Raw genomic sequence first — 57,671 nt, forward strand, 5'->3', positions numbered from 1 at the left:
AAGCCCTGGTTTAATGGGTTTGAAGACCATATTAAAGATGGGAGTGTGCCTTTTGAAGGTGTTTATGATCAGGAAATGTTTGATTATATGAATGATCATCAATCTGTTAGCACGCTGTTTTCGGACGCTATGGATACCGTTGATAATCTTACCGGGCTACAGTATTTACAAGATTTTGATTGGAGCAGGTTTGATAGGGTTATTGACTTGGGTGGGGCAAAAGGTAGCAAAAGTGCGAGTGTCCTCTCTTCATATAAAAACATCACGGCGATGGTGGTCGACAGGAATAATGTTGAGGGAGCGGCAAGAGAGTACTGGAAAAACTCACTGAGTGATTCAATTGAAGAGCGATTGGACTTCTTCGCAGCAGATATTATTAACGATAGACTGCCGGTAGCTAATAGTGATAAGGATATCTACTTGTGTGCGGCCGTTTTTCACTTGCTGAATGACAGCAAGGCAAAGCGACTTCTCAATAATATTTACTCTGCCATGCAAGGGCAAAATGCTACGCTTGCCATTGTTGACGCAGTATTACCTGAGAAGGGCGCAGACCTTAATTTGGCTGCCATGGACATGCAGATGTTGATGGGAACTCGTGGGCGGGAGCGAACTTTGAGCGAATGGAACCAACTGTTTGGTGATAGTCCTTTCTACTTGGTGGAGACAGTCTCCGTACGTACCTTTGCAAAACTGATGGTGTTGAAAAAGAGAAAGGGTTAGGTGCTAAGCAGTAAGTGGGTGTCAACAAGCGCAATGTTATCAATTGTGAAAATGAAAAAACATTGCGCTTATTGTATTGGTGGCACGAATAGTCCGCTTATCAATTATAGATACGCCAGCAAACCAATATCCGTAGTAGCTTAAAGTGCAGTATCACCTGTATTGGTTTTATATACGCCTATATTTACCTATAGCCTCTTTCTGCTAGTCGACTAAGGTTTCGGCCTTTGGTGTCTCAGTGGATATTACAGAATTACTTAGGGGGCTCTGAGCCAATATATTTGAAATTACTGGATCTTAGCTATGTATCTAGTGTCCCGCCTAATAGGCAGCTTGCTAGTTTTATCGGTTATTTATGTGGGGTATGTTTGGGCTGATCTTGAGGATCGAGAGCTAGTTGCTGGGGTTACTTATGATATTCCAGGGTTGGCGTATAGAGAACCCTCTTCTGGCGCTATAGAAGGCTTTGAGCCTGACCTGGTTAGGGCAATTGGGGAGAAGTTATTTGGCGGCCCTGGCTATATAAGGCTAACCCGTGTGCTGGATGAGGATCGTATAAAAGCACTTGAAGACGGAAGAGTGGATATGGTGGTATCCCAGTTTACCATCACTCCAGAGCGCGAAGAAAAAGTGGACTTTTCGATTCCTTATTACGTTACGGGGGAAGGTTTACTAGTCCATAAAGATAGCGATATTGAGAGCTTTATCGATCTGGAAGGTAAGATAATTGCTGTCACTAAGGGCTCACTTTCCCTGAAAAGAATGCGTGCTGTCCTGCCGTCATTGGAGGGGGCCAGATTGGTTGTAGCGCCTACAAGCTCAGCGACCTTAGAGGCTGTTCAAAGCGGAAATGCTGATGCTGCCTCCAATGACATTATTAACCTGGTACTTTTGCGTAAGGCATCAGCCTATCCGACTTTATATCGTCTGGTGAATATTAGTGGAGACTTCCCGCCAAAGCCCTTTGGTATCGGTGTTAAGAAAGGGAATAAGGAACTGCTCGAACGACTAAATGCTGCTCTAGAAAGCCTAAAGGAGAGTGGGGAGATCAATAGAATGCTGGATAAGGCCGTTTCCAGTGTGGGGTCAGAGAATGACCCTGATGATACCTTCAGCGGCTCATAGTAGAGTAGTCGCAGAACTATCCGTACAGATAAAGTCTAATTAGGGGCGATATGACTACTAAATCCCCCGGTGTCTTCTCTTCTTTGCTTTTCAGCTCAGTCCTTTTCTTGGCTATTACTTACAACAATTATCTACTGGGGAATTCCCCGATGCAGGCCACCCATTCGATCTTGGTGGAAACGGATGCACATGAGGGGCTTGTTTATGTACCCTCCCAGAAACGTCTCTACTTCACCAGTGTTCCAGATTTAGAGATTGAGAATCCACAGATAGCGATCCGTTACTACGACTTTATTACTGGCGAAGTTGTAACCTGGAAACACCGAAGCAATATGGCAAACAGCATGTGGCTTAGCAATGACGGTGAACATTTACTGGTTGCAGAGCAGGGGAAAGGAGCAACCCCGGGCGCTATCAGCCGCATAAGCCTTTCAGGCGGTCAACGAGACGTGCTTGTAGATGCCTATAAAGGTAAGCCATTTAATTCACCCAATAAAGTTGTACAGTCACCCTCTGGCTGGATCTACTTCACCGATCCAGATTACGGCTACAACCAAGGCTTCAAGCCTGAGCCAATGTTAACGCCGGCTGTCTACGCTTTTGATCCTTCAACAAAAAAGTTAATTCGCTTGTCGGCGGAGTACATGATGCCTCATGGGTTGGCTATCTCTCCAATAGGCAACCAAATTTATATTGGTGATACTGCAGCTATCGATGGAAAGAATCCTTACAATCCCAAAAAAACAAAAGACATTTATGTAAGCGCTTTGCCATCCCCGGAAAAATTGGAAGAGAAGCAATGGGTGTTATCGGTACCAGTAGGGATTCCTGATGGTTTTATTGTTACTGGCCCAAAAGATGATCTGTGGGTGGCGGCAGGTGACGGACTGCGACACTATCGAGAGAACGGCTCCCTGGTTAATCTCTACCCTGTTCCCGGCGGTGTGTATAGCGTAGCAACTGACGGTAAAGCAATTTACTCATCAAGTAATACCGCTATATGGAAGACAATTCCCCGAGGGGAAGAGGGGGGATAGTTCCTCTTACTTTTGGAGTGTTATTACCTGTTCGATCTGTCTAGCTACGGCAAGTAGTGCCAAATCCGCTCCAGGTAACCCATCTATCTCCAAGCCCACCGGTAATCCATTGGCGCCAGGCCCGATGGGGATGCTGATGCTTGGGGCACCGGTAACTGGTGCGGAGACATTGTTGTATATCAGTGTGTCCAGGGTGGGGAGTGTCTGTCCATTTAGCTCCAGTTGATATGAGGATGTTTCCAGGGGTTGCGCTTCGATAGGTGCAGTTGGAAATACGATCGCGTCCAGTTGATGCTGCTGGATGATCTTCGAATAGCTGTCGCGCTCAGCTGGCAATTTCTTTAAGGCCGCTTGATAGGCTGAGTCTGGCGGTGCCTTAGGGCCGAGCACTGATTCCTGATAGACCCCTTTCACATCCTCACTTTTGATCATTGCTACCAAGCCCTCTAGTTGAGTTTGTGGTTGATAATTCGCCAGAAAATGCCCCATGGCTGTCCGCATCTGATGAAACCCGACGGGAAATCCGATTTCGAGGGCGGCGCTGACTATTGGCGAAAGGTCTACTTCTACCAGGTCTACTCCAGCATCAATAAGGGTACTGATTAGAGCCCTGAAAGACTGGTTTACTCCAGGTGAGAGGTTGTCAAATAGAGGGTGGGCAAGCCCCAAGCGCAACTGATTGATCGGCTTGCATTGGGGTACGGAGACCCCTGTCATCACTTCAAACAGATAGATGGTATCTTCGACACTAACAGCCATAGGGCCGATTGTGTCAAATGCTGGCACAGAGGGTACGACTCCTTGGCTGCTAAGGCTGCCAGTTGAAGGGCGAAAGCCAACAATACCAGTTAACGCCGCCGGTAATCTGACGGAGCCGGCGGTATCGGTGCCGAGGCCAACGGGCACAATCCCCGCGGCTACAGCAACAGCGGTGCCCCCCGATGAACCGCCGGGGAAGCAAGCGATGTCCCACGGATTCCTTACGGCACCAAATGCAGCGTTATTGGAGGTTACGCCAAAGGCGAGTTCATGTAGATTAGTCTTCCCAACCACTATGGCCCCACATCCCTCTAGTCGCTCAACCACTGGGGCAGAGGACTTCGGCAGAAAGTTCATGCCAAGGGTCCCAGCAGTGGTATGCATACCCTTTACATTGATATTGTCTTTAACAACGATGGGGATACCGGCAAGGGGCCTACGGTGGCTACCGGAGGCCAATTCCCTGTCAATGCATTTGGCTTTTTGAAGGGCGCCATGCCGATCGAGGCAGATAAAAGCATTGAGTTCGGAATGAGCAACTGCATTGTCACAAGCTTCTTCAATCAGTGATACTGCGCTAATCTTTCTTGCGAGCACCATCTCCACAAGCTCATGAAGGGAAGTCGTCATAGTTTGCTTACTAGCTTCTGATTGTACTTGGGATCTTAGATCATAGAGAGGAAGAAAGTGGGACGATAAGAATGATATTGGCTAATTTGATAGCACTAGCCTTGGTCTCTCCGAGGTGTATCTGATGGTGAAGAGTGAGCAGCGCGTTTCTGGCCGTTGAAAATATGAGGGTTATGGATTTTGAAAGTTGATGTATTACTGTTTGATCTCGGCGGCGTACTAATAGAGCTAAAAGGTCGTCCATTACCAACCGGTAAAGCGCCTGTGACTGATGTCATTATCTCCGGTCCGGTAAGGCAGTTTGAGAGAGGAGAAATCACCACGGAAGAATTTGCAAACGCTTTAAAATCTCAATTGGAAATAGAGGAATCGATAGAGGCTATTATCGATCATTTCACAAACTGGCCCGCTGGATTCTATCCTGGAGCAATTGAATTACTCAGTTCTCTAGAGAAAAACTACAAAGTGGCCGCATTGACAAATACCAATGAACTTCACTGGCCACGCATCACTCATGAATTTAACGCACATAACTATTTGGGCAGAATATTCGCTTCCCACCTTATAGGTATGGCAAAGCCCGATGAAGCATTTTTCAAGCACGCGCTTGAGCAGCTGGAAGTCGAAGCCAGTAGTGTTATCTACATGGATGATATCCCTAGAAATGTAGAGGTGGCGAATAGAGTGGGTATGAATGCATTTCATACAAAGGGTTTTGATTCGGTATTGGAAGTGATAGAGCGTATTAATATTCAAAAATAGGGTTTTGGCAGTAAGATAGGTTGGAGGTCTAACAGACTATTGTGTAGAGGTAGTTTCTTGGCCTTTAAAATCTACTTAAGCCATCCAGACATGCCTACCCTCAAGTTGCTCCCTTTTTCTAAATATTAATTTTCAGGAGCTTGCTCACAGTTCACGGCTTAGTTAATTCGAATGTTGGTTGGACTATAATTTACGCCATTTAGTAAGTGCTAGCTTAGTGAAATGTGATCATAATGAGTGTTATTTCTGGGTTCGGTTGAGAAATTGTAAAAAACACTTATAAATTATGGGGTTACGCGAGTAGGGTGAAAATGAGATAGTAGTCATAGTGATCGTTTTTGTAGTTTGTTTGATCGTGCCATTTTAGTGTAACTAACTGATTTTTAATGGAAAACTGTAGTGGTGGCGGCAGATTGATTATGAGATAGTAGTCAATATAATAGTGGTCAGAATGATTACTATATAAATGTTATTGTGGCGGTCGGCTTTATTGATTTTCGTAGTAACTAAAGATTTAGTGCTACCAAATAGCACCCGGTATTGAGAATTTTACTGACTGCTATTCGAGCAGTTGCGCTCCTAGAGTGTTTGCTCAGGTGCTGTAAAAACGGGCAGTCCGCTGCAATTTCGCGGAGTGCCAGTAAGATAGGAATTAGTTGGGGGAAGTGCGGTATTCTTCCCTCGTAAATATTGGGCAGTGGCCAGCCAAACTATGGCTGGCAAAGTACTAGTAGTCAGTCCCGAGCGCGCCAACCATAACCAGGCTAGGCAAGCTCGCCCAACCCCTTCGGGGCTGGGCTGGACAGCCTACGCACTGCTTCGGCTGCCCTTGCTAGCGGCGTTAGGTGTAAGACTTACCCACGTTTAGTAGACACCCTGTATAGTTAGGTTTAGGCCTAACACGGAGGTGTATCATGGGTAAGAAAAGAACTCAGGCGTATACGGAGGAGTTCCGCAGAGAAGCAGTTAAGAGAGCGGAAAAGCCTGGAGCAACAACGGCTTCTGTGGCGCGAGAGCTAGGCGTCAGCGCACAGCAGATCTACAACTGGCGTCGTCAATTTAATCGACTGTCTGATAAGCGGTTCAATAGTTTAGACGGTGTCGACTATTCCAAACAGGAAAGCGCTGAAGTTCGCAAACTCAAGAAGGAGCTGCATGAAGCTCGTCAGGAGGTTGAGTTTCTAAAAAAGGCAGCTGCGTACTTTGCGAACCACCAAGAGTAAAGTACGCATTGATACAAGAGCATGTAGGGTCATTCCCGGTTAGCTTGATGTGTCGGTGTTTAGAAGTCTCAAGATCGGGTTATTATCGATGGCGGGGGCGATTGCCATCTGCTCGCACGATTAGAGAGATACGAACAATCGAGAAAATCCGAGAGACGTTTGCTGAGTTTAAAGGTCGTTATGGCGCGCCTAGAATTGCTTGCGAGCTTCAAGGGTTAGGTGAGCCATGCTCGCGGAACTACGTCGCTAAGCTTATGCAACAGGAACATATTAAAGCGAGAAACGGCAAAGGCTTTCGATATAGTCAGCCCGTGGAGGGGAGCATTAACGTCTCCGCCAACTTACTTAAGCGTTGCTTTGATGTGGATCGACCAAATTGCCGCTGGACCAGTGACATTACGTATATCTGGGTTCTGGATAGGTGGCTATACCTCGCGGTAGTTATGGATCTGTACTCTCGACGTATTGTAGGTTGGGCATTCGACTCGCAGATGACCGATGAATTGACACGTCGAGCATTGAAAATGGCCCTAGAGCGACGACCAATAAAGCCTGGACTGCTAGTTCACTCTGACAGGGGTGTGCAATATCGATCGCAGAAATACCAGGATCTCTTGTCCGAAAGCAAGTGCAAGCCGAGTATGAGTCGCCAGGCTAACTGTTGGGATAATGCGGCAATGGAATCATTCTTTAGCAGGCTAAAAGTCGAGCTGGTCTATGCCGGAACATTCGAAAGCGAAGAGCAAGCAAAATCTGAGGTGTTTGAATACATTGAGATTTTCTACAATAGGGTTCGTAGGCACTCTGCATTGGGCTATGTAAGTCCAGCAGAGTATGAGCGAAAATACGCATAGTTAGAGTGTCTACTTTTTGTGGGCAAGACCAGTGGCAATGAGAGCTCATGGAAACTGAAGTAATGAAAGATAAAATGGAAAAGGTGTTAACACATCTTGAAAGTTTTCTCAGCGAGTCAGAAGAATCAATGTTTGGTAGCAGGACACCTGAAGAACTGCTTGTGACCGTTTCAGCAAATCTTGCCTCTGTTAAATCCACTGGTTATCTTTCTAACCCAGAGCAAATGGTGAATATATTCTTGCCAACTGCATCATTGCAAGAAATTGCAATGGATAACGGTTGGGGCAGTCAATATATTGAGCTGGCAGACCATTTCGAGCAGGCTTTAGAATCGTGCAGTTAAAAGTACATAACAAGCGGCTGTTGTCGTGCCTTTGGCGCTGGGACGGCCACTCCGCCGCTTCGCGGCTCCATGGCTGCCCCAAAGCCGGGCGTTAAAACTCTATGAAATCAAAGATCTCATATTTTTTCGCAGGAGTGGTAACTTGCCTTTTGGCAATGATAACTTGCTGGGAGCTAACGAATCCGTTTAATTCGATGTATAACTTCGAGGATGTTGATAAGAGTATCCGATTAATGAGGTTCTTGAATGATCGAGATATCTCATATTCATACGAAATCGATCACTTGAAGAGACATTGGGTTCGTCCACATATTAGAGATGATGATGTGGAGAAAGAAATTATGGAAGATTTTGAGTTCAATGAAAATCAAGCGCTTCTAATTAGATGGCAGTTTTAACAAGGGTCAGCAACGGACCTCCGGCCGCTGTGGCCGGCGTTATGAGTAAGACTATGGAACCAGAAAAGTCAGTAAAGGATACTCGCAAAGCTCACTCAGATGGGGCAGTAAACACAGCTAATGTTTTTCTTGGAGTATTCGTTTATTCCATAATCGGATTCTTTGTAGGTCTTATAGTCCGTGCATTTTCATTTTCAACAGAGCTAGGATCTATCGAGGAAATTCTATGGCAGTACTTACCTTGGGGGTTCGTATCCGCACTAATATTTGGAGTTCTATCGTATCGGTACAGCAGGATAGCACTGGTTCTACTTTGTTTAGTACCTGGATGCGAAGTGAGCAGCTAGGTCAAACTCATAACAAGCTGCGGCAAAATTGCCCACAAAAAACGTGGGCTGGATTCGCTACACTATGTTCCTCTCTCCTATACGTAGGGCGTTATGTGTAAGATTTACCCATGTTTTGCGGATACCCTAATAGGAGAGTTTGTGAAAAATTTGATCTTTGTCTTTTTTCTTATAATCTCACCCAATGTAATTGCGAGTGATTATAAGTCTATGGATGGTTATTCATCTTTACCCTTGAAGACCCTGTTTTCGATTATGCGCAAGTTGTTGTAGATTCGGTCGTCTTCAATGATTGGTTAAATGCTAATTATTCAAAGCTTGATACACAAGCCATGAAAGGACCAAGAGAGCACCTTTACTATCTATTAAGTTCATATGTGTCCGAGCTTAACAAAAGAGATGGGATCATTCTTCCAAAGGAAGATGATCTTATTTTAGAAACGATGCTTTCATGGAGTGAGAGATTGGGGGTTTATGGGGCTCATCTCTTTTACAACAAAGTAAAGAGACATGAGTCTAAGGCTATGCCGGAGCTAATGAAAGCTCCCGAAGGAATTAATATAACCACAGTCAATGACATGTATGTGGTGAAATCCAAAGATGGCTTTTGGAGTATAAAATTTCCTTACTATTTTATGATAGGAATCGTCAATGAGTTTAATGCCACCAATGGAATGCAAACCCAACTTGTAAGTATTTCTACAGGAGCAGCAAAAGACCAAACTAAAGCTGGTCGCTCACAATCTACTTTAATGTTTATACATTCACCATCGAACAACATAGAAGAGTTTAAAAGTTACTGGCTCACTCAATTTTATATGAGCGGCGCGATAAAACCACAATCTTTGGGGTTAGACAAACTAGAAAGCTTTTATCTTTACAATAAACAAGCTCAGTTGCACAAAGAAGTCGTCTTTATACCATCGCCTCAAGGTTTGTATTTGGTGGCCTACTTAGGTATGGATGGAGTATTTCAAGTAAACAAACAGCATTATCTAGACTTTCTGTCTAAGCTAGATATTGCGCGAACATCAGCGACTAAAAAATCAATGCGGTCGACCGCTAAAGCGTCATCGGATTGAGGTGTTCAGGATGTATAAATAGTCTTAGGAGCTTGTGTTTTTTGATAAAACGGGATTTCAATATTGAGATCCTCCAGATGCCCAACCTTAAGCGCTATGATTACAATCAAAATGCCATGCTTGTAGTTAACTTCGAGGAGCCGTTACAGTCTTAAACTTTTGAGTTTACTATCCATCATCTGATCAATAATCACATAGATTTATTTGCCTTAAATAATAAGTACTAAAATGATGGTGGCGGCCGCTCAGCTTATGACCCAGTAATTCTTCTGAAGATCATTTTATTTGCTTATTCCAAAGGGATCACTTTAAGTGTGAACACAATATCAATTTTAAGGCGACCTTATGTGATAGCACTCCACACTTCACCAATATCTCGAGCTTCGTTAGTAGCTATCCTGATACAGTTGAGTCTGCATTTGAACAGGTCTTGATGGTGTGTAGTGAATAGGGGTTTCTTGGTAATGAATTCTTTGCGATAGATGGCTGTAAAATGTCACCGAATGCTAGAAAAGAGTATTTTGGCACATTTAAAGAACTGAAACAGTAGCGGAGAAAATTCGTTAGAAGTTCAAAACCTGTCCCGGTGAACACAAAAAGCTTGACGGAGAAAAGCTCAATAAAGAGAGTGAAAACAGGCTGTTACTAAGGTTGCTGACACATTACAAAGCACTTTGAAAATATCGATCAGTTCCTAAAGATTCATCCCCAAGGGTGGGGTAAGGAAAAATACCGAAAGAAGTGAAAAACAATGTCACAAATAATTAATCAACGAAGATGCCTGCAGGCAAGGGGACTATCCAAGATAGTAACGGTATTATGGCAGTCGATAAGAAACATCTAATGGTTGTTGAAGTACAAGCTTTTAGTGAGGGGCAAGAGCACCATACCTTGAAGCCTATTTTGAATGGTATTAGTGCACGCTATAAAAATACCGAAACTGATGAAGATATCTTAAACAAAGATATCATTGTCACTGCTAATACTGGATTTTCAAATGAGTGCTAATTATTAATGCTTGAGGGATGATGGAATCAATGCCTACATTCCTAGCTACCAATTCAGGTCAAGAGAGTGCAGGTTCTCTGAGCAAAAAGAGAAGTATGGTAAGCGTAATCAAGGAAAAAAGGTTGGGGTCGCCTAGGTAATACCGGCCAAAGATTTTACATTTAATGAAAAAAACCTGTATCTGTCCAGTGGATAAAGAGATGTCTCTACAAAGAGAGTAATATGTTAGCGAGGGTAAAAGAAAGAAAATTTTTGAGGGGCATTTAATAGACTGCAGAAATTGCGGCCTAAAGCATCAATGCAGGCGAAGCACAGATCCAGCAGATACAAGAAAAGGACATCGTCGGCAGGTGGTACTGACCTGGATAAGTGGACGTACTGCTACCTATTGGATGAAAAATCGAGTTGATAGTATTAAAGGTAAAGCTATTTATGTGAACCGTATGTCGATTGTTTAGTCTGTGTTTGGGAAAATCGGTACACATCAAGGGTTGAATCGGTTCTCCTTGTGAGGGAAGAGCAAGGTTTAAGGCCAATGATGGATGTTTTACATGGTACACAACATTGAAAAGATGATGTGATATGGAAATATCTACTGATTGAGTGTGTAATATAGGCTTAAGAAGCCAAAATTCTATGTAGTGAGATAATTCTAGTTCTTCACAGGAAATCTCCCGAATTTTAGATGGCGATGATTGATTGGATAGGGGAGTTGGTGAATCTATTTTTCTATACCCCCTTTATTGTGGCGGTCAATTTTTAGGTGGTTTGTAGTTTCTACAAGTACAAGTCTCTATCTGAGTGCACTTCTTTAAAAACTTTTCTGTAAACTGGTACCGTGGTGTCGTTCAAGTACTTTCGTTTTAAGTCAGCATATCCTACAAGCCTGTTGCCTCATTGTGGAGTGCGAATCAGATGGTTAATTTTTGGGGAAGGTATGGTATTTTCCCCTGTAAATTTATTGAGCAGTGGCCAGCCACAGTTGAGAGGCAGCGGTCGTTCAGTGCTAGGCCAAGCAAGATCGTTCAGCCGAAGGCTTGGCTGGACAGCCTATACTCCTCTTCGGCTTCTCTTGCTTGCAACGTTAAGCTTAGGAGAAAATGTTTGAAATTGAAGTAGATAAAAATGTAAATCTGCTTCCTTTTGATAAGAACCATTCAGATGAGCTTTATCAGTTGATGGATTAGAATAGAGCTTATTTGAGGGGGTGGTTTGCATAGATGGGCAATAAAAAATGTAGGCTGATGTCAATGTCCACATAGGGTGAACCACTCAAGAATGGACTAGGTTTACAGGTTGGATTTTTTGTAAGTGATATTATAGTTGGTACAATAGTGGTAATTTCAATCAACAGAATAGATTTAGTGGATGAAATTGGCTGTTGGATTGCTGAGGAAACTCAAGGTAGAGGATTAATGACTAGATCTACGGAAAAAGTAATTGAGTTCGGATTTATAGAATTTAAGCTTAATCGAATCGAAATTCGTGTATTCCTTGAGTGCAAGCTAAGTGAAGTCGCTGCAAAGAGGTTGGGGTTTGTCAGAGAAGATTAATATTGGGATTTGAAAAGTTTAAAGATGATATAGAGGATCTAATAAATCGATGGCAGCGATTGTTAAAACTAAGCCCTAAATCATTGACATAATTTTTACTCTGATTCTAAACTTTCAGCTGCCGTATCAGAATAGAAAAAGGAAAAGTAAGACCGTGAAGAGAGCATGTCCCCACCTATTGGTAATATGGCTGCTAATGACAACTGTAATCGCACCCAGTACAGCCGAAATATACCGCTGGGTAGACGAAAATGGTGAAGTTCATTTCACCGACCAGCGCCCAATTAATCAAGGGGACCAGGCCCAGAAAATTAACATTGAAAGTCATAGCTCAACTTCCGATCTATCAATTCCCTCTGTAAGAAAGCCAAGGCCTATTAACAACACCAGCCAGCGTACAGGAAAGTCTATTGCTCTCGAACACTTTTCTATTGACTTGGAGGGTGCTCATGCTGGTAAAAATATAGAGATTGGCCGTGCTTATATTTATACATCGGATGCTAGAAAGTCAGCACAGAAACTATATCGGAGCGAAAGATCACCAAGCCGCACACTAGTTTGTAGATCGGATGGAAGCCTAAAGCTGAATAACGCCAAATATATTGCCAAGAATGCAAATTTCACTCAGGCTGCTTACACTACTCTTGAAAGCTATGGCTACGCTAGCGCCGGATCTGAAACAAAAAAATTTGCTTTGCAGCGCAGTGATGGTGTAGATCTTAGCCTCGCTGCCGAGGTTATAGAGATGCGCTTGGCCCATTGTGATAGCGGGAGGGGAAACAACCTAAGACAATACACCCAAAATTCTACCTATCTCAAAATAAAATGGGAAGTATTCGATAATCTGACTCGCGAAATTGTTTATACAACTGAAACGGAAGGGTTAGATGACCATATTCGACAGCCGCCGAGATTAAGGGGTGCACCTCTCAGTATGGAGCTAGCATTTCAACAGTCAATAGAAAATATGCTGTCACAGCAGGAGTTTATCGATATAATTCTTGGCAAATCCCGATTCAGTGACAAAGCCAAAATTTCTTCCAGTATAGTAGATGCTACACTGGTTTACGGCAATGAAGAAACAAGCTTCTCTAAGAAAATACAGAGTATCAAAGCAGCCACTGCCACTATAAGAACTGTATCTGGTCACGGAAGCGGATTTGTCATTTCAAAACAAGGGCATGTTCTAACTAATCAGCACGTTGTATCAAGCAATCAAGATGTTTTAGTGATTATTGATGGTCAAGAATATCGTGCTCAAGTGCTGCGAGCTGATAAACGTCGGGATGTGGCCTTGCTACAAATCATAGAGAGGTTTGGCCATCTGCCTTTGGAGATTCATCCCAAGTCTGCTGAATTAGGCGATCCGATTTATGTTATCGGTACACCACTGGATGAAGCTCTCGATTTCTCCATTACTCGCGGTATAATTTCTGCTCGTAGAGATATTAATGCACTGCCCTATTACCAAACAGATGCTGCAGTTAATCCAGGTAATTCTGGAGGTCCTGTCTTTAATGATGTTGGTAATGTCATCGGAATTACTGTCTCAGGCCATTTTACACGCGACGGAGGGTCTAGAAACATCAATTACATAATACCCATTAATGATGCACTTAAAGTTATCGGGCTGTAATTACCCTAGTCGGGTAATAGCTGGTATCTAGTCAGCTCTCCCCGCAATACCCGCATATATTTGGAAGTTCCAAAATATGAGCCGCTATCTTTCCAAAATCACTTAATGATAAAGATTGCCCTCTAGAGATTGTAGCTATTAAAAGGGGGGCTCTCTTTATCCAGTCTCTGAAACCTAGCAGGCCGCATGGGATTGACCTATATGAAATTTACTACTTCCCCTGAAGGATAGAGAGTGCTCCAGGCATAGAAAATAAACGAATTCTCGAGTGTATAGAGGCTATCTAGATACAGCATAATGGTGGTTATGGAAGTCCAAGAATTAGCACAGAATTGAAAGCTAATGGTGAGCGAGTAAATTATTGGTGCGTTAAACGCCTTATGCGATAGGAAGGAATCGTGGGGAAAACAGGAGGGATCTATCGTCGACGCTCATTATCTAGAAATCCTTGTGTTAGGGGTGAAAATTTATAACGAGAACATGATATTCGAGAAAAACCAGACTCTCATTAGGTAGGTGGTGTGACCTATCTGAAGATCAACGGAAATGGCAATGTTTGGCTGTAATTATTGATCTTTACTCTCGAAAAGTGGTGGGTTGGAAACTATCGGATACTCGAGCTGTTGATTAACGCTGTCAGATCTAAGTAAAGTGTTCGTCGCAGAAGGATAGAATCAAATCTAATATTTCATTGCGACCGAATGTCGGAGTACAGTGCTTATGCATACCAAAACCGGCTAAAAGAACTAGGTATTGAGTCGAGTATGACTTGACCAGGGCTTATGAATGACAATGTGTATGTAGAATAAATTTTTCAGACACTGAAAGCTGAGAGTATCAAAAGATTTTACTTTGAGTCGGTTAAGAATCTTGTGGATAGCTTATCTTGGTACCCTGATAGATACTATAACCTGAAGAGAAGACATAGTTCACTTGGGTTAAAAAGCGCAGATGAATATGAAAGAATGGCCACATAAGATGGATGTAAGGTGGCGTCTACTTTAAGGGGGAGGCTTCGGGCAACCCATACTTCGCGCAGCCTGCCACATACCCAGGGTTTTATGCAATACGGAATTAGAATATGTACTTTCAGTATTTAGAGTATTTGTACATCTTGGTTTACCTAGTTTGTGCTTACCTGGCTTACAAAATAGTAAAAGTAGAGTATCTCCTTTTCCATTTAAAATTTTCGCGCTGTGAAAACAAAGCAGAATTTCTAGGCTACAGGTTTGCTCGTATTCTTCTTGTCATTGGCGCCATAGGCGGTGCTGTTTATACTAGTAAGTGGTTTAGTAGCTACACTGCTGAATTGCAGGCTCGCGCAAAAGCAGAGCTTACTTCCACTAGCTCACCAAACAAAATGTATTGCATCAAAAAGGTGGCAGGGTACTTCGAAGAAAATATTCTGGTGCAAAAGTACTTTGTTCCTTCTTACTATCAAACTTGCTTAGAGATTACTCCTCATTTTTCGGTAAAAAATTTTTGCGGCGCGGTAAGAGATGAATACAGCTATCGCGGCAAATGCCATGAGTCAGGTTTAAGCAGAGGGCAGTGTGATGTGCTCTATAAAATTGCATGGAGGCACTGCGCGGTTAACGCATAATAATGTAGTGTAGCTGATGTCTTACTTTATACATTTTTGCACGGTCGTTACGCTCCTATTTTCGTGCAAAAAATGCACAATGCAGGCTGCCGCTGACCGTGATGTTATAAGTAAAATCATGAATCAACTTCAGATAAGAAACGAGTCAGGTTATTTCGTAGAGCTTGATAATCCACAGCTCAATGATGAGGGATGGGTAAAATACTATGACTTGTATCTAAAATCGAATGCAATGAAAGCATCAGTTAAGGTAGAGAATCAGTCATATGCGATCGAAATTTGAGAGTTCTTTAAAGAACTATATGAGCAATGGCTAGGTTGCGAAGGTGAGATATCTTGGCGAGCACTGGAGGATGAATTTAGAGTGGATGCCACAATGTCGAAAATAGGTCATGTTAATTTATGCTTTCAACTCAATCTATATAGTTATGAATGGTGTGCTATAGAAAATATATGTGTTGAGCGGATGCAAGCAAGCCAGTTGTCACGTAGCGTCAATAAGTTATTCCGAATCAATGCAAACTTATAATAATCACACGTATGGTGCTGCGGCCCCTTGGGTCTCTGGGGGACGCGGCCTGCGTTGTGGGCGTTAAGTGTAAGACTTACCCACGTTTGGTAGGCGCGCTGTATAGTTGGGTTTAGGCCTAGCACGGAGGTGTATCATGGGTAAGAGAAGTACTCAGGCATATACGGAAGAGTTCCGCAGAGAGACAGTTAAGAGAGCTGAAAAGTCTGGAGCAACAAAGGCTTCTGTGGCAAGAGAGCTAGGCTTCAGCGCATAGCAGATCTACAACTGACGTTGTCAATTTAATCGACTGTCTGATAAGCAGTTCAATTGTTTATAGTTGGTTGATTATTCCAAGCAGGAAAGCGCTGAAGTTCGCAAGCTCAAGAAAGAGCTGTATGAAGCTCGTCAGGAGGTTGAGATTCTAAAAAGGCAGCTGCGTACTTTGCGAACCACCAAGAGTAAAGTACGCACTGATACAAGAGCATGTAGGTTCATTCCTCGTAAGCTTGATGTGTCAGTGTTTAGAAGTCTCAAGGTTGGGTGATTGTCGATGGCGGGGGAGGTTGCCATCTGCTCGCACGATTAGAAAGATACGAACATACAAGAAAATCTGAGAGACATTTTCTGAGTTTAAAGGTCATTATGGAGCACCCAGAATCGCTTTCGAGCTTTAAGAGTTAGGTGAGTCATGCTCATGGAACTACGTTGCTAGGCTAGTGTAACAGGAGCATATTAAAGCGAGAAATGGCAAGGGCTTTTGATATAGTCAGCCTATAGAGGGGAATATCAATACCGCCTCCAACCTACTTAAGTGTTGCTTCGATGTAGGTCGACCAAATTGCCGCTAGACAGGTGACATTACGTATATCTGGGCTCTGAAGCGGTGATTGTTCCTCGCGGTAGTTATGGATCTGTATATTGTAGGTTGGGCATTCGACTCCCAGATTCCCGATGAATTGATACGTCGAGCATTGAAAATGGCTCTAGAGCGATGACAAATAAAGCCTGGACTAATTATTCACTCTGACAGGGGTTGCAATGCCGACCGCAGAAATGTCAGGATTTCTTATCGGCAAGTAGGTGCATGCCGAGCTGGTCTGTGTCGGGAAATTCGATAGCGAAGAGCAGGCAATATCTGAGATGCTTGAATAGGTTGAAATTTAGTACAATAAGGTTGATGGGTAATTCTACATTGGGCTATGTAAGTCCATCAGGGCATGAGCGTAAATATACATAGTTAGAATGTTTATTTTTTGTGGGCATGACTAATGTCTTTCTAGTTAGGAGTAGATTTTGGAAATTAGAAAGCTTAATACATTGCGGGGAATAGCAGCTCTAATTGTTTTTGTTACCCATTTTAGCGACATTACGAATTGGCTTGATGGCGTATTGGGTGGCGGTTCTGGTGCATATGGTGTAATGCTGTTTTTCCTGCTCAGTGGCTTTTTGATGTCATATCTCTATTTGGAGAAAGACTTCACAAAAGCCAACGTCACATATTATTTTTTAGCGAGAATGGGAAGAGTTTTATCTTTATACTTGGTTGTGGTAGTTGGATCTTATTTACTATCAATTTCAGGTGACAATACTCTTTACAGTATACCTGATCTTAATGCGCTATTAGGTCATTTGCTGTTCTTGTATGGAGAGAGCATTCTATGGTCAATTCCACCAGAAATACAGTTTTATTTCATTTTTATAATTTTCTGGGCATGTGCTAGGAATCGGTCTGGTTATATTTATCTATCTATTTTCACTTTAATGATTTTACTATTTTTCTCCAATTTCCCGAGAATATATGGTGAAGTTTATGGTATTCCATACAATGGGTTTAATGTGTTTAGGAGTTTGCCGTTTTTCTTTGTCGGTGTTATATTCGGGATGAACTATAAATCTCTCAAAGTTCCGCGGTATCTTAGAAAGCACTGGTTTATATTAGAGCTTTGTTTAATTCCTCTGATGTATCCTGATTTGACAATGATTAGCTCTGATGCAAAACAGAAAATGTGGCTAAGTTACGAAGTGTTACTGGTAATGAGTTGTGTTTTCTTTTGTGTAGTGTTTTTAGTTCCGAATAATAATATTCTACTAGCTAATAGGTTTGGCGATTTTGTCGGGAAGATTTCATATTCTTTGTACTTGCTGCATATGCCAATTATTGTGCAGGTAAATAAATTAGATTTATCTGTTGAGTTAAAGTTGACACTATCTTTCTCTTTAAGTGTACTGACTGCATACATTTCTTTTCATTTTTTTGAGAAGCCTGTTGCTAAGAAAATACGAAGCATGTCATCTAACAAGTCAAACCAAAGGGTGAAGCAAGGCTGCGCCTCAGCTAAAGGAGTTTGAAACCTCTCCTTATCGAGTAGATGCTTGCTTTTTGAATAGGGTAGAAGAGTGCGCCTAAAATAGTAAGTGAATAACGTGTTATTGGATATGCAGTAGAACTCAAAGCTAGAGTTGTAGCCCTAATAAAAGATCTTCAAGTCGATATGGTTACTATTTCTAAGTTAATGAGAGCGTATCCTGTGGTGGTATTTAGGAGGCGACAACTAACTTAAGATATCGATACTGCCCAAATCCTAAACATGGATAGACTAATAAGGTTAGGCTTTCAGTTGGTAAATGTTTAATTAGATGATTTACTGAATGTTGGTTAACAGTTTTTGCTAAAGCTTTCAGCGCAGTTAGGTGGGTCTATTTATAGCTTGCCTTGCAAATAGAATCATAGATATATAGATGGAAACTAGCAAGGGCGCTCAGTGCTTTATCTCTGCCGCCCTTGCCGCTAGCGATAACTCATGCAATTAAGTTGTACTCTAATTCTTAACTGCATACCACAATGAACTTGATGTATTATTGGAGTTGTTAATTATGTTAGTCCTCAGGGGGTGGCGGTGGTGGAGGAGGGGGCGGCGGTGGTTCGCTAGGGCTGTGCGGTGCGAGGGCAATTAGTAGAGTAACAACGCAGATTGCCTTCATTGTGAGGCCGCCAAGCAAACAAAAAATTAAAGCAAGAGAGTCGTCGTGAAGGTAGGTTAAGACGGGAAACAGCTGTGGTCTTTCCGGTGGTCGACCTTCCTGAATAGCCTCAACTAGGCGCTTTCCTTCTTCACTAATTTCTATTCTGCTTACAAGTGCTTGTCGAAGAGTTAAGAGCCATTTCTCCGTAGTGCCATACTTATTTAATCCCTCTTTAAGAGCTGTCGCCAATGTTTCATCGACCTCTGTATTGGCGCGTATCTTTATCAAAAGAGAATCCGCATCAAGCCTTAGAATTTCTGAAAGACTCTCCTTGAGTTGATCAAGAGATTCAAGTGCAGTCTGAGACGCTTCAATCATGCACTCAAGTGATTGAAGCATATACAACGACCAGACGTCTAATGTCCCGGAGGAAGTTAGTAACTCATCGTAGTATTTTGAATCTACCGCGAGACTATCTTCAATCCGTGTTGCTGCAAGGATTTTAGCGCGAAATGATCGATAAGACTTAAAGTCCCTGGCTGTCGTATCTGTTGCAGCAATCGTTGTTGCTGTCGTAAGTTCCATTATGTCTTCCATTGTCCATTTCCATTGTCCAATATGATTTAATAATGCGGTGGGGACAGTAATTATTTTATGTGGGCCAATCAAGCTGTTGTAAGGTTTTGTAATTTTCGATGTTGACGGCTAGAAGAACTATTACGTATTTATTGTTTGGTGCGTAATATCAATAAATAGTAATAGGTTTGATTTGTGAGTGTTGTCTATTTCTATTGTGAGTAAATTGAAGGTTTTTAAGTTGGATTTAATATATGGTTGGCTTAGGTTGTGATTCTGCGGTTATAGGCTTTTATGCGTGGTTTATAGCAGGTTGGCTTTTAGGGCGGAGTGAGGTGGGGTGGTGAGTAATCTTATTATGTGCCGAGATTATCTTAATCACGGCAGAGGCTGTTTTAGAGGCTCTTGTAAATTAATCTATCTAAGAAGTTTCCTGCAGAACTTTGCATTCTGTGTGTCATGATTTTCAATTGGGTTGAACAGTTGTTGAATGCTGATGCAGGTTTGAAATAGACGAATGGGTAGTTAGTTTGACAGATGGGTTCACGTGCTATGCGGGGCACATTCTATCAATCGGTAGTATGACTTTCTTGGGGAGGGAGAATTTAGCCTTGTAAACATACAGAGCCCAAAAGGCTCTGTATTGTTTGGGTTGGCATGGGTCAGATATCTGCTGTTATCAGGCGTATTACAGTTTGTGGCTAGTTAAAATTTTACACGCTGGCCGCTTAACTTCTTCAAGGCGTTACAAGGCTAAAATTACGATCAAATTTATCAAATAACCGCCCGAATTTTATTAGGGCCAAAGGATTTCCGCTTACCTTGAGTCGACCATCTTTGATTAGAGTAGGGGCGCCTACTAACCCGCTAAACATCATACGTAAGTCGGTACTGTTCAGAGCGAGGCTGGCAGAGGGCTCGCTACTGTGTCGGCCGGGGTAGCCGTGCAGTACCCCATTTTGCACTACGACTAAGTACTTTTCTCCAGTGTCAGTCATATCGATATTTAAGCGGATATCTGCATCTGCCGCTTTCTCACCGTTAAGGCGCACCGCCATCGCGTCGAAAAGCAGCTGGAGAGGGACCCGCGCTACTATTTCTTCATCGGGCAGTATTTCTTCACGGTATTCGATACCATGACGTAACTCCTTGGCTCCGGAGAGATAAAAGTTGCGCCAGATACCAGATTCTGACTGATAGCCGAGTTGTTCTAGGCTGTCAGCCAATAGATAACGGGCTTGCTCGTTCTCAGGTTCAGCGAAAACCAAGTGCTTTAGCACCATGGCTACCCAGCGATAATTGCCCTGGGCAAAATCCTGTCGGGCCCGAGCCATAATGGCTTCTCCCCCCCCCATGTAGTCGATGTAGTGCTCTGCAGCTTCTTCCTGAGGAATAGGGTGGAGGTTTGCTGGGTTGCCATCGAAATAACCCAGATAGCGATTGTAAACTGCCTTGGCTCCAACATTGACAGTGCCGTAGTACCCTCGATTGGCCCAAGCCTGAGAGAGGTTCTCGGGCAGCTCAAGGCGCTCTGCAACTTCGACCATATCGTAACCGTGGTTAGCTAGGCGCAGTGTTTGGTCGTGGATATATTTATAAAGATCCCTCTGCTTAGCCAGGTAATCCATAGCTTCATCTTTGCCCCAGGTGGGCCAGTGGTGGCTGCTGAAAACCACCTCGGTCTTATCGCCAAATTTCTCCATGGCGTACTCAATATAGCGACTCCAGGCCTTGGCATCGCGGGTTTTCGCACCACGCAGAGTGTAGATATTATGCAGTGTATGGTTAGCGATCTCACTCATGCAGAGTGCGTTAAATTGAGGGAAGAAAAACACAATCTCTGCGGGTGCTTCGGCCCCGGGCGTGTTAATGAAGACGATGTCCACTCCATCAACTGTCATCTCTGCACCGGTTTCAGTAATCTCTATTGTTGGTGTAGCTATTCCGTGCTCACCATCTGATACCCGGTTGCCTAAGCCGGATGAGACAAAACCCTCCGGGCTGGAGGGCAGCAAATTTCCAAATTGGTATAACGCACGACGTTGCATCACGTTTCCGGTGCGCACATTCTCGCTAATCGCCTCCTCAGCAAAACCCTCTGGTGCAATAATGTCGATAGAACCGCTCGCGAGCTGTTCTTTAGTTAGAACTCCAGTTATTCCGGCGAAATGGTCTGCGTGGCTATGGGTAAAGATAACTGCACTTACCGGTTGCTCTCCTAGTGCCTTGTTGGCCAGTGCAAGTGCTGCGGCTGCAGTCTCCGCAGAAGTGAGAGGGTCGATAAGAATCCAGCCGTTTTCTCCCTGCACCAGAGTCATATTGGCCAGATCCAGCGAGCGCACCTGATAGATACCATCTACCACTTTGAACAGGCCGTTATTCAGGACGTTGAGCTGGGCCTGACGCCAAAGGCTGGGGTTGACGGTATCAGGAGGGGTACCTTGTAAAAATTGCATCTGGGATAGCCCATAGACTTCCCGACCTTCGGTATTTTTCACTTGGGCGCCGGGAATAGATTCAATAAAGCCTCGTTTAGCCAGCAGAAAATCAGTTTCATCGCCGAAGGGGAGTTGTTTTGCCAAGGATCTATTGTGGGAAATAGTTGCCTTGGAGGCGGGTTTGATCTCGTTATTTAAATTTTCTGTGTGAGTTTTCGGTTCACTACCACAGGCAATCAAAAAGAAGGACAGCAACCACATCAGTATCAGCGAGCGCATTGAGACTCCCCAAAATCGGTGTACATGAAACTTCATTTTTATACTGGGACAGGGTTTTTATTGCCCAGAGTGGCCTTAGCTTCTCCCACCTGCGGTGGCGCGTCAAGACAAGAACTGCCCCTTTGGCGGCGTAAAAGTCTTTCTGCAAGGGAAACAGTTTCATGTTACCCACTGGTTAACCAGTTTTGTCATTGGGCTTTGTATTTTCTACCAATACAGTCACGATTGTCGGCACTGTGATGTGTGGAGAGTTTGTGGTTCCTGAATCGAAGACGCTGGATTGTCGTAGCTGATAGTTTAATCTGATCTGTTTTTATATGCTCTTAGGGATTTTATATTTAACAGGTTTAGGAAGGTTTCTATGGTAATGAATGGTCGTAAAGGTAAATTTATTTTTAGCTTTTTTCTGTTAGTACTAGTACCAAGCTGGCCATTCAAAATAGGGTGTCTTATTTATCAAATTCTATTTTAAAAATAAGACACCATCTAGTTGGAGTTTGAGCCGGTCGCCGATCAAAAGTTCTTTAACTTTTATTAATCTTAACTCGAGAAGTAATTAAATGGCAGGTGATATATTTGCGCTCTTCTTAGAGAGCGTTGCGCTTAAGAATGCGCAAAATACTAGAGCTACGATATGAGGCAGGTAAAGTGTGTATTCACTGGTGTGGAAAAAATACAGAGTGGCTTCGCAGGTAATAATGGCAATTGCTGCAGTTGCCCATGGATGCAGTTTTATCAGCCTAGATGCTAAGAAAATGAGTGTGAAAACAATTAGTCCATATCCTAGTAAATGGACAACAAAAATTTCCCAAAGGACAGCCCCTTCGTCTGAAAGGAATGCTTTGAAAGCTTCGGGTATAGCGATGGCTGCAGAATATCCTGTAATTAATGGGCCTAAGTATCCGGCGACTAAGCCTATTGTTATTCCAGCTATTATGTTTTTCATTGAATCCATTCCATTTTTTAGGGCTGACCAACTATACCTTATGTGGAGTTGTAAAAGAAAATACTTGGTTTGTTGCCGCAAAAGTCTGGGCTTGAAATTGAACTAATTGCCTTGATTCATCCGATTAATTTACAGGGAAGGGAAGTTTGGAGTTGGTACTTTGTGGGTGGTTAGCGAAATGATTCTCCACAAAAAAGCGGGCTAAAAGCCCGCTCTCTCAATGTTTTATCGAAGCTTATTGCCCCAATGTAAACAGTGCAGTGTTACCGCCAGTGGCAACAGTGTTAATAGTTTTGGTTTTTTCGCTGGCGAAACGGAATAGGTAGTGCGGGCCACCGGCTTTGGGGCCGGTGCCGGATAGGCCGTGGCCGCCGAAGGGGTTAACACCTACTACTGCACCAACCATATCGCGGTTTACATAGCAGTTGCCGACGTTGATACGCTTAAATACCGCGTGGGCACGGCCTTCGATGCGGGAGTGCAGTCCGAAGGTAAGGCCGTAGCCGGTGGCATTAATGCGGCGGATTACGTCTTCCAGCTCGTCTGCCTTGAAGCGAACTACATGTAGGAAAGGTCCGAAAGTCTCGCGCTTGAGCACGGAGAAATCTTCAATCTCTACTACCTGCGGGCCGAAGAAGGTGCCTTTGCTGGGCTTCTTCGCTTCCTCAAAGGCAAATAGCGGCTTGGCTTCTTTCGCCATGCGCTCGCGGTGGGATTCCAGCATGCCGAGGGCTTTTCCGTCGATAACCGGACCGATATCGGTATCCAGTTTACCGGGATCGCCGAGGGTCAGTTCTTCACACGCGCCTTTCAGCATATTCAGCAGGTTATCGGCGATGACATCCTGTACACACAGGATACGCAGAGCGGAACAGCGCTGACCGGCACTGAGGAAGGCAGATTGAATTACATCGTCTACTACCTGTTCGGGCAGGGCGGTGGAGTCTACGACCATGACATTCTGGCCGCCGGTTTCGGCGATCAGCGGTACAATTGGGCCTTCTTTCGCTGCCAGCTGCTGGTTGATCAGGCGTGCGGTTTCGGTGGAGCCGGTGAAGGCTACACCGCCCAGGCGGGAATCTTCGATCAGCAGTTTGCCCACTGCGGCGCCGGTACCTGTGATCAAGTGCAGTACTTTTGGCGGCACGCCGGCATCGAGCATCAAGCGCACGGCGTGTGCAGCGATGATGGGGGTTTGCTCTGCGGGTTTGGCCAGTACGGCATTACCGGCGGCAAGTGCGGCAACTACCTGGCCGGTAAAGATTGCCAGGGGGAAGTTCCAAGGGCTGATGCACACGAAGGTGCCACGGCCACTCAAATACAGCTGATTTTGTTCACCGGTAGGGCCGGGTAGTTCGGTGGGCTCACTGAAATGCTGGCGTGCGCCGTTGGCGTAGTAGCGGCAGAAGTCGATAGCCTCGCGCACTTCACTAATGCCGTCATTTAGGGTGCGGCCCGCTTCAATACAAATAATTGCAGCCAGTTCATTGGCTTTATCTTCGTAGAGATCGGCAATTCTATCGAGGATATCCGCGCGGTGTTTTCCACCCTGGCGATCCCAGTCGATCTGCGCCTCAGTGGCGGAGGCATAGGCCTGCTCAATAAGGTGCTTATCAGTATTCGCGGTGTGTCCAATTTTTTCGCCGGTTGCCGGGTTGTAAACCGGTTCTTCCGCTTCGCCCATGGTGCCGTTGACGATAGGGCCACCGAGGAAGTGCTTTTCGCGTTGCTGTTCAAGCTCTTTCAGCAGGGGATCAACGGAGAGTGGATCAGTCAGTTCGATGCCGTGTGAGTTTTTCCGTGGCAGGGCTTCTGCGCCCATATAAATATTCTCCGGGACAGGAATTTGCGGGTGACGGTAGGGGTTGCAGGCTTCGCTTTGTTCCAGGGTATCCTGGACCAGGGCTTCAACCGGCGTTGCCTCATCCATAAAGCGGTTAACAAAGGAGCTATTAGCTCCGTTTTCCAGCAGGCGACGAACCAGGTAGGGCAGTAAGTCACGATGTGCCCCCACGGGTGCGTAGACGCGCACGGGCACACGCTTGCCGTGTACCGCTTCAATTTGTGCGTACAGCAAGTGGCCCATGCCGTGCAGGCGCTGGAATTCAAAGTCGGAGCGGCCATTGGCCAGCTCGAGGATCAGCCCGACGGTGTAAGCGTTGTGGGTGGCAAATTGCGGATAGATTGCATCGCCAGCTTCCAACAGTTTTTTCGCGCAGACCTGGTATGACAGATCGGTGTGGCATTTGCGCGTGTACACCGGGTAGTCCGGCAGGCCCATCTGCTGGGAGTGTTTGATTTCACTATCCCAGTAAGCGCCTTTAACCAGGCGCACCATCAGCTTGCGGCCGGTATCGCGGCCCAGGGCAATCAGCCAGTCGGCGACATGGGGGGCGCGCTTTTGGTAGGCCTGGAGCACAAAGCCCAATCCTTGCCAGTCTTTAATTTCGGGGTCGCGGGCGAGGGCCTCGAAGATATCCAGAGAGATATCCAGGCGGTCTGCCTCTTCTGCATCGATATTAAGGCCCATATCGTATTGGGCTGCGGCGACACAAAGACGCTTCACCTGGGGCAGCAATTCGTCCATTACGCGATCCCGCTGCAGCACACTGTAGCGGGGGTGCAGGGCGGAAAGCTTGATGGAAATACCGTTGGCCTCAACCACATCCCGCTGGGTGTTGTCTTTGCCGATCTCTTCGATAGCCATCATATAGGCATCGAAGTAGCGGTGGGCATCGGCCATGGTGCGGGCACCTTCGCCCAGCATGTCGAAGGAAAAGCGGGTGCCCGGGAGGTTTTCTTTGGGGCCGCGCTTTAAAGCTTCCTTGATGGTGCGGCCGAGCACGTACTGGCCACCCATAATTTTCATGGCCTGCATCATGGAGGTGCGCACCATGGGTTCGCCGATACGGCTCACCAGGCGTTTCATCCAGTGGGAGGGACGCTCGGTGATATCTGGGTCCAGCTCCACCACGCTGCCGGTGAGCATCAGGCCCCAGGTTGAGGCGTTCACAAACAGGGAGTCGGACTGGCCACGATGGCTGGACCAGTTGCCGGAATGCACTTTCTCGGCGATTAGTTTGTCGGCAGTATCGGCGTCTGGTACCCGGAGCAGGGACTCTGCCAGACACATCAATGCAACCCCTTCCTTATTGGAAAGGCCGAATTGCTGAAGGAAAGCGTCCAGCGTTCCGCGCTTGCTGCGCTGCTGTCGCGAATGATGAACCAGTGCGCGCGAGGTGTTCAGAATTTTCTTGCGCATCTCGTCGCTGGGGCGTGGCGCAGCCAGCAGCTCGCTCACGCAGAGGTTTTCGTCGGCGTGCAAATACTCGCGTGCCCGGTCCCGGGCATTCTGGAGGTCTCCGGCGAAGTTTGTCGACATATCGTCTCCCAAGCTCTATATCTAGGGTCAGAATAAAAAACCGGATTATGTGCGAAAATCGTTAGAATTAATCGCCATAATGTCGCCGGATGTGGTTAAATATCACGCCTAATTGCGTGATTACCAGTAGGGTATTTTGTAATGTCTCGACAGTTGGAAGATCTTGATCGTATTGATCGCCAAATACTGCGAATTCTGCAACGTCACGGCCGCTTGCCGAATGTGGAATTGGCGCGCCGGGTTAACCTTAGCCCCACCCCCTGCCTGGAGCGAGTCAAGCGGCTCGAAAGGGAAGGATTTATTCGCGACTATGTAGCGCTGCTCGACCCGCTCAAAGTTCATGCGGGCCTGGTGGTCTATATCCAGGTAACCCTGAACAATACTGCAACTGAGGCTTTGGAAGCCTTTAATGAGCATGTGGCTGGGCTGGAGGAAGTCCAGGAGTGCCATATGGTTGCCGGTGGTTTTGATTACCTGGTGAAAATTCGCATTAAGGATATGCTGGGCTATCGCCGCTTCCTCGGTGAAAAGCTGGCATCCGTACCGGGCGTACGTGAAACCCACACCTATGTGGTGATGGAGGAAGTGAAGACTGATACCGCTGTAGCGGTACCGGACCCAGAGCCCAGTGTGAAAGGTTCGCGGCGCTAATTGAGCGCAGTCAAATATCCTGTGCGGGGTTCGATAACTGTAGCGATATTGCTGGTTGGCTATTTTAGGAACCTGGGTGGGAATCTGAATTCTCACCTCAGGCCACAATCATAGGGATTGATTGCTGATTTCATGGCTGAACAGGTGGAATTGGCAACCATTGTCGGCGCGGTTTTTATTATGCTCGGCATAGCGATGCGGTACCAAGGTGGGTGCCGTGTGATTTGTCCGTAATAACTATAAGTAGGTACTGTATGGATTTTTCACTGAGCGAAGAACAGCAGATGATTCAGGATGCGGCAAAGCAATTTGCTGACAGTGAACTGAAACCCATTGCTGCCGAACTCGACAAGACTGGTAATAGAGAGCTCTTGTTGGAAAAGCTCAAGCAATTGGCAGAGCTGGGCTTTATGGGAATCAATATCGATCCCAATTATGGCGGTACAGGTGCTGGTACTGTCGCATTCTCCCTGGCGATCGCCGAGCTGGCGCGAGGCTGTGCCTCTGTTGCAACGACCACCTCCGTAACCAACATGGTGGCAGAGGTTATTCAGGCGGTAGGTTCGGAAGAGCAGCGCGAAAAATACCTCCCCAAAATCTGTAGCGGAGAATACCCTGCGGGTTCTTTCTGCCTTACCGAGCCTGGCTCTGGTTCGGATGCGGCCTCTATGCGCACCCGGGCAGAAAAGCAGGGCGATGAATACGTTCTTAACGGCAGCAAGCTGTTTATCAGCAGTGCCGAGTTTGCCGGTATTTTTGTTGTTTGGGCGGTAACAGATCCATCAGCGCCAAAAGGCAAAGGTATTTCCTGCTTCCTGGTTGAAGCTGGCACACCAGGCCTGGTGATCGGCAAGGCCGAAGAGAAAATGGGACAGAAGGCCTCTGTTACCAATGAGGTTTCCTTCGACAATTGCCGTATTCCTGCCTCCCATCTTTTAGGTGAAGAAAATCGCGGCTTTCGCATTGCTGCAGGTGAACTCGCTGGAGGCCGAATCGGTATTGGTTCCCTGGCGCTGGGCATCGGCTTTGAAGCTTTGGATTGTGCCCGGGCTTACCTGCATGAGCGGGAGCAGTTCGGTAAAAAGCTGGCGGAATTCCAGGGGCTGCAATGGCAGCTGGCAGATAAGTACACTGAGATGGAAGGTGCGCGACTGCTATTGTTGCAAGCCGCTTGGCAGAAAGATGCGGGCATGCCTTTTGGTCCCGCGGCCTCAATGGGCAAACTTTTCGCTAGTGAAAAAGCTAACGAAGCCTGCTATTTGGCTCTGCAAATGCACGGCGGCGTAGGCTATACCCGTGAATATCCACTCGAACGTATGAGTCGGGATGTGAGAATCACTACAATCTACGAAGGTACCAGTGAGATCCAGCGCCTGATTATTGCCAGGCATTTACTGGATGTCAGATAAGATTTAATAACGCGTGAGCCGGCGCCCCTCGCCGGCTTTCTTGTTCCCCCCCCTTCTAAATTTGTCAGTTATTCTCCTGATACCGGCATAAATACCCGCCCGCTCAATAGTTTCCTACCTATCCTCTACAAGGGGCTTTGCCGCATTACTTTGCGAATCATGGAAAGGAAACAACTGATGAACGTAAACAAGCAGCCGCTGTTTTCGCTGTTTCTAGTATTCCTTGCCTATGCGTTAACAGCTGCAAGTGTCATGGCGCAAGAACCCAACCCCGCTAGTGTCGTCACAATGAAATCAAACCAGGCTGTGCTGAAAGAGCTCCCCTTTGCAAATCGGAAGGACTTTGAGGATGTAAAGCGGGGGTTTATTGCTCCTTTGCCAAACAATGGTGTTATTAAAAACAGCAAAGGCAATACGGTGTGGAACCTGGAGCAATTTCAATTTGCTCGCGATAAAGAGGCTCCTGACAGTGCCAACCCCAGTCTGTGGAGGCAACTGCAATTAATTTCGGAGGGCGGTCTCTATGAGGTGATACCGCGAATCTACCAGGTTCGCAGTGCGGACCTTTCCAATATAACTTTTATTGAGGGCGATACCGGGGTCATTGTTATGGACCCGCTGATTTCTGCCGAGACGGCTGAAGCAGCGTTGAACCTCTATCGGCAGCATCGCGGAAACAAGCCTGTCGTTGCTGTGATCTACACCCACAGTCACGTTGACCACTATGGGGGTGTTCGCGGTGTTATCGATGAAGAAGATGTAAAATCAGGCAAGGTTAAGGTAATAGCCCCGCAAGATTTCCTGATTGAAGCTGTTAGTGAAAATGTCTTTGCAGGAAATCATATGGCGCGTCGTGCCAGTTTTATGTACGGGAACCTGATCCCTAAAGATCCCAAAGGTACCTTAGGGGCTGGCCTCGGTCTTGAAACCTCCACTGGCACCATCACACTGATAGAACCGACAGACTCCATTGTTGAGACCGGGCAAACTTTGGAACTGGATGGACTTATCTTTGAATTTCTCTTGGCGCCGGGCTCTGAAGCGCCGGCAGAAATGCACTTCTATATTCCTCAACTCAAAGCCGTAACCGCTGCTGAGAATGCAACCCACACCTTACATAACCTCTACACCTTACGGGGAGCTAAGGTTCGAAATGCTCGCGACTGGTCCCGATACCTCAATGAAACCGTGCAGCGCTGGGGTGGAAAAGCCGAAGTCCTGTTTGCGCCCCATCACTGGCCAACCTGGGGCCCAGAAAATGTAGTGAATCACCTGAAAAAGCAGCGTGACCTCTACAAGTACCTCAACGATCAAACTCTTCGTTTAGCCAATCACGGATACAACATGGTTCAAACGGCAGAGCTGATGGAGCTGCCTCCGGAGCTCTCACAATACTGGGCCAATCGAGGCTATTACGGCAGTGTAAATCACGATACCCGCGCGGTTTGGAACTACTACTTGGGGTTTTTCGACGGTAATCCCGCTCGCCTATATCCAATGCCACCGACGGCAGCGGGAATAAAGTACGTCGAATATATGGGCGGGGCAGCCAATATTATCAAGCAGGCAAAGAAAGACTATGAGGAAGGAGAGTATCGCTGGGTTGCGGAGGTGCTCGACAGACTGGTTTCCGCAGAGCCAAATAATCGTGCAGCAAGAGACCTATTGGCTGATGCGTTAGAGCAGCTGGGTTACCAGCAGGAGAATGGTACCTGGAGAAATTTTTTCTTAAGTGGTGCCAGGGAGTTGCGGGATGGTATCCAGAGATACCCTGTTCCTCTGACTGCGAGCCCGGACACTATTCGCAGTATGCCGGCTGGTTTGATTTTTGATTATCTGGGAATTCGGCTTAACGGCCCAAAAGCGACAGGCAAAATTCTCTCCATCAATATCAATATGCCGGACGTAAAAGAAAAGTATGGGCTTGTGCTTGAGAATGCGGTACTGAACTACGGGCCTCCTGTTAAGAATCCCGGCAGTAGCGTGCAGATAAACCGCTCAGACCTCAATGACATCATCTTGGGGAGTGCATCTATTCAGGAGAAGATGGAGGACGGGAAAATCAAAATTGAGGGCGATGAGGGAGAGTTGAAGACATTACTTTCCTTAATGGACCGATTCGATTTTTGGTGGAACCTGGTTACGCCTGAACCGATGGACAAGATGATGCCGAAGGACTTCTGAGTTGTAGCTAACTTGGCGATAAGTGAATACCTCCAAATGTATTGAGAGTTTGGAGTAAGGTGGCAGGAATGGCTAAGAAAGGAAAGACACTGGCTGAGATGTTGAAAGGAATCGGCACTCTGGAGCAAAGTGCCGATTTTTATGTTTCTTGGTTTCGAATAGTACATATTTGTTCTGCAATAGCTGTGTTTGTTGCTTACCGATTTTTGATTGCACCATGGAGGAGTGGAAAAAAGAAGGCGTTCTATACTGAAATGGAATCGCTGAAGAATCTACCCCTTCGATTACCTGATCAAGTATTAGGAACTGAATCTAAAACTCAGTATTTCCTCAATAAGAGTGAGCTAGACTTTTTCAAGAAGAACGGTTATTTACCTCCATTTTCTGTAATTTCGGAACAGGAGGCTACCGAATTAAAAGATCTGGCTTTGAAGGAGTATGATAAAGATTTCCACGGAATCAGCTTTCTTGGAGATAAGGTTCGTGATATTGAATTGAAGCATGGAAATTGGCCAATAGAGGATGCAGGAACTTATCAGGCTTTACGACTGGCTCCATTCAGAGAGCTTTTAAGGAAACCGAAAATAGCACATCGCCTGGCTAGTTTACTGGGAGATGAAGTGATTTGCTGGAGGACACAGTTTTTTCATAAACTGCCAGATACTGGACCGACAGTTTGGCATCAAAATGCCACGTTTAGGGAGTCTGGGAAGTTTGCCAAACTTCAGCCGACCCTGGACACAGATCCAGCGATGATTCAGTTGAATGCATGGATAGCGCTTTCTGATTCTACTCATGAGAATGGCTGCTTGCGATTGCTTCCTGGATCGTGTTCTGATGCGCGAATTAGTTTTTTATATGAATATATACAGAGTAACAGATATTTCTATCTGTCATTGCTCCCATTTTCAATTTCTAATTTATATGCCATAGCAAAAATTGGCTTTTACGGCTCTATCTTTGCAAAGAGTGCATTGGTGTTTTTTACTGCGGTGAAGATTTTGGGGGAGGACTTCTTTGATAAATTTGAGGTTCTTGACGTAGAGATGAAAGCGGGGGAGTGCCTAATTTTTTCTGCCTTAAATATGCATGCCTCTTATCCGAATATAACAAAAAATGACTGCCGATTCTCTTTTCTTGGGCGATGCACCACAACTCATGTAAGGGTTTCGCCTTCTGGTAAAGATAGATTCCCTAGTGCTGAGGGATTGGTTGAGTATGAATTGCCTAAGGTTAGTTCGTTTCAAATATATGGTGATGATTCTTATGGGTATAACAAAATAATGCGAGACTAATAGGTGGTAGTGTCCAGTGTTTAAAAGAGGTGAAAGCAGATGGCGAATGGAGATAGTACCTTTTCAGAAATGTTGAAGGGATTTGGTTCTATGGGAGATGCCGCAGATTTTGCCATCTCTAAAATACAGGTCGTACAAATTTTTTTAATGATTATGGTTGTTGTACTGTATAAGCTGTTAATTCTCCCGTGGCGCGGTGCAAAAAAGAAACAGCTGTTTGATGAATTGGTTAGGCTCAGAGATCTTACAGTGACAATCCCAAGGGATAATGTCTCCAAAGATGCTGGTGAAGATGGGTTTTTAACAGAAAAAGAGATATGTTTTTTCGAAAAAAATGGTTATCTACCTCCATTCCAACTGGTCTCAGAGGAGCAAGCTAAGAACTTACGGAGAGAGGCGGAGGAAGCGTTTGCCGATGACTTTGAGGGGGTAAGTTATATTGGCAGCAAAATAAGGGAGATAGAAAAGCGGCACGGACAATGGCAGATTGAAAGTGCGGGGCTTTACCAGGCCCTTAGAATGAGGCCTTTTAGGGAGTTGCTGAGGAATCCAAAACTGTCACATAAGCTTGCCAGTTTGTTGGGGGAAGAAGTGATGTGCTGGAGGTCGCAGTTTTTTGATAAGTTCCCGGGTGCTGAGGGTACTATATGGCATCAAAATGCAACTTTTAGAGAAACTGGAAAATATGCAAAACTGCAACCTACAAAGGATACTGACCCTGCGGTTATCCAGCTTACTGCCTGGGTTGCCTTATCAGAATCTACTGTTGAAAATGGCTGCTTAAGATTTTTGCCTGGATCTTTTGGCGATGCAAGAATGGACTTTCTGTACAGTTTTGCTCAAGACAACAAATTGTTCTATATTGCACAACTTCCCTTTTCGTTCACATATTTTTTTAATGTTTTTAAAATAATTCTCTTTGGGCAAATTTTCACCAAAGTTATGTTAATTTTTCTCACTGCGGCAAAAATTTTGGGAGAGGATTTCTTTGATAAGTTTAAAGTCAAAGATTTGGAAATGAAACCTGGAGAGTGTGTTGTATTTTCGTCGCTAAATATGCATGCATCATATCCAAATACATGTAAAAGTAATTCTCGGTTTTCCTTTGTGGGAAGGTGCACAGCCAATCATGTGCGGGTTGCACCTGGGGGGAAGGATATATACTCGACAGCAGAGGGAATGGTGGAGTATGAGCTTCCAGAGGTAGGTAACTTCCAAGTATATGGTAAGGATTCTTTTGGTTATAACAAGATATTGGAGGACTAGCCTTACTGTGCTCTATGTAGGTTACTATTATTAAAATGGTAATTATACTTGGGAGTAAATTTTAATATCCTGTCCAGTAGGAGCAAACCCTCGATTACCACTTTTGTCATCTAATGAGTATTCAATTTGTACTGTTCTGTCGAATCGATTTTTCTTCAACGAAAGTGCTTCAAGACTGTTTGATGTGTTGGCTCCACGAAAGTCAGGAGGGTGGCTGATGCTGCACGGTGTTTTCAGCTGCATCTTTCTTTAGGTCTGGTTTTTTTGTCTTATTTTGTGGGTTTGTTAGTTTAAAATTCTGTGGGCACAGATGTGCAAGGGGCTTCCTTTTGAATAATGTCTATCTAGCTTTCCCCAACCAGCCCGCTATATCGTATTAAGTCTATAGTCAGTGTTGGACTTCTCATTTTTTGATCTTCCCTATTTTGTTCACATTTTATTAAGTTACGCACAGAATAAAATTCTGTCCCCGCTAAAATTACGCCCACTTTTGCATTTCATGACTGTCCGGAACTTATATTTTGGACAGTACCTAACTCCAAAATAAAAAACACGGCACTTAAGGCGATTATGGAAAAGTTATTCGGGCAGAAATTATTGGTACTTGCACTAACTGCGGCACTCGCAGCTTGTGGTGGGGGGGGAGGTTCGTCAGATTCTGACTCCGATTCACCACCTGTGAGCGATGGTGGGGATAATAGTAGTGGGGGTGATCAAGGTGGAGGAAGTGGTTCAGATGGTAGCGGGTCAGGTAGTGGTGGGGATGATTCCTCATTGCCTGATAATGACCCATCGACTGTAACCGTTGGAGATGTGTCAACAGCTGAACTCGGGTTTGCGACAATTACCGCTACAGATATCACTTTGCCTGATGCAATGGTGAATGCCCAGGAGGTTTACCAGCTGGCTCACTATATTGGCCGTACGGATAGTGAGCAGGATGAGGAAAATATTGATATTCCTATCCGTAGCTATACGGCCTCCTGTGCAACGGATACTGACCAGCCAAAAATGTATGTATCCACAACTTTGTCAGAGGGGAATAGAGCCTCTGATACAACCTATGGGTCCGTTTACGAGCTTCAATATAATCCTGATACCATGAGCTTCGAGCAGACAGGTAACGCCACCATTCTGAATCAATGTTATGAGTCACATGGTATTACGGCCAGTTCGGATTGCTCCAGGGTAGCTGTTTTATGCAATACCGAATATAAGGCCAGTGAGCGATATGATATCGAGAAGGATCTGGTAGAAGAGTACGGTACAACCTGGATGAAGATTGAAGATAATCTTGACAGTGTTGCAGGTACTGATAATGAGGAGAAGTATAATGACCAGATCTGGCTGATGGAGTGGGATGACAAGCCTATAACTGAAACTCCAGATGCCTATGTTGTCAATAAAATGCATGGTGGCACTCATTTAGGAGCTCAAGAGCTATTGTACGTAGAGGATGACAGCCAGGGGCGCACAAGTTATGCGTTTTCTGTAACGGCCCGTGTTCTTGTTAGCGGTTCGCATTATTCGGCGGGGCTGACGGTAATCAATCGGGATGACTGGTCAATGTCCTTCTCTGGAGATGATCACCGGGGTTGGTACTGGGCGTGTGGCCATGGCCACGTTCTGAATATTCGAGCCTTTTATAATCCGGGGAATGAGATGTACGGTGCTCTGTGTACCAGCGATGGAAATAAATATTATCCGTCACCGGGCCTGAATGCGATCGCCATTAAAATGGAGGACAGTGGATCCTCTGTTTATGAAGGCACCTATAATCATTTAGTGCCCTCGACAAGTGCGATGATATCCAACGGTGGTGGCCATACGGTTGTCCCGGTTGATGCCGATACAAACCTCTCAGTTATTGTATCTCCGAAGTACATTGAAGATGCGAATATGGATATGTTCTTGCAGGACGAGCTGAGCATCGATATTAGTGGCGATGGCCCCTTCGATGAGGAATGTGCTGATAACGGCATTCGCAATTGCTTCTTCTCATATATCGACAGTGGTGAATATCCTGTAATTTCCAGGCAGGGTCTCTATTCTGGAGATGCCTTGGATACTACTTCCCTGACACGTGTAGGTATTGCAAAAGTTGATGGGGAAGGCAGTATTGAAGGTAATGGCATTGAATGGCTGGCAACGGATTCCGATTGCCAAATTAGTGATCCCCAGTTGGTTGATCTGAAAAATGGCCGTTACTTATTTGGTTACGCGCAGTTCCAGTGTATCTCCGATAACCTCCCGTACAATCGCAGTTACAATAAGAGTGGTGAGGCCATGCGTATGCTGGTGCCAAAAGCCTACTATGTAATGGAGATTGATGCTGACTTAAATGTACTTGAGGGGCCGGTAAAACTGACTGACTACGGTTGGGGTGGTTTGGATGAGCCTATGTACTTGGGTAATGGTAAAGTTGCCTGGAGCTATATTAAGAATCCTACCCTGGATAATTATATAGGCGGCCAACAAAATGTTTGGCAGGCAATAGTTTATCATTCTGACAGCGTAAATTAATTGCGCTGATTTGGGGTAAGCTTAGGCTTGCCCCAAATTGAATTATACCTGTGCATCTGTAGTAATTTATCTCCCTCTCTTTAAGTTGTTTTCGTAACTCAGATATACGTGCCATTACATTAGGGTGCATTATTTTTTATTGTGCTCCTGTGTAATCCATTTCCTGATTTCCCCTCAGTATAATCCCGCGGCTTTCCCGTTCCGAAAACCACTTTTCGTTAACAGTGGTGACAGACGTTCCGACTCCCTGAGTTGCGAAGACTGAAGGTGGAAAGGGCAGAGTACTTTTAGTGGACTTTATTTTGCTTTGAGCTGGCAGCGAAGGAATGTTGCATGGCTGGTTCGTAATCAATAAAGAGTGAGCTATGCAGCTATTTGTTGAGAATACATATGGAATTGTTTACCTGGCTCGAAGAGGCAGCGGTTTTAGCTCCGGATCTTCACTGCCAACTAGTGCTGAGCAAACCCTGGAAATGTTCAGTGTTTCATCTCTTCAAGAAATTTACGATTACTTCCTGGGTATGGGAGGGAGTTGTTCAGATCCTCTTCAACCAGGCAAGCAGCCTTATAGATGGGGTGATTTATCAGCCTCATTCCATTTAGATGCTCCTTCAAGCTACTCCTGGGTTGAGAGAGCTATTTATAAGGAGTTAGTTCAAAACCGCTTGGTAATCGAAGAGGCTCCATTTGCTGATGCGGTGCTAGCCGACAAGCAGTCCCAATTGATTCCTAAAATCGATACAGGCCTTCAGTATATTGTTGACCTAGGGCGAGTTAATTCAAGGTTATCGAACAATGAATCTACTGATCAGAGTGACTTTGCCGGAGGGCTAGCAATATGGCGTAAAGATTTATCTGAAGTAGAGACTTTGGTGAGTTCTATTCGCCCTTTGATGGCGCAGGGGTGCACCGCTAGGAACTATCTGCTGTATGAAAAGAGCATTGAAAAGCAAGATGAAAAATCTATACCGACTTCTAGCAGATCCCTAGTAGATGCGCTTGGTTTCGATGCCAATAAAGTTACCCAGCAGCACTTAGAGTTAGCCTTTGAAGTAGCTGAAACTTTATACCAGGATGCGAGAATACGTGAAACAAGTTTACGTTTCTTCCGCGATTACTTAAAAGCTCTATACCCATCGGAGGTTGCCCTGCCAGAAAATGGCCTTTTTGAGGTTATCTTAACATTCGCCATGGTAGCATCCATGAGCGATTCCAACGCTGTCGAGATTTCCAAAGATAATGCGGGCTTACTGAGGTCTCTTCAGGGCGTTAGTAACCTAATGCTGGAATTTGCCAAAATCAAAAAGCGTCGCAATGTATTTTTCCATAAACGCGCAGGAAGTACTGAGGGTAATAAGGCGAGCTTCTCTGATCTGAGTTCTTCTGAAGTTACAGTACCACCTTCCTCCGGTGGGCAACCATCAAGTGCAGGAGCGTCGCAAAGCGGTAAAGGAACCGCCAATGATAATTCTGAAGCGGGTTCTGACAGCAGCCAGGGTTCGCAGAGCTCTCAGAATACAATCTCTGACCAGCCCGATAAAGCTGGGACCATAACCGGCACAACCCACACTGGGAAGAAAGTTCCTAATAATAGTTGTGCTATTGAAGGTGGTGATCCCATTAATTTAAAAACCGGGGAAGAGCGTTTGACCTTAGTCGATGCGCTATTAGACGGACCGCTCCCCCTTGTTTTTGAGCGTACTTATCGCAGTAGTAATCCCAGAGATTTCGGTTTGGGTCATGGTTGGACTCACACCCTGGGAGAGAGGCTAATATCGGCACCTGATAAAAGTGTTCAGTTTATGGACGCAGAGGGTCGGGTAATTAATTTTCCCTTTCCGGGGGATAGCGATCGCAGCCACAATGTTGTTGAGCAATTAACACTTACTCGTGTCGACGACGATCATTGGATTATTACCCCTTACGGGGCCCCCAATGGCGTGCAAAAACACTTTAAGGCAACCGGTGTAACAGGAGGACTTAAGCTTGCGGAAATACGTGATGGCTATGGCAATTTCTACCTGTTTCACTATATCGATGAGCGTTTAATATGCATTGAGAGCAGCCTCGGTGAAGCCCTGCATATCAGCCCTCCGCAAGGGCAGCCGAACAGCCTGCGTATCGGTGAGCTTAAGAAGGAAACTCGCGATGGCCATATTAAAGTACTCGCAAGCTATGAGTACAGCGATGTTGGCGACCTGATTAAAGCCACCGACGCCGATGGTTACAGTGAGCAGTACCAATACCATCACCATGTAATTAAGCAGCGCACCCTAAAAACTGGCTACCGTTTCCATTTTGAGTGGGATGCCGAAGGCCCCTCCGCCCGTTGTGTGAGACAGTGGGGTGACCCAATCGATGGTCAGGCGACTTACAATTACCAGTTTGACTGGGACGATGATGGTAAGGGCGTTACTGTTACTGATACCCGTGGCGGCAAAGAGCGCTACCGCTTTAACGACCGGGCCCTGCCGATCTATCACCGCGATCCCGAAGGTGCAGAGACTCTCTACAGCTACAACAACCTGGGGCAGGTTACTCGGGTACAACTGCCCAGCGACGATGGCAGCCTTCGCGAAGAAATTTACCAGTACGATGACCAGGGCCGCCTAGTACAAAAGAGCGATGCGGCCGGCAATAACCATCGTATCGAATACAATGCTGAAGGCCTGCCCGCAAAAGTTACCGACCCTGCTGGTAATAACTGGCAAAGGGAGTACAACGAAAATGACCAGATCGTGGCCAGTAAAGATCCCCTCGGTAACAAGACCCAATACGGCTATAACCCCGTTGGTTTGATCGGCAGTGTTACCGATCCTCTCGGCAATACCACGCGTTATCTGTGGAACCCCGAAGGCAAGCTCGCCGCAGTAAAAGACCCTATGGGCCGTACCCAGCACTACCGGTACGACGGTGCTCGCCGACTGGAAGAAGTGCAGCACGCCCCCGGCCGGCTGACCCGCTATGAATACGACGCTCAGGATCGTATCCATGCGGTGACCACTCCAGACGGTGCTCGCACTCAGTACAGCTACAACCCCCATGGATTACTTACCGAAGTTATTGACTCTGAAGGCCGCAGTACCTGCTATGCCTACGATGGCCTCAGCCAGGTAAAGGCCCGCACCAACCCGGATGGCAGCCGTCTGGAATATCACTATGACGGCGAGCGCAACCTAATCGGGCTCACCAATGAAAACGGCGAGCGCTATCAGCTTAAATACGACTTCAACGAACGCCTGATTGAAGAAGTAGGCTTCGACGGCCGCGTTACCCGCTATGCCTACAACCGTGCCGGCCATTTGGTAAGCTCCAGAGCCGTGACCGATACGGACAGCGGTAAAGGTATCGATACCATCTTCGAGCGCGATCCCTTTGGCCGCTTGTTGGAAGAGGTCACCCCGGACGGCAATACCAATTTCCGCTACAACCGCAGTGGGCAATTGATAGAGGCGGAAAATGCCCACAGCAAATTGCGTTGGGAATACGATGCCAATGGCCGAGTTACCGGCGACTGGCAGGGCAAAGAAAAGCTTAGTCACCGATACGATGCAGCAGGTAATCGTATTGCCACGACCTTGCCCGATGGAGAAGAACTTAAGTTTACTTTTAACCCTGCCGGACAATTCCAAAGCCTGCACCGCCGCCCTTTAGGTAGTAATACTGATGAGTTAATCACTCGTGTCAGCCATGATGAACAGGGTAGGGAAAGCCTGCGTCAACACGGCAATGGGCTGGAAAGCCAGAGAGACTACGATCCACAAGGCCGCCTGCAGAAACTCAGACTGGGCAAAACAAGTAATGTAAATCAGAAGCCAGTGTCCGATCCCACTTCAGGCACAAACCTAGTCCTTGAGCGTGGCTACCAGTACAACAAAGCTGGTCAGATAGCCAAAATTGAAGACAGCCTGCGCGGTAATCGCAGTTACCACTACGACGCTCTGGACCGCCTTACCCAGGTAGAGGGGCCCAACCCAGAGTATTTTGTACACGACCCTGCGCACAATATCCTTGCCGCTGCCAACTCAAAAGACGAAGCCAAACAGCAAGCCAGCGCTACTCAGGTAAAAGGCAATCGTCTCGCTTTTCGTGGTGATACACACTATCGCTACGATATTCACGGCAATCGGATTGCTGAACTGCGTGGAAAAGGACAAAAACTGCAGACGCGCTATCACTACAACAGTCGCCTGCAGCTGGTGCGTGTAGAGAAGCTAAAGGTGGAAGAGGATGTAGAGCACCTTCAACAAGATATTCACTACCAATACGACCCGCTGGGTCGCCGTATTAGTAAGGCTACGAACAAAGAGAAAAATGATTTCCTTTGGGATGGCGATACTCTTCTAAAGGAAACTAATAGCGAAAATCAAACGAAGCAAGACCTCAGCGCTCGTACTTACTACTTTGAACCAAGCACTTTTAAACCAGTTGCTTTAAAAGAAAGTAAGCTAGATAAAGAAGAGGTCTACTACTATCACCTGGACCACCTTGGCACCCCAGATACCCTTACCAACCAGGCTGGTGAAGTGGTATGGAGTGTTACTTACAAGAGTTATGGCAATATCGCTTTAGCCTATGATAATCAGATAGAGCAGCCGATCCGTTTCCAGGGACAGTACTTTGATGAAGAGACTGGGCTGCATTACAACCTGTTTAGGTACTATGATCCACAAAGTGGAGAGTTTACCCAGCAAGATCCAATAGGGCTTTTAGGTGGGAGCAATGCCTATCTTTATGTGCCAAACCCGGTTGGATGGGTTGACCCATTTGGATTGAGTGCTAAGGACTGCTCTAATCCCAGTAGTGCCAGTGAACTACCATTACTTGAACGGGGCAGCAAAGCTTGGAACGATGCCGTTAAGAAATTAAGAAATTCAAGGGGGCACGCCCTGGATGGTGGTGGTCATAATTTTAGAGTTAGTAATCAGCATGAAGCAAAACTGCTCCTACTAGAGGCGTTTGAAGGGCGATTACCCCGGCGGAAGCCTCAGGCATCCAGAGAACTAAGTAAAGAAGAGAAATATGGATGGGAGTATCATAGAGGGGATGAAACAGGGACAGAACCATTTAACAATGATTTGCAACATATAAAGTGGTATGACTTCCGTCAAGGTAAGAAGCTGGGCGGTGATGGACACATTTTCTTTGATAATTGGATTTGATTTATTATGAGCTATTTTGAAGAAGAAACACGTATATTCGGGAATAGGATTCCGCACGAAGAATATGTACCCATAGTTAATAATTTAAAAAAAATATATAGACGGCCGTTTGTTAAAAAAGATATGTCTACCCATGGTGATATTTGGCAAAATTTGAGGGTGCCTTTTAGGTGGGCGGAAATGGATAAATTAAACATGGATGAAGAAGGAGAAATACTTGTTTTTTTTGATGCAGGTAAATCGTCAAGGCTTTATGAGTCTTCTTTTTCTTGTTTGAGTGAATATTTAAAGAGTAGAGACCTGGATGATATTTATCCGCCTTTATATGCTTTTAACCGGAGTATGTCATTTTTGTATTGCGATATTGGCGAGTATCCTGGCGCGAGACCTATTAGGTTAATGGTGGCGTTTAAGGAGGGTAAGTAGAGTTAATTATAATGTAGGATTATACTTGAACTTCTTATGAAGTAATATAAAGTTATAGTGGTGTCTAGTTTGAAAAAACTACACCAAGTAAGGTGTGGTTAAGCTGTTATTAACAACAAGTACGCTAAAGGGTAAATTAAAATGCCAGTTTTACATTTACTTTAATAGTTGTGTAGGGATAAATTGTTGGTTGGTTCCATAGTGGTTTTTATTGCTGGTTGTTCCTCTTAGTTTTCCTTTGCTATTAAAATAAATACAGTTTTGAATGCTTGTAGTGGCCGATACTGCTGTTTTTATTAATTTCCTTTTGGGGTGTAGATTTATTTGGATATCTTATTGGTAAAGTACTCGCTTTGGATAATGTTCTTCGCTGCTGAGATATATAATGCAGTAAAAAGTATGTAAGCATTGGCAATATCCGGCTAAATATTATTTTTTAAATGAAAGCTTATCTTACCCAACCGTAGATGTCTGAATTTGTCGACTTTATGTCATTTGCGACCAAATTTTCTAGCTTACACTTCCAGCTGTATCCCCAATAGATACCTTGATTATATGTTTGTGCTTAGCGTGTGATATCCAATAAACGCTAAAGCATATATCTCTACTTGCCTAAAATAAAAAGGAAATATCCATGCGTTCTTTAATCTGGGCTGGCCTATGCTCGCTACTTTTTAGCAATATGGTCTGGGCCCACTCCACATCTAAAGATGCCTTTCATATAGGGATATTGTTGTACGACGGTGCACAAACTATTGATTATGCCGGGCCCTATGAGGTTTTTGGGCAAGCCAATTATCGTTTGACAACGGTTTCGGAAGATGGTGGAACCATTACTTCAGCCATGGGGCTTAAAGTGGCTCCAGATACCAGCTTCGATCAGGACAATCAATTTGATGCAGTAATTATCCCAGGGGGCAGTATTAATGAAGCAATGGAGAGCCCGGAAGTATTACAGTGGATTAAAGAGCAGTCCAAACAGGCTCAGTACGTTCTATCGGTATGTAACGGTGCCTTTATTCTGGCAAATACTGGGCTTCTGGATGGTAAGAAAGCAACCACCATTCGCGGAGCATTTGATTCTTTCGAGAAGAACTTTCCTGATGTTGAATTGGTAAAGAATAAAAAGTTTGTTGATAACGGAAAGTTTATTACTACAGCTGGTCTTTCATCTGGTATAGACGGCGCTTTATATCTGGTAAGCAAGGTTGATACGATTGAAAAAGCCAAAAGTGTCGCAGCGAAGATTGAGTACCTGTGGTTGCCAGAGGGGGGCTATATCCGGGGGATGATGGCGGATAAAATCATGCCAAACCTTGGTGACTTGCCTGAATCGATTCAGTTTGTTTCTAAGGAGTATAGCTATGGTAGCCTGGAAGAATGGTACACCGCGTTTCAGCTTTCCGGTGATGTGGAAACTGTAAAAGCCTGGTTTAGTGAGCAAATGAAAGAAAATCCCGAGTGGAGGAAGGGGCAGGGTAAGTTTATTGACAATAAATGGGTGTATCAGTTTTCTGATGATCGTACTGTATTGCAAGTTGACTTCGTTGCTCCCTCTGATATCAATCCTTGGGTGCTTAAGTTCAGCATATTGGATCAAGCGTCATAATTTGGTAGCTTTCGTTAAAGGTGGAGACGATAAAACCTAGAATATAGGAAAAGTATTTGCTTTCTGGTCTTCAGATTGAACATACCGTTTGCACCGCCACATCGTCATTTTTGAATTACATTGGGAAGGTTCTTCATTCCGGCGATAGCATATTTGATAGGGCTTGGAAATTGACCAGCCTCTTTTAATGTTATTAAAAGTTTGGAAATTTGTGAACGACGGGTTTTTTCCGCCAGTAACTTGAATTTGACAAATTCTGTCCCAGTTTTCTAGTTGTATACTTACAGAAGACGCCATTGAAGCTATTGATAGCGAGGACAAAATTAAAAAAATACTCACAGCTCTCACAATAAGCCATCCTGTCTGGTGACCTAATATTCGGATTTGCTACCCCATGATTATATGGTTACGTGAAGCCCGTAACGAATTCCGAGAGGGTATCGGTGGCGGATCAATTAGAAGTGTTTGTTACTTTTTTACGAGTCGCGACTGTCAGGTCAAATAATATTTATAGCGGTTGTTCACTATGGGGTTTTTAGTCTGGGCTTGGAGCTAGGGATTTTGTGCGGCCTCTATATCCGTCTACCTAATGAAAGGTAAAATAGAAGCGAGCCGAGACTCGCGTTCTTAATGCTGCCTGAAATTTAAATACTGCTTACTTCGATAGAGGATGTGTTGTTTTTATCTTTTGCCTTTAGAATTTTCTGGGTGTCAGATTGGTGCGGCACAAAAGTTAAAAATTCATCCTCAATCGCTGAATCAAGGAGTATCTTACAGTCCTCCTCATAGTTATTTAACAGGCGCCATGGATAGCGCTTACCTTGTCTGGGAAGTTCTCCATTTGCCCGTTTTACATAGCCAGAATCCAGGCTGCTCATCACCGAACCTTGCTCAGCACTGCCTTCGCTATCTATCGCTGTACACACCTGAAAGTTATGTGCGTCCATGTATTTTAACAGGCGGCAAATATAGCGAGCAGTAATGTCGGCTTTAAGAGTCCAGGGGGCGTTGGTATAGCCGAATACCCATGAGATGTTAGGAACCCCCTCCATTAGCACTGCTTTGTAAGTCAGCTTTTGATTGACTGCTACCGGTGCACCATCAATACAGAGCTTGATACCTCCTAGAACTTGTAACTTTAATCCGGTCGCACTGATAATAATGTCTGCGTCTAATTGTTGCCCTGATTTAAGTAGGATACCTTTATCTGAGAAGGTTTCTATTTCACCGGTGGCAACAGAAGCTTTTCCTGAGCAGATTGAGGAGAACAGATCTCCATCGGGTACAACGCAGAGACGTTGATCCCAGGGGTTGTAACTGGGGTCGAAGTGACTGAGATCGTAATTAGCTGGAAGGCTTTTTCTTACATCTTTTAATAGTAACTTTCTAATAAAGTTAGGCCAGCGCTTAGCAGCTTTAAAAATCCAGCGCTGCAATTTGATATTGCGCCAGCGTCCTAGCTTGTGGACCCAGGGTGCTGGCAGAAATTTTGATAGTACACGAGAGATTTTATCGATAGATGGAACTGAAATGATATAGCTTGGGGAGCGTTGCAACATGGTGACATGTTGGGCGGTGGTTGCGAGCGAAGGGACCAGGGTAACAGCGGTAGCACCGCTGCCGATCACGATAATACGCTTGCTGCGGTAGTCCAGATTTTCTGGCCACTGTTGGGGATGAATCAGTTTTCCTTGATAGTTTTCTATACCTGGATATTGCGGCAAGTAGCCCTCTTTATGGTCGTAATACCCAGTACAGGCAATCAGAAAACTACAGATATATCTCACTGGGCTGCCAGATTCGGTGTTGTGACCTTCCAGAGTCCAAGCTCGGTCTGTACTGGACCAGTTTGCCGTAGTTAAATTTATTCCAAAGTGAATTCTCTTTTTAACGTCATATTGCTCTGCGGTGGTTTCAATATATTTTTTGATAGATGGGCCATCCGCGAGTATTTTCTCGCCGGACCAGGGTTGGAAGTCATAGCCGAAGCTGTACATATCGGAATCAGATCGAATGCCCGGGTATTTAAAGAGGTCCCAGGTGCCGCCGACTTGTGCCCGACGCTCGATAATGGCGAAGCTGCGCCTGGGGCATTCGCGACTCAAATGACAAGCCATTCCTACCCCTGAGAGTCCCGCGCCGATAATTAATACATCGAAATGAGTCGATTTCACAATCCCTATCCCTGCAAATTTCTATGCCTTATAGACTGGGTAGATGTGCCCATGATTTATTGTTAGATTGCGACAAATAATTGTCTTTCCGCGCCACAAAGATGGGGAGCAAGTTATGGGTAGCCTTGTACGAGTCAGTATTCTTTCCGGTTTCAGTGAATTCGTGGAGCAGCTTGGGTGCGGGGGGGAAGCCTTCTTGGCCGAGTTCGGTATGCCGTGTGATATCAGCCCGGCGGATTCCCGCTTGGTATCATTTGTTGAGGTCGCGCGCCTGCTGGAAACTGCAGCACGCCGGTTAGATCGCCCCGATTTGGGGCTGTGCCTCGCATCGCGACAAGGGGTGGACCGCTTAGGTGGGGTAGGTGTAGTTGCATGCAATGCGGCCACTCCACGGCAAGCCTTGCTATCCGTTAGGCGCTTTCTTTCTCTTCATAGTTCATCCCTCAGTATGCAACTGGAGCCATTAAGTGAGGGAGATGTACTACGTATTGTTTTTGATTGGCAGGACCCAGCTCTCAGTAGCTATCGCCAGATCCGGGAGCAGGTGCTGGGAAATACGCTGACGATGATACGGATGTTGGTAGAGACTGAGTGTTGCCCGCAAAACGTACTGCTGCCTTATGGTCCTCAAATGGCAGAGGGTGACTACTGCAATTACTTTGGGTGTGAGGTTCTGTTTAGCTCGGGCTATTGCGCGATGGACTTCCCAGCTGCATTTCTGGATACACCACTGAAGTCTGCCGATCCAGTGGTTGAGCGATTGGCCATTTACCATTTGGAGGAGCAGAGTGCGACGCTGCCCGTTCCTCTAACTGTAGAAATTCGACAGTTACTCAGTGAAATACTGCCCAGCGGCAGATCTCAGCTCGGTAATGTGGCAGGGGCGCTCAAGCTCCACCCCAGAACTTTACAGCGCCGCCTGGCTGCGGAAGGGCTTAGGTTCGAAGAGCTATTGGATAACGTGCGGCGGGATCTGGCGACTCGATACTTATCCGATCCGAATCTGGCCTTGGGGCAGATTACGGGTTTGTTGGGGTACTCCGAGCAGAGTACATTTCAGCGAGCTTGTCGACGTTGGTTTGCGGAGACTCCCCGGAATCACCGCTTGCGCCTTGCGGGCAGCGCAATTGTGGGGCGGCCAGAATCTCCGTAAAAGCCTGGAGGGGTCAGTTCTTTTAATATTCAGTAGGCTCCACCTCTCCAGGACGCCAGGTTTTCTCCAGCCATGGCCCCAAGGGTCCATACAGTCTCAAGATTACGAAGAAACCTTTGTTGGGTAGGGTCTCCAGCCAGTTTTTCTCAAACCCTTTTGGCGCCTCGGGTCCAAAATAAACGTCATAAGAACCATCGGAGTTTTGTCTTATCCCTTTCGACTGGCTGCTTACTGCGGGAAAGGGCTGGCTGGTTTTTAACATTGAGCGCGTTTGGCTGTCGTAGATATTAACTGCCCAAAAAGCATTGACCGGTACATCGGGGGGCAGGTGCAATTTGTATTTTTTAGAGCCGTCAAAGGGCTCTTTATTTTCATCGACAAAGGCAATGGCGTAATCAGAACCTTTGCCAGGTTCAATTGCAGTCATTGCTGGGCTGACACCGTTATAGGGATAGAAGTAGCTGACTCTAGCGTCACTATTAATGGTTTTGCCATCGGGGCCATTGAAGAAGATGTTCTTGCCGGGAAACGCCATTACCCAGGCGCTATCTGTGCCTGGGTAGATTTTGATATCGGAGAGGGATTTGTCTGTCCGTGGGTACCAAACAATTGAGCGGGCTATACCATTACCAATTGCAACTGCGTCCGTAAGAATTTTGGTCATTCTTTTATCTGGACTGAAGGCTTTTCCTTTTTCAATGCCTATTGAGGCAAAGAGGCCGCGTGTTTCTGGGTTAAGCATCCCAACCCACTCGTATTGAACGACTTCATTAAGGTGCTTATAGAATTGATAGTCATTGGGGTGGATGGTGTTGAAAGCCTTTCCAGACGCACTGATAAAGACCATCCTTGGCGGGTTACCTTTTTGAGCCAGGGGGTAGATTCTCAAGTTGTCTTTGATGTTTTGCACGGCCTCCGGCAAAGGCTGGTTACTTGGCGAGCGCATAAACACCCACAGTCGGAAGGAGCGAGGGTAGATGGGAATGTAGCCGAAGGGAATATTGCCTTTATAGTCTGGTGGCAGTAACAGAAACTTTCCCCCGCGCCCCTTATCCGGGCCAGAGGAGCCGATATCTTCAACAAAGCGGAACCAGGCATCATTAAACGCGCCCATAACGTCGGGCGGCGAGTGAAACACAGTTGGTCCGTCTCGTTTTAGATCTAAAAAAGCCAGCGTGTAGATAGTCGAAGTATTGCCTGTAAGAAAAAGAGACTCAGAGTTCATTAACCGATCGAAAATTAAGACTTCATTGGCAGACTTAGCGCCAAGCTCTCTTCCCCCTTTCATCAGAGCATGTACTGATGCTCCCTGAATTCCTTTGAGGAAACTATCTACCGCACGCATATGATCCAAATAGTCGTAGAGCTTCTCTGCGGTCTGGGGGTAGGGAGCGCCATCACGGAATTCGAGGGTGCCAATACTACTGTCCACCTTATCTGGCGTACTGATTGATTTCAGAGTCTCTGGATGTAAATCGGCGCAAAGCGGCAGAGAGCTGGTTAACAGAAGAAAAATTCCGACAGACCAAAATGCGTACTGAAGTAATCGAATCAAAATAGCTACCTCTATATGCAAGGCGTGCGTGATACGTAAGTGTGTGGTATTGCTTCCTCTATTGGGGTTATTTCGTGCCAATTTTTTGTGTTAACTGCCGGATTATAAAGATGGCTATCCCCAGGCGTAACTTGGGTATCTTTAGCGATAAGTTTGGCTTAATTTTGATCTGGTGGGACCGGTGATTTAAAAGGTCAGCTTTATTGTAATTATTGGTCTATAGCATTTAGGCTGGCGCCCATGTTTTGTCTGGCAGACCTGGATTTAAAGGTTTACTTGAAGTCAGTAATTTCACGCCGCTACTGATCTGACTCCCCTGTAACCGAAATTATTGCATTAACTTGCATTCAAATATTTATCTGGCTTTCAGTGCCGGTAGCCGATCACTTGTAAAAGAAATCTCTCAAGGTTTCATGGTTCTCAAAAACCACCTTCAGAAATAAGTTTGAGTAATTTTTAATATTTGCCCATCCTATTTTGTGACCATTCGGTTCAATTTTTTTGGGCTTTATAGGGTTTTACTGCCAAAAAAATTATTTTCTTTTTTTTGGTCATTTAGTGGAATTAAATCCTGAATAAATTGGTTTTTTATTGCCTATTTTTTTACTTGGTAGTGGTGCGAGATCGGAAAAAGGGTTTATTAACTTCTTGATTTATTTGTCTTTTGGAATGTTTGTAATGTTTAGTCAGATCGAATAATTTCTAACAGGATGAAACTTTTCATGGATTGATAAAGAGGTTGTCATAAGCTTTACAGAAAATGCTTGTCATTATTGGGTCATCCGATTTATAAAATGATCGTCCCATGTAGCCGGTTTGAATAGTTTTTTTTAGGCTTATTCGGACTAGATCAAAAATCTTAGAATAATAAATGGACTAAAAATGTTTTCTCTTGCCAGCCTGTTCGAGAAAGTTGTGGAAAAATGTTGGCAAGGTCGTCTGGAAAATCTGGATGGCGAGGTTTTGACCGCGGCTCACTGTGAGGATGCGTGGCTCTCACTTACAAATGAAGAAGTTTGTTTCAGTGCTGGCGACCGCATTTTAGTGTGTACTCAGTCTGAAATAGAGGCGGTCGCCATTATGTTGGCGGCGTGGAAGATGGGGTTGGTGGTTGTACCTGCAAAGGGGGATCTGAGCCATTCTTCAATTAAAATGATCGCTTCAGACTGTAATGCCAAGGCGATATGGCGTGCTGGAAAAATTGAGGCCTTGCCCGATTATCAGCAGGAATTCTCAGAGTTTGAAGTGTCTTCTACTCCAGTGGTCACAGGCGTAGATCTGGCTCTGGTGATCTATACCTCAGGAAGTACTGGTAAGCCAAAAGGCATTATGCTTACCCATCAAAATGTTCTGACCTCCTTGGCCTCACTATCCCAATATTTGGGCCTGACAGCACAGGACAGAATTTTGTGCTTATCCCCTTTGTCATTTGATTACGGTCTTTATCAGGTCTTATTTGCGCTATATAGCAACTGTACAACCATCCTCTACGACAAACCATTTAACCCCATACAAGCCCTTAAAACGATTTCAGAGCGGGATATATCTGTTCTTCCGATCGTGCCAGCAATGGGGGCTGCCCTGGTGAAACTGGTGGGTTTGGTTAAACCTGACCTCAGCAACCTGCGCAGTATCACCAATACTGGGGGCCATTTATCTGAGTACATGATTCGCGCCTGGAAAGAGTACTGCCCAAGTCTAAATGTTTTCTCTATGTATGGTTTGACTGAGTGCAAGCGAGCCTTGTACTTGGAGCCGGAGCTTTGGGAAGAAAAGATGGGTTCAGTTGGCAAGCCGATCCCTGGCCTGGATGCACGTGTATTTATACCTCACTCAGAGGTCAGTAAATTTAGAGAAGCAAAAGCTGATGAGGTAGGTGAGCTTTATGTTCGTGGGGCGGCAGTGATGCAAGGCTACTATAACCCGGCCGCTCAAGGTGGTGCAGAAATCTTTTCTGGCAGTTATCGGGACGACAACTGGTTGGCGACGGGAGACCTTTTTACCCGTGATCAGGATGGCTTTTTCTATTTTAAAGGGCGTTCAAAAGACTTAATAAAACAAGGTGGATTTTGTCTGTTTCCAAAGGACTTGGAAAATCATATTGATATGTGCCCATTGGTGCATATCAATGCAGTCATCGGTACTAAAGATAAGCTCGAGAATGAAGTGGCTACTTGTGTTGTGGAGCTTCATGAGAATACCGCTGATAATCAGAAGCAGTTTCGCACTTGGCTGAAAGCGAACATAGATACTGACTACATGCCTAGAGATATCAGGTTTGTTGATGGAATTCAATTAACTGCTAATAGCAAGGTCGATAGAAAGCGCTTAGAACAGGATTTACAAGTCCATGCCTAATGATCTGAGCATATTTAGGCGGGATCCCGCCTAAAACATAAAACGCTAACTTAATAAAAATATAAACGATACGTTTAACCTTTGGGGGAGTTATGGGTGCACTGTCAGATGCGCTGGTTCAGCAGTTGGGCCAAAACAAGAAACAGCTATCTACACCTTGTTATATCTATTCCGTTAAAACTGCTCACGATAACTACAAGCAGCTGAAGGAAGCGCTGGGCACGGGATTGATATACTCTCTAAAAGCCAATAGTTGTCTTGATTTAATACTTCGTTGTGGGCACATCTTTGAAGACGGTATTGAGATTGCATCTATAGGCGAACTAAATCTACTTCCCAAAGGGAATAGTCCCCGATTTGTCAATAACCCATCGGCAGATAAGGCCTTTATACGCGCTGCCATTGCGAGTAAGTGCCATTTAATTATCGACAACCTCAATCAATTAGCTTTGGTTGAGGAGTTGAAGGCAAGGCGGCCAGTAAACCCTGTCGTTTTAAGGCTTAACCCCTCAATCTTGAGCCACTTTGATAGAAATCAAAAGGGCCTAAGAAAAGATCATTTTGGTTTCGACTGGAATGGCTGCCTTGAGGCTTTGGATTTTTGCAAGAAACATGAGATTCCAGTTTTAGGTTTTCATTTGTTCAGGGGCTCATACTCCTTTAATAAAGGTGCTTTCGATACTGCCAAAGTGGCTTTACAAGTTGTTTATGAGTTTGAAGAAATACTGGGATACCCTCTGTCATTAGCCAATCTAGGTGGTGGGTTTGACCCCAATTGGCGGGAGCAGGAGTTTGATTTTGAGCAATATAGAAATTTGATTGCTGAATTTCCAGATCATATCAAGGTAGTTCACGAGAGTGGTCGAGCAATTATGGGCTCAGCCGGTTATTTCGTCACGGAAGTTCGCTATAAAAAGTCCATTAACGGTGACAAGTACGCCGTATGTGATGGGGGAATGGCCCAAAATTTTCTGTTGGCGAAAACGGAAAGTACCTTTAAACGATTCCAGCAACCTCATGTTTTGCGAAATGGGACTCCTCTAAAAGGGAAGGATGAGGGGCAGAAAGTCCTTTTAGTGGGCACATCTTGTAATAAGGAAGATGTGATTGGGGAAGTCAACAATATTGACCTTCGAGAAGGGGACTTAGTCATATTTGATGGATGTGGTGCCTATAACGCAAGTTATACCGTAGCACCTTTCCTCAAATTGCCAGCTTCGAACTCTTATCTGGTGGAGTAGATCATGGAAATGCAATCGGTTGTAGGTGGTTTTGTTCTCAATCAATTATCCAGTATTTCACCAGTGCCCAGCACATTGAAATCGCTGTTAGAAAATTCTTGTGCTCGGCTATTCGATGCATCAATGATTATCGAAGATCCTTTGACAGAGCTTGCACCACTTAGGGACGCTTCGGTTCAGCAGCCATTAGAGCAGTTTGAGCAGACCTTTGTTATTGATCAAATTATTGACACCGTCCGGGATGAAGGACTGGATAATCACTTTCATAATATGATCGGGCTATTTGGCTCGATTATGTTGAGCCTGACTGCTACAGATGATCAGCTTGCCCAGGTCAATAAATGGGTGGAGCAGGGGATTTTCGGCCACTTCCTTATGACAGACCCCGGCGGCCCGAGTCTTATGGGTTGGAAGACAGAGCTGGTTGAAACTGATAGCGACATGCTACTGAATGTCGACAAGATCCACGGCATTGAGGCACATAAGCTTGGCTTTGCCATGGTAGTTACCAAGCAACCGGGAAGGCCTTTTCCCCTGACAGTGATGTTGCCGCCAGAACTCTGTAACCAACTACGGCAGAGTACTGTAGGAGAGCCGTTTTTAAATAGCACCTTACAGCTGGGAAATTGTAAGGGTAAAGTATCAATTACCAAAGACATGTTGTTGAGCAAAGGTGGGTTGGGTAGCGTCAATCGATTTTTAACACTGGTTCGCCCGCGCTTTGTTAAATCACTAATGCACTTTGTGCTTTGGCTACATGACTGTAAAGAAGCTCGTTTAACCAGCGAAGATCAGGCTCATATAGAGTATCTAATTCATTTATGTAATGAGCAGGTAGTTGCAACCACTTTTTCTATGCACAGTGTAAACCGTGTACTGGCAACGAAATTTACCAGCAATGAGCTTTTGCTGAACCTGGTCTTGTCAGGAAAGATCAAATCCGTAAATCGACAGCGCGATCTGTTGGCTTTCACAAAAATGGAAGGCAGTTCATATCGGTGCTTCTTTGAGATATATAGCAAATTTAAGGGGCTGCGGGTATGAGCCTGTATTTACGATCTGCAGCTTTTATCCCCATAGAAGGTATCACTGTCTCATCCAGTAGTGATGTTTCAACTGCCTTTGGTGATATTGCCAGGATTATCCGAAGACAGACAGATAGTGTATTAGATGCTGCTCCAGAGATAAATGATTCGCAAATAGATCGCCATTTTTTATGCTCTACCATGATTGAACTTCCTTTGAGTTCATCGGCGATTAGTGAGCAGGACTTCAATTACGGTGATAATGCAAGAGCGCCAGTTACCAGTTTTGTTAATACCTATGAATGTGCATCTTGGGGTTATAGCCTTCGGCATTACCTGACACAAAATCCGGAATCGCGCTACTTAATGGTAAGCATTCTTGATGCCAATGTTTTAGATCTAACGTTTTGGCGAGAAAATGAAAATTGGGGCGATAGTGGTTTTGGTCTCTGTACACTGTTGTTTGAAGTGCGGGATCTTGACAGTATAAACCTTAATGCATCCTGCACGATTACTTATAATACAACTCCGGAATTTGCCACTGTCATCCGAAAAATGGCTGTTGGACGAGATGACCTGACTTTATCTTTGCCGTTCTTTCCAGAGAATATTCGCCAAATTTTCTCCAAATTGTTGTCGGCCAATCAAAAGTTACCAGACTTGCACGATCGATGGGGGCATTGTTTTGGTAGTGATCCCTGGCTGAATATTATTTGCCAAGGCGCTGAAAAAGGCTTTGACAAGCAAGAAAATTTTCTGGCCTGTTCGATTGCATTGAATGGCTATTATTGCACTGTAGAAGTTACCGTTGATGAACAAAGTCACTTCTATCTAATGGAGGCCGCGTGATGAAGACTGTTGAGCTATCAACGTGTCTCGAACGTAACCCCTATCCGGACACATTGAAATCCTGCTTAGCACAAATGCTGCCGTTGAGTACTGAGCAGGACTATCTTGCATTATCCAGCCTACCAGTTAATTCCAGCCCGGTGCTACTGAATCATTCGGAGCACTATCAATTACTACTGGATATTCTGCGATACTTTGAAGATTCTGAACTGGATACAGACTTAATCTTGATAAAAATGCAGATGCCCGCTGGTGGGCGTATGCCAAGTGCTCTATTACAATACACCGTTTTAATGCTTCATGACCTGGCTGGTGAAGAAGCAATATTAGTTAGAGAAGGAAAACGATATATAGCTATTGAGGATAGCTTGGTTCGCCACCCATTTGAAGCGGGAACAAACCAGCTGAAAATCAGGTTGGCAGTGGATGTTGATTGCCATGATCTCTTAATTGAGGGGCTTTCTAAATTACTTATCGAGTGCGGTTTCGGTGATATAACAATAAACACCATGGACGGGACAGCATAAAGATGTTTATTAAAAACCTATGGGTAGACAGTGGCGGGCAGGTTGATCGATTACTTGATGCCTTGAGAGGACACCTGGATCAATATGATTTGTTACCAGAACTTATCTATGTGGTTTCTGCGGGAGAGGCTAATGTTCTACAGGATAGTCGGGTTGTAGAGTTTATAGCAGACCTTGAAGATGGTGGGCATAATATCCGATTTGTGGGTAGCGCCTGCACCAGCTTCCATGCTGCAGTATTGAGTTTTTCAAAGTGTAGTGAAGCCGAAGCTTTGATCTTAAATCTCGAACTGGGCAAAGAGCGGCAACAAGAGTGCCTGGATTCATTGGGTATTGGAGTTGGACCTGATCAAGATGGCTTAGATGTTCTTGTAGGTGTGGCGGCTACCTGGATCTGTCGAGAGTATTGTGAAACACATCTCTGTCAAATATCCAGCTGCGATATTCTCTCACAAGCGCCATCTTTATCTGGCGCACCAGATTTAGTAAAGAGTATTAAGCAGGTAATCTCAACCAACTCTAGTGATGATACTCGAGTAGTTTCCTTTGATATCCGCTCGAAATGGGCCAAGGGGCTCCTGAAAGGATTTTCGCACAGCGATAAGGCCTCATGGTTACCCAGTATCGAAGAGAACGGCTGGCACTATTTGAGTATTAAACCTCTGTCTGAATTGATCAACTACTACATTGAGGAAACGGTGACTGATCTATGGCTGTTAACTCTAGGGGGTGGCGGCAGGGTAGGTTGCCTGAAAATAGACATTCCTTCGCTCAATTTTCAGGGATTTCTTTCAAGATTGGTAAATGTTGAGAAATTGGTGTTGGAAGACGCCTATATAGATTTTAGTTCCGCCCAGCATCTGGCTGACACTCTAGGCCAGGATTACCTTTCGCATATTCGTGAGGCATTAAGGTATCCCAAGAGGATTTACCGTGGAAGACATAACCAGATATTTGACTGGGTATTAGGTGCAGGTAGTTGGCGTACGCTGTTGGAATATCAAGGAGCAAGACATGGATAATAATATTTATAAAACTGATATAAGAGAATTTAAATTCCTTATTGAAGAACAGTTCCATGAAGCTAAAACTCTGTTCAGTGACCAGATGTTTAAAGGGTGCTCACCAGAGATTCTCCATGAAATTTTAGTTCGGGCTAAAAAATTCTCTTATGAGGTTCTCGGGCCGGGATATCAGGATTCAGATCGAGAGGGATGCCAGTTAGAGAATGGGAGAGTGAAGCTCCCGAGCGCATTCCCTGAGATGTGGCAGAGGTTTAAGGAAGACTGGGGGAATATTTCCTCACTTGAGGGCGAACAAAATACAACTATTCCGCCCTTTGTAATGCAAATGCTCCTGGAAATGTTTATGGGGGCAAATCCAAGTTTTATGACTTATGGTGGTTTTTGCCTGCCGTCCTCCACCTTGGTGGAAAAATATGGAACCGATCTGCAAAAAGACCTGTTTAGGGACAAATTAGCCACCTCAGAGTGGACATCTTGTCTCTGCCTCACTGAACCCCAGGCGGGAAGTGATGTATCCCTTGTAGAGACTCGCGCTGCGAAACAGGAAGATGGCACTTATTTGTTAACGGGCGAAAAATATCTGATCAGTGCCGGTATGCACGACCTGACAGAAAACACCGTTTATTTCGTTATGGGGCGTGGCGAAAAAAGCGGCTCGGGCACCTACGGTTTGTCTTGCTTTATTGTGCCTAAGTACTGGGTTGAAGAGGATGGGAGTCTCGGCGAGTTTAATAATATAGAATGCATTTCTCTAGCTGAGAAAATGGGCTTTAAAGGGTGTGCAAACACTCACCTTCGGTTTGGTGACAATGGCCCCTGTAGAGCTTACCTGTTGGGGAACCGTGAGAATGTAGGCTTGTTGCAGTTTCTCACCTTGATGAATCAGGCACGAATCAGCACAGGTGTTTATGCCTTGGGTATGGCTTCCTCAGCCTACTACAATGCACTTTCCTATTCGACAAAGCGCTTACAGGGCAAGAGATTTCACGAGAGCTTTAGCTCTACCGCAAGCCGGGTCAATATCGTTGAGCATACCGATGTCCAGCGTATGTTGTTGGAAATGAAATCCAAGGTAGAGGGCTGTAGAGCACTGATTGCTAAACTGACATTGTCAGAAAGCTTAGTCAAAATCTACCAGGGGCAGGAAGACAAAAAGGATCGCATTGCTCACTATCAGGGTTTAATGAACCTGCTAACTCCAGTTGTTAAAGCCTATATCAGTGACCAGGCTTGGCGTATCTGTGAATTGGCAATTCAAACCTGTGGTGGTCAGGGGTATCTCAAGGATCTGGGTATAGAGCAATATGCCCGGGATATTAAAGTGCTGGCAATCTGGGAGGGAACGAATTATATCCAGAGCCAGGACTTGATCCGGGATAAGTTAGGATTGGGTAATTCCAGTAAGCTATTCCAATTCTATCAGGCAGAAATTGATAATTTCCTCAATCGGGCCACGGACTACCCTCAGTTTAAGATTGAATTTGAGCGCTTAAAGACCTCGTTTGGACATTTCGAGGCAGCACTGAAAGCTGTGCAGGTATGGGTGAAGACAAAAGAAATGTTCAAAATCCCTGCCTATAGCACACGTATTCTACATATGCTTGGTGATATAACCTTGGCTTGGCTTTTATTGGAGGCTGCATGCGCGTCATCAGATAAGTTGAGTCAGGACCTGAACGATACTGATGAGGAATTCTATCGCTCGAAAATTGTCAGTGCCAAATTCTTTATTCGCAATGAGTTACCCCGTACCAAGCTGGTGCTGGATATCCTTCAGGATCAGGACTCTTTTTGTGAAATGGACGCTTCCTCCTGGAATTCATTATTGTCAAATGTGGAGGCTGTCTCATGAACAAGCTTGATCAGCTGGAATCCAATTACGATGTAGTGATTATCGGTGGTGGATGGGCTGGCTTAACCCTGGCCCGTCAACTTAAGCTCAATGATGGTGCTTTAACCATATTGGTTGTTGAGGCAAATACTGAGTTTAAGGCCAAAGTTGGTGAAGCGACAGTGGAGATGACCGGCCACTACTTTATGAAGCAGTTGGGTTTGGTGAATTATCTCTATAGGAATCACTTGCCTAAAAACGGTCTGCGTTTTTTCTACGATAACCCTGAGCATACACTGTCATTAACAGAGATGAGTGAGCACGGAACCACCAGTATCCCGCCTCATCCAGCTTTTCAAATTGACCGGGCCAGATTGGAATCCGACCTTGTCGATATGAATAGGGCGAATGGCATAGAGGTTATTCGGGGCGTAAAAGCAAAAAATCTTAACATACAGCCAGGTGATGAACTCCATTCTATAGAGCTTATGGAAGATGGCGCTAGCGGAGTGGTTAACGCCCGCTGGTTAGTAGATTGCAGTGGTCGAAATCGGGTTGCTAAGAAGCATAAAAAGCTTACCCGTGTTGAGAATGTCCCTAAACACTTCTCTGCCTGGGGTAGGTTTAAGAACATACAGGATATCGACTCCATGGGAGATATGAATTGGAGGAAGAAGGCCTTTGGACGCTTTCTTTCAACGAATCATTTTTCTGGAGATGGTTACTGGGTTTGGTTTATACCCTTAAGTGGTGGCTATACCAGTGTAGGTATCGTTGGCGAGAATAGTAAATTCGACAAGCCGCCCACAAAGAAGCAAGATTTCCTAGATTTTCTGTTGGCTTATAGAGCTATTTCGGAACTTCTGGAAGGCGCCGAGCTTATTGATTTCGAGGCTTGGGGACAGCTTGCCTATAGAGCGGATGAGTTTATCTTTGAGGACCGCTGGGCCACCTCCGGATTTTCCTCGATGTTCCTTGATCCTCTGTTTAGTGGTGGGGGCGATATGATAGCCCTGTTTAATGACCATATTTGTAAGTACATTGTTGCCGATATCTCAGACAATAATCGTGATGAAGCTCAGCAGCGGCTTGCAAAAGAATTGCCGATCGCGAATCAAGTGGTCACAGAATTTTACCAGGGCCTCTATGCCCATGTAGCAAATGTATACCCGGTTATTGACTCTGCTGAACTGTGTTCTCCTTTGCTTGCCTACAATACCGCTGCTTA

At 45.2% G+C, this 57,671-nt stretch carries 43 protein-coding genes (2 of these 43 running past the window's edge); 36 read left to right on the forward strand and 7 right to left on the reverse strand.

Annotated elements, in window-relative coordinates:
- The 3 genes from ACJJI1_RS17030 to ACJJI1_RS17040 all read left to right on the forward strand — a co-directional run.
- Window positions 1-723, forward strand: partial view of a methyltransferase gene (locus ACJJI1_RS17030; RefSeq protein ID WP_444957375.1) — the 3' portion only. 348 nt of this gene lie to the left of the window's left edge; 723 of the gene's 1,071 nt are visible here — the last part of the coding sequence; the start codon falls outside the window, past its left edge; the stop codon is at window positions 721-723.
- 303 nt (window positions 724-1,026) lie between these two features.
- Window positions 1,027-1,848 (forward strand): transporter substrate-binding domain-containing protein, encoded by an 822-nt coding sequence (locus ACJJI1_RS17035; RefSeq protein WP_444957376.1) that lies wholly within the window; start codon window positions 1,027-1,029, stop codon window positions 1,846-1,848.
- Between the two features lie 50 nt (window positions 1,849-1,898).
- Entirely contained in the window at window positions 1,899-2,885 is a 987-nt protein-coding gene (locus ACJJI1_RS17040; RefSeq protein ID WP_444957377.1) for an SMP-30/gluconolactonase/LRE family protein, read from the forward strand.
- Window positions 2,886-2,891: 6 nt separating this feature from the next.
- On the opposite strand, the gene ACJJI1_RS17045 is transcribed toward ACJJI1_RS17040, so the two are convergent.
- Window positions 2,892-4,274, reverse strand: coding sequence for an amidase family protein (locus ACJJI1_RS17045; RefSeq protein ID WP_444957378.1), 1,383 nt, complete (start codon window positions 4,272-4,274; stop codon window positions 2,892-2,894).
- Between the two features lie 180 nt (window positions 4,275-4,454).
- On the opposite strand from ACJJI1_RS17045, the gene ACJJI1_RS17050 reads away from it, so the two are divergent.
- The 15 genes from ACJJI1_RS17050 (at window position 4,455) to ACJJI1_RS17125 (ending at window position 17,944) form a co-directional block, all read left to right on the forward strand.
- Complete coding sequence (locus ACJJI1_RS17050; RefSeq protein WP_444957379.1) at window positions 4,455-5,036, forward strand: HAD family hydrolase; 582 nt, start codon at window positions 4,455-4,457, stop codon at window positions 5,034-5,036.
- Window positions 5,037-5,950: 914 nt separating this feature from the next.
- Window positions 5,951-6,259, forward strand: coding sequence for a transposase (locus ACJJI1_RS17055; RefSeq protein ID WP_444957118.1), 309 nt, complete (start codon window positions 5,951-5,953; stop codon window positions 6,257-6,259).
- A gap of 8 nt (window positions 6,260-6,267) precedes the next feature.
- Window positions 6,268-7,113: an IS3 family transposase gene (locus tag ACJJI1_RS17060; protein ID WP_444957380.1), complete on the forward strand. Its 846-nt coding sequence runs from the start codon at window positions 6,268-6,270 to the stop codon at window positions 7,111-7,113.
- 47 nt (window positions 7,114-7,160) lie between these two features.
- The gene (locus ACJJI1_RS17065; protein ID WP_444957381.1) at window positions 7,161-7,457 is read left to right on the forward strand and encodes a hypothetical protein; all 297 of its coding nucleotides are present in this window, start codon (window positions 7,161-7,163) and stop codon (window positions 7,455-7,457) included.
- 1,122 nt (window positions 7,458-8,579) lie between these two features.
- The gene (locus ACJJI1_RS17070) at window positions 8,580-9,284 is read left to right on the forward strand and encodes a hypothetical protein (RefSeq protein WP_444957382.1); all 705 of its coding nucleotides are present in this window, start codon (window positions 8,580-8,582) and stop codon (window positions 9,282-9,284) included.
- 777 nt (window positions 9,285-10,061) lie between these two features.
- Window positions 10,062-10,292, forward strand: coding sequence for a hypothetical protein (locus ACJJI1_RS17075; RefSeq protein WP_444957383.1), 231 nt, complete (start codon window positions 10,062-10,064; stop codon window positions 10,290-10,292).
- 266 nt (window positions 10,293-10,558) lie between these two features.
- The gene (locus ACJJI1_RS17080) at window positions 10,559-10,750 is read left to right on the forward strand and encodes a transposase (protein WP_444959393.1); all 192 of its coding nucleotides are present in this window, start codon (window positions 10,559-10,561) and stop codon (window positions 10,748-10,750) included.
- Window positions 10,751-11,626: 876 nt separating this feature from the next.
- Entirely contained in the window at window positions 11,627-11,845 is a 219-nt protein-coding gene (locus tag ACJJI1_RS17085; protein ID WP_444957384.1) for a GNAT family N-acetyltransferase, read from the forward strand.
- 196 nt (window positions 11,846-12,041) lie between these two features.
- The gene (locus ACJJI1_RS17090) at window positions 12,042-13,481 is read left to right on the forward strand and encodes a trypsin-like peptidase domain-containing protein (RefSeq protein WP_444957385.1); all 1,440 of its coding nucleotides are present in this window, start codon (window positions 12,042-12,044) and stop codon (window positions 13,479-13,481) included.
- A gap of 332 nt (window positions 13,482-13,813) precedes the next feature.
- A complete protein-coding gene (locus ACJJI1_RS17095) occupies window positions 13,814-13,870 on the forward strand; it encodes a hypothetical protein (RefSeq protein ID WP_444959394.1) in 57 nt (18 codons plus the stop codon).
- A 692-nt stretch (window positions 13,871-14,562) separates the two neighbouring features.
- The gene (locus tag ACJJI1_RS17105; RefSeq protein ID WP_444957386.1) at window positions 14,563-15,084 is read left to right on the forward strand and encodes a hypothetical protein; all 522 of its coding nucleotides are present in this window, start codon (window positions 14,563-14,565) and stop codon (window positions 15,082-15,084) included.
- Between the two features lie 79 nt (window positions 15,085-15,163).
- Entirely contained in the window at window positions 15,164-15,367 is a 204-nt protein-coding gene (locus ACJJI1_RS17110; protein WP_444957387.1) for a hypothetical protein, read from the forward strand.
- Between the two features lie 48 nt (window positions 15,368-15,415).
- The gene (locus tag ACJJI1_RS17115; RefSeq protein ID WP_444959396.1) at window positions 15,416-15,613 is read left to right on the forward strand and encodes a hypothetical protein; all 198 of its coding nucleotides are present in this window, start codon (window positions 15,416-15,418) and stop codon (window positions 15,611-15,613) included.
- A gap of 136 nt (window positions 15,614-15,749) precedes the next feature.
- Complete coding sequence (locus ACJJI1_RS17120) at window positions 15,750-15,869, forward strand: transposase (RefSeq protein WP_444957388.1); 120 nt, start codon at window positions 15,750-15,752, stop codon at window positions 15,867-15,869.
- Window positions 15,870-16,888: 1,019 nt separating this feature from the next.
- Entirely contained in the window at window positions 16,889-17,944 is a 1,056-nt protein-coding gene (locus tag ACJJI1_RS17125; protein ID WP_444957389.1) for an acyltransferase family protein, read from the forward strand.
- A gap of 528 nt (window positions 17,945-18,472) precedes the next feature.
- On the opposite strand, the gene ACJJI1_RS17130 is transcribed toward ACJJI1_RS17125, so the two are convergent.
- From ACJJI1_RS17130 to putA, 4 genes are all read right to left on the reverse strand, one after another.
- On the reverse strand, window positions 18,473-19,156 hold the full coding sequence (locus ACJJI1_RS17130) for a hypothetical protein (RefSeq protein ID WP_444957390.1): 684 nt from the start codon (window positions 19,154-19,156) through the stop codon (window positions 18,473-18,475).
- 716 nt (window positions 19,157-19,872) lie between these two features.
- Window positions 19,873-21,852 (reverse strand): alkyl/aryl-sulfatase, encoded by a 1,980-nt coding sequence (locus ACJJI1_RS17135; RefSeq protein ID WP_444957391.1) that lies wholly within the window; start codon window positions 21,850-21,852, stop codon window positions 19,873-19,875.
- A gap of 556 nt (window positions 21,853-22,408) precedes the next feature.
- Window positions 22,409-22,798, reverse strand: a complete 390-nt coding sequence (locus ACJJI1_RS17140; RefSeq protein ID WP_444957392.1) for a hypothetical protein — start codon at window positions 22,796-22,798, stop codon at window positions 22,409-22,411.
- Between the two features lie 235 nt (window positions 22,799-23,033).
- Window positions 23,034-26,180 (reverse strand): bifunctional proline dehydrogenase/L-glutamate gamma-semialdehyde dehydrogenase PutA, encoded by a 3,147-nt coding sequence (gene putA / locus ACJJI1_RS17145; RefSeq protein WP_444957393.1) that lies wholly within the window; start codon window positions 26,178-26,180, stop codon window positions 23,034-23,036.
- Between the two features lie 141 nt (window positions 26,181-26,321).
- On the opposite strand from putA, the gene ACJJI1_RS17150 reads away from it, so the two are divergent.
- From ACJJI1_RS17150 to ACJJI1_RS17190, 9 genes are all read left to right on the forward strand, one after another.
- Window positions 26,322-26,831, forward strand: a complete 510-nt coding sequence (locus ACJJI1_RS17150; RefSeq protein ID WP_108732847.1) for an Lrp/AsnC ligand binding domain-containing protein — start codon at window positions 26,322-26,324, stop codon at window positions 26,829-26,831.
- Window positions 26,832-27,085: 254 nt separating this feature from the next.
- Window positions 27,086-28,240: an acyl-CoA dehydrogenase family protein gene (locus tag ACJJI1_RS17155; protein ID WP_444957394.1), complete on the forward strand. Its 1,155-nt coding sequence runs from the start codon at window positions 27,086-27,088 to the stop codon at window positions 28,238-28,240.
- Between the two features lie 177 nt (window positions 28,241-28,417).
- A complete protein-coding gene (locus ACJJI1_RS17160; protein ID WP_444957395.1) occupies window positions 28,418-30,424 on the forward strand; it encodes an alkyl/aryl-sulfatase in 2,007 nt (668 codons plus the stop codon).
- A gap of 68 nt (window positions 30,425-30,492) precedes the next feature.
- Window positions 30,493-31,719: a phytanoyl-CoA dioxygenase family protein gene (locus tag ACJJI1_RS17165; protein ID WP_444957396.1), complete on the forward strand. Its 1,227-nt coding sequence runs from the start codon at window positions 30,493-30,495 to the stop codon at window positions 31,717-31,719.
- A gap of 39 nt (window positions 31,720-31,758) precedes the next feature.
- Window positions 31,759-32,985: a phytanoyl-CoA dioxygenase family protein gene (locus ACJJI1_RS17170; protein ID WP_444957397.1), complete on the forward strand. Its 1,227-nt coding sequence runs from the start codon at window positions 31,759-31,761 to the stop codon at window positions 32,983-32,985.
- Between the two features lie 570 nt (window positions 32,986-33,555).
- The gene (locus tag ACJJI1_RS17175) at window positions 33,556-35,508 is read left to right on the forward strand and encodes a hypothetical protein (protein ID WP_444957398.1); all 1,953 of its coding nucleotides are present in this window, start codon (window positions 33,556-33,558) and stop codon (window positions 35,506-35,508) included.
- 365 nt (window positions 35,509-35,873) lie between these two features.
- A complete protein-coding gene (locus tag ACJJI1_RS17180) occupies window positions 35,874-40,670 on the forward strand; it encodes an RHS repeat-associated core domain-containing protein (protein ID WP_444957399.1) in 4,797 nt (1,598 codons plus the stop codon).
- 6 nt (window positions 40,671-40,676) lie between these two features.
- Entirely contained in the window at window positions 40,677-41,096 is a 420-nt protein-coding gene (locus ACJJI1_RS17185) for a hypothetical protein (RefSeq protein WP_444957400.1), read from the forward strand.
- A gap of 634 nt (window positions 41,097-41,730) precedes the next feature.
- Window positions 41,731-42,705: a DJ-1/PfpI family protein gene (locus tag ACJJI1_RS17190; RefSeq protein WP_444957401.1), complete on the forward strand. Its 975-nt coding sequence runs from the start codon at window positions 41,731-41,733 to the stop codon at window positions 42,703-42,705.
- A 644-nt stretch (window positions 42,706-43,349) separates the two neighbouring features.
- On the opposite strand, the gene ACJJI1_RS17195 is transcribed toward ACJJI1_RS17190, so the two are convergent.
- Entirely contained in the window at window positions 43,350-44,879 is a 1,530-nt protein-coding gene (locus tag ACJJI1_RS17195; RefSeq protein ID WP_444942005.1) for a flavin-containing monooxygenase, read from the reverse strand.
- Window positions 44,880-44,994: 115 nt separating this feature from the next.
- On the opposite strand from ACJJI1_RS17195, the gene ACJJI1_RS17200 reads away from it, so the two are divergent.
- Window positions 44,995-46,032, forward strand: a complete 1,038-nt coding sequence (locus tag ACJJI1_RS17200; RefSeq protein ID WP_444957402.1) for an AraC family transcriptional regulator — start codon at window positions 44,995-44,997, stop codon at window positions 46,030-46,032.
- 22 nt (window positions 46,033-46,054) lie between these two features.
- Here the strand turns inward: ACJJI1_RS17200 and ACJJI1_RS17205 are convergent, their stop codons facing one another.
- Window positions 46,055-47,587: a DUF1254 domain-containing protein gene (locus ACJJI1_RS17205; protein ID WP_444957403.1), complete on the reverse strand. Its 1,533-nt coding sequence runs from the start codon at window positions 47,585-47,587 to the stop codon at window positions 46,055-46,057.
- Between the two features lie 882 nt (window positions 47,588-48,469).
- Here ACJJI1_RS17205 and ACJJI1_RS17210 point away from each other — a divergent pair.
- The 8 genes from ACJJI1_RS17210 to ACJJI1_RS17245 form a co-directional block, all read left to right on the forward strand.
- Window positions 48,470-49,945 (forward strand): class I adenylate-forming enzyme family protein, encoded by a 1,476-nt coding sequence (locus ACJJI1_RS17210; RefSeq protein ID WP_444957404.1) that lies wholly within the window; start codon window positions 48,470-48,472, stop codon window positions 49,943-49,945.
- Between the two features lie 92 nt (window positions 49,946-50,037).
- Window positions 50,038-51,186: a type III PLP-dependent enzyme domain-containing protein gene (locus tag ACJJI1_RS17215; RefSeq protein ID WP_444957405.1), complete on the forward strand. Its 1,149-nt coding sequence runs from the start codon at window positions 50,038-50,040 to the stop codon at window positions 51,184-51,186.
- Window positions 51,187-51,189: 3 nt separating this feature from the next.
- Entirely contained in the window at window positions 51,190-52,230 is a 1,041-nt protein-coding gene (locus ACJJI1_RS17220; RefSeq protein WP_444957406.1) for a hypothetical protein, read from the forward strand.
- Entirely contained in the window at window positions 52,227-53,060 is an 834-nt protein-coding gene (locus tag ACJJI1_RS17225; RefSeq protein WP_444957407.1) for a hypothetical protein, read from the forward strand. Before ACJJI1_RS17220 ends, ACJJI1_RS17225 begins: the two co-directional genes overlap by 4 nt.
- On the forward strand, window positions 53,057-53,587 hold the full coding sequence (locus tag ACJJI1_RS17230; RefSeq protein ID WP_444957408.1) for a hypothetical protein: 531 nt from the start codon (window positions 53,057-53,059) through the stop codon (window positions 53,585-53,587). The genes ACJJI1_RS17225 and ACJJI1_RS17230 overlap by 4 nt, the downstream gene beginning before the upstream one ends.
- A gap of 2 nt (window positions 53,588-53,589) precedes the next feature.
- Window positions 53,590-54,609 carry a hypothetical protein gene (locus ACJJI1_RS17235; protein ID WP_444957409.1) on the forward strand — a complete coding sequence of 340 codons (1,020 nt, stop codon included), beginning with the start codon at window positions 53,590-53,592 and terminating at the stop codon, window positions 54,607-54,609.
- Window positions 54,602-56,464, forward strand: a complete 1,863-nt coding sequence (locus tag ACJJI1_RS17240; protein WP_413665412.1) for an acyl-CoA dehydrogenase family protein — start codon at window positions 54,602-54,604, stop codon at window positions 56,462-56,464. The genes ACJJI1_RS17235 and ACJJI1_RS17240 overlap by 8 nt, the downstream gene beginning before the upstream one ends.
- A protein-coding gene (locus ACJJI1_RS17245; RefSeq protein WP_444957410.1) for an NAD(P)/FAD-dependent oxidoreductase crosses the window boundary here: on the forward strand, window positions 56,461-57,671 show its 5' portion. It continues 757 nt past the right edge of the window; the window shows 1,211 of its 1,968 coding nt (coding positions 1-1,211); it begins with the start codon at window positions 56,461-56,463; its stop codon lies beyond the right edge, outside the window. The genes ACJJI1_RS17240 and ACJJI1_RS17245 overlap by 4 nt, the downstream gene beginning before the upstream one ends.

The sequence above is a fragment of the Microbulbifer maximicatervae (SeqCode) genome, from assembly GCF_052467065.1.

Coding starts and splice junctions, on each gene's coding strand:
- ACJJI1_RS17090 (WP_444957385.1), top strand. CDS start 12,042: ATGACAACTGTAATCGCACCCAGTACAGCCGAAATATACCGCTGGGTA.
- ACJJI1_RS17215 (WP_444957405.1), top strand. CDS start 50,038: ATGGGTGCACTGTCAGATGCGCTGGTTCAGCAGTTGGGCCAAAACAAG.
- ACJJI1_RS17190 (WP_444957401.1), top strand. CDS start 41,731: ATGCGTTCTTTAATCTGGGCTGGCCTATGCTCGCTACTTTTTAGCAAT.
- ACJJI1_RS17220 (WP_444957406.1), top strand. CDS start 51,190: ATGGAAATGCAATCGGTTGTAGGTGGTTTTGTTCTCAATCAATTATCC.
- ACJJI1_RS17130 (WP_444957390.1), bottom strand. CDS start 19,156: ATGGAAGACATAATGGAACTTACGACAGCAACAACGATTGCTGCAACA.
- ACJJI1_RS17160 (WP_444957395.1), top strand. CDS start 28,418: ATGAACGTAAACAAGCAGCCGCTGTTTTCGCTGTTTCTAGTATTCCTT.
- ACJJI1_RS17185 (WP_444957400.1), top strand. CDS start 40,677: ATGAGCTATTTTGAAGAAGAAACACGTATATTCGGGAATAGGATTCCG.
- ACJJI1_RS17155 (WP_444957394.1), top strand. CDS start 27,086: ATGGATTTTTCACTGAGCGAAGAACAGCAGATGATTCAGGATGCGGCA.
- ACJJI1_RS17055 (WP_444957118.1), top strand. CDS start 5,951: ATGGGTAAGAAAAGAACTCAGGCGTATACGGAGGAGTTCCGCAGAGAA.
- ACJJI1_RS17110 (WP_444957387.1), top strand. CDS start 15,164: ATGCAGGCTGCCGCTGACCGTGATGTTATAAGTAAAATCATGAATCAA.
- ACJJI1_RS17045 (WP_444957378.1), bottom strand. CDS start 4,274: ATGACGACTTCCCTTCATGAGCTTGTGGAGATGGTGCTCGCAAGAAAG.
- ACJJI1_RS17040 (WP_444957377.1), top strand. CDS start 1,899: ATGACTACTAAATCCCCCGGTGTCTTCTCTTCTTTGCTTTTCAGCTCA.
- ACJJI1_RS17120 (WP_444957388.1), top strand. CDS start 15,750: ATGGGTAAGAGAAGTACTCAGGCATATACGGAAGAGTTCCGCAGAGAG.
- ACJJI1_RS17150 (WP_108732847.1), top strand. CDS start 26,322: ATGTCTCGACAGTTGGAAGATCTTGATCGTATTGATCGCCAAATACTG.
- ACJJI1_RS17180 (WP_444957399.1), top strand. CDS start 35,874: ATGCAGCTATTTGTTGAGAATACATATGGAATTGTTTACCTGGCTCGA.
- ACJJI1_RS17105 (WP_444957386.1), top strand. CDS start 14,563: ATGTACTTTCAGTATTTAGAGTATTTGTACATCTTGGTTTACCTAGTT.
- ACJJI1_RS17235 (WP_444957409.1), top strand. CDS start 53,590: ATGTTTATTAAAAACCTATGGGTAGACAGTGGCGGGCAGGTTGATCGA.
- putA (WP_444957393.1), bottom strand. CDS start 26,180: ATGTCGACAAACTTCGCCGGAGACCTCCAGAATGCCCGGGACCGGGCA.
- ACJJI1_RS17200 (WP_444957402.1), top strand. CDS start 44,995: ATGGGTAGCCTTGTACGAGTCAGTATTCTTTCCGGTTTCAGTGAATTC.
- ACJJI1_RS17165 (WP_444957396.1), top strand. CDS start 30,493: ATGGCTAAGAAAGGAAAGACACTGGCTGAGATGTTGAAAGGAATCGGC.
- ACJJI1_RS17225 (WP_444957407.1), top strand. CDS start 52,227: ATGAGCCTGTATTTACGATCTGCAGCTTTTATCCCCATAGAAGGTATC.
- ACJJI1_RS17135 (WP_444957391.1), bottom strand. CDS start 21,852: ATGCGCTCGCTGATACTGATGTGGTTGCTGTCCTTCTTTTTGATTGCC.
- ACJJI1_RS17170 (WP_444957397.1), top strand. CDS start 31,759: ATGGCGAATGGAGATAGTACCTTTTCAGAAATGTTGAAGGGATTTGGT.
- ACJJI1_RS17210 (WP_444957404.1), top strand. CDS start 48,470: ATGTTTTCTCTTGCCAGCCTGTTCGAGAAAGTTGTGGAAAAATGTTGG.
- ACJJI1_RS17075 (WP_444957383.1), top strand. CDS start 10,062: ATGCCTGCAGGCAAGGGGACTATCCAAGATAGTAACGGTATTATGGCA.
- ACJJI1_RS17065 (WP_444957381.1), top strand. CDS start 7,161: ATGGAAACTGAAGTAATGAAAGATAAAATGGAAAAGGTGTTAACACAT.
- ACJJI1_RS17240 (WP_413665412.1), top strand. CDS start 54,602: ATGGATAATAATATTTATAAAACTGATATAAGAGAATTTAAATTCCTT.
- ACJJI1_RS17140 (WP_444957392.1), bottom strand. CDS start 22,798: ATGAAAAACATAATAGCTGGAATAACAATAGGCTTAGTCGCCGGATAC.
- ACJJI1_RS17175 (WP_444957398.1), top strand. CDS start 33,556: ATGGAAAAGTTATTCGGGCAGAAATTATTGGTACTTGCACTAACTGCG.
- ACJJI1_RS17035 (WP_444957376.1), top strand. CDS start 1,027: ATGTATCTAGTGTCCCGCCTAATAGGCAGCTTGCTAGTTTTATCGGTT.